General features: G+C 58.1%; 47 protein-coding genes and 2 pseudogenes. 30 read left to right on the forward strand and 19 right to left on the reverse strand.

The window, feature by feature from the left end; translation table 11 throughout:
* Positions 1-95: 95 nt before the first annotated feature.
* Positions 96-983, forward strand: a pseudogene (locus GS429_RS00205) (LLM class flavin-dependent oxidoreductase); the annotation flags it as partial.
* 85 nt (positions 984-1068) lie between these two features.
* Here GS429_RS00205 and GS429_RS00210 read toward each other — a convergent pair.
* Entirely contained in the window at positions 1069-2241 is a 1173-nt protein-coding gene (locus tag GS429_RS00210; protein ID WP_160061537.1) for an MFS transporter, read from the reverse strand.
* 194 nt (positions 2242-2435) lie between these two features.
* Here GS429_RS00210 and GS429_RS00215 point away from each other — a divergent pair, with 194 nt between their 5' ends.
* The gene (locus GS429_RS00215) at positions 2436-3116 is read left to right on the forward strand and encodes an MBL fold metallo-hydrolase (protein WP_160061539.1); all 681 of its coding nucleotides are present in this window, start codon (positions 2436-2438) and stop codon (positions 3114-3116) included.
* Positions 3117-3210: 94 nt separating this feature from the next.
* On the opposite strand, the gene GS429_RS00220 is transcribed toward GS429_RS00215, so the two are convergent.
* Positions 3211-3735, reverse strand: a complete 525-nt coding sequence (locus GS429_RS00220; protein WP_160061541.1) for a gamma carbonic anhydrase family protein — start codon at positions 3733-3735, stop codon at positions 3211-3213.
* Between the two features lie 112 nt (positions 3736-3847).
* Between GS429_RS00220 and GS429_RS00225 the strand changes: the two genes are divergently transcribed.
* A complete protein-coding gene (locus GS429_RS00225; RefSeq protein WP_160061543.1) occupies positions 3848-4591 on the forward strand; it encodes a nitroreductase family protein in 744 nt (247 codons plus the stop codon).
* A 110-nt stretch (positions 4592-4701) separates the two neighbouring features.
* Positions 4702-6201 (forward strand): aldehyde dehydrogenase family protein, encoded by a 1500-nt coding sequence (locus GS429_RS00230; protein ID WP_160061545.1) that lies wholly within the window; start codon positions 4702-4704, stop codon positions 6199-6201.
* Between the two features lie 123 nt (positions 6202-6324).
* Here GS429_RS00230 and GS429_RS00235 read toward each other — a convergent pair whose 3' ends face one another.
* Positions 6325-6816 (reverse strand): OsmC family protein, encoded by a 492-nt coding sequence (locus tag GS429_RS00235; protein ID WP_160061547.1) that lies wholly within the window; start codon positions 6814-6816, stop codon positions 6325-6327.
* 161 nt (positions 6817-6977) lie between these two features.
* Here GS429_RS00235 and GS429_RS00240 point away from each other — a divergent pair, with 161 nt between their 5' ends.
* On the forward strand, positions 6978-7937 hold the full coding sequence (locus GS429_RS00240; RefSeq protein ID WP_160061549.1) for an amidohydrolase family protein: 960 nt from the start codon (positions 6978-6980) through the stop codon (positions 7935-7937).
* Between the two features lie 847 nt (positions 7938-8784).
* Here GS429_RS00240 and GS429_RS00245 read toward each other — a convergent pair.
* Entirely contained in the window at positions 8785-9615 is an 831-nt protein-coding gene (locus tag GS429_RS00245) for a fumarylacetoacetate hydrolase family protein (RefSeq protein ID WP_160061551.1), read from the reverse strand.
* Positions 9616-9880: 265 nt separating this feature from the next.
* On the opposite strand from GS429_RS00245, the gene GS429_RS00250 reads away from it, so the two are divergent.
* Together GS429_RS00250 and GS429_RS00255 are read left to right on the forward strand one after the other, a co-directional pair.
* Positions 9881-11116, forward strand: a complete 1236-nt coding sequence (locus GS429_RS00250; protein ID WP_160061553.1) for an acetyl-CoA hydrolase/transferase family protein — start codon at positions 9881-9883, stop codon at positions 11114-11116.
* A gap of 1076 nt (positions 11117-12192) precedes the next feature.
* Positions 12193-13476, forward strand: coding sequence for an amidohydrolase (locus tag GS429_RS00255; RefSeq protein WP_160061555.1), 1284 nt, complete (start codon positions 12193-12195; stop codon positions 13474-13476).
* A gap of 185 nt (positions 13477-13661) precedes the next feature.
* Here GS429_RS00255 and GS429_RS00260 read toward each other — a convergent pair whose 3' ends face one another.
* Both GS429_RS00260 and GS429_RS00265 read right to left on the reverse strand, forming a co-directional pair.
* Positions 13662-14414, reverse strand: coding sequence for an IclR family transcriptional regulator (locus GS429_RS00260; RefSeq protein WP_160061557.1), 753 nt, complete (start codon positions 14412-14414; stop codon positions 13662-13664).
* Positions 14415-14873: 459 nt separating this feature from the next.
* Entirely contained in the window at positions 14874-15647 is a 774-nt protein-coding gene (locus GS429_RS00265; protein WP_160061559.1) for a creatininase family protein, read from the reverse strand.
* A 251-nt stretch (positions 15648-15898) separates the two neighbouring features.
* On the opposite strand from GS429_RS00265, the gene GS429_RS00270 reads away from it, so the two are divergent.
* The 5 genes from GS429_RS00270 to GS429_RS00290 are packed head-to-tail and all read left to right on the forward strand — an operon-like array spanning position 15899 to position 21952.
* Entirely contained in the window at positions 15899-17470 is a 1572-nt protein-coding gene (locus tag GS429_RS00270; RefSeq protein ID WP_160061561.1) for an ABC transporter substrate-binding protein, read from the forward strand.
* Positions 17471-17491: 21 nt separating this feature from the next.
* Complete coding sequence (locus tag GS429_RS00275; protein WP_201293919.1) at positions 17492-18496, forward strand: ABC transporter permease; 1005 nt, start codon at positions 17492-17494, stop codon at positions 18494-18496.
* Positions 18496-19482, forward strand: coding sequence for an ABC transporter permease (locus tag GS429_RS00280; RefSeq protein ID WP_160061565.1), 987 nt, complete (start codon positions 18496-18498; stop codon positions 19480-19482). The genes GS429_RS00275 and GS429_RS00280 overlap by 1 nt, the downstream gene beginning before the upstream one ends.
* A gap of 2 nt (positions 19483-19484) precedes the next feature.
* Positions 19485-20600 carry an ABC transporter ATP-binding protein gene (locus GS429_RS00285; RefSeq protein WP_160061567.1) on the forward strand — a complete coding sequence of 372 codons (1116 nt, stop codon included), beginning with the start codon at positions 19485-19487 and terminating at the stop codon, positions 20598-20600.
* Positions 20600-21952, forward strand: coding sequence for an ABC transporter ATP-binding protein (locus GS429_RS00290; RefSeq protein WP_160061569.1), 1353 nt, complete (start codon positions 20600-20602; stop codon positions 21950-21952). Before GS429_RS00285 ends, GS429_RS00290 begins: the two co-directional genes overlap by 1 nt.
* A 52-nt stretch (positions 21953-22004) precedes the next feature.
* Here GS429_RS00290 and GS429_RS00295 read toward each other — a convergent pair whose 3' ends face one another.
* Together GS429_RS00295 and GS429_RS00300 are read right to left on the reverse strand one after the other, a co-directional pair.
* On the reverse strand, positions 22005-22829 hold the full coding sequence (locus tag GS429_RS00295) for a polysaccharide deacetylase family protein (protein ID WP_160061571.1): 825 nt from the start codon (positions 22827-22829) through the stop codon (positions 22005-22007).
* 99 nt (positions 22830-22928) lie between these two features.
* Complete coding sequence (locus tag GS429_RS00300; RefSeq protein WP_160061573.1) at positions 22929-24020, reverse strand: phosphotriesterase family protein; 1092 nt, start codon at positions 24018-24020, stop codon at positions 22929-22931.
* A 115-nt stretch (positions 24021-24135) separates the two neighbouring features.
* On the opposite strand from GS429_RS00300, the gene GS429_RS00305 reads away from it, so the two are divergent.
* The 3 genes from GS429_RS00305 (at position 24136) to lrp (ending at position 27627) form a co-directional block, all read left to right on the forward strand.
* Complete coding sequence (locus GS429_RS00305) at positions 24136-24993, forward strand: VOC family protein (protein WP_160061575.1); 858 nt, start codon at positions 24136-24138, stop codon at positions 24991-24993.
* 81 nt (positions 24994-25074) lie between these two features.
* Positions 25075-26217, forward strand: a complete 1143-nt coding sequence (locus GS429_RS00310) for an NAD(P)/FAD-dependent oxidoreductase (RefSeq protein ID WP_160061577.1) — start codon at positions 25075-25077, stop codon at positions 26215-26217.
* 945 nt (positions 26218-27162) lie between these two features.
* The gene (gene lrp, locus GS429_RS00315) at positions 27163-27627 is read left to right on the forward strand and encodes an HTH-type transcriptional regulator Lrp (protein WP_160061579.1); all 465 of its coding nucleotides are present in this window, start codon (positions 27163-27165) and stop codon (positions 27625-27627) included.
* Between the two features lie 96 nt (positions 27628-27723).
* On the opposite strand, the gene GS429_RS00320 is transcribed toward lrp, so the two are convergent.
* Positions 27724-28011 carry a helix-turn-helix transcriptional regulator gene (locus GS429_RS00320; RefSeq protein WP_160061581.1) on the reverse strand — a complete coding sequence of 96 codons (288 nt, stop codon included), beginning with the start codon at positions 28009-28011 and terminating at the stop codon, positions 27724-27726.
* A 175-nt stretch (positions 28012-28186) separates the two neighbouring features.
* On the opposite strand from GS429_RS00320, the gene GS429_RS22550 reads away from it, so the two are divergent.
* From GS429_RS22550 to GS429_RS00335, 3 genes are all read left to right on the forward strand, one after another.
* Positions 28187-28507: an ATP-binding cassette domain-containing protein gene (locus GS429_RS22550; RefSeq protein ID WP_160061736.1), complete on the forward strand. Its 321-nt coding sequence runs from the start codon at positions 28187-28189 to the stop codon at positions 28505-28507.
* A gap of 905 nt (positions 28508-29412) precedes the next feature.
* Entirely contained in the window at positions 29413-30255 is an 843-nt protein-coding gene (locus tag GS429_RS00330) for a ParA family protein (protein WP_160061583.1), read from the forward strand.
* Positions 30252-30779 (forward strand): DUF7970 domain-containing protein, encoded by a 528-nt coding sequence (locus GS429_RS00335; RefSeq protein WP_160061585.1) that lies wholly within the window; start codon positions 30252-30254, stop codon positions 30777-30779. Before GS429_RS00330 ends, GS429_RS00335 begins: the two co-directional genes overlap by 4 nt.
* 122 nt (positions 30780-30901) lie before the next feature.
* Here GS429_RS00335 and GS429_RS00340 read toward each other — a convergent pair.
* Positions 30902-31262 (reverse strand): annotated as a pseudogene (locus GS429_RS00340) (hypothetical protein); the annotation flags it as partial.
* A gap of 91 nt (positions 31263-31353) precedes the next feature.
* Between GS429_RS00340 and GS429_RS00345 the strand changes: the two are divergent.
* Both GS429_RS00345 and GS429_RS00350 read left to right on the forward strand, forming a co-directional pair.
* Positions 31354-32127 carry an ABC transporter ATP-binding protein gene (locus GS429_RS00345; protein WP_160061587.1) on the forward strand — a complete coding sequence of 258 codons (774 nt, stop codon included), beginning with the start codon at positions 31354-31356 and terminating at the stop codon, positions 32125-32127.
* On the forward strand, positions 32124-33737 hold the full coding sequence (locus GS429_RS00350; protein ID WP_160061589.1) for a hypothetical protein: 1614 nt from the start codon (positions 32124-32126) through the stop codon (positions 33735-33737). The genes GS429_RS00345 and GS429_RS00350 overlap by 4 nt, the downstream gene beginning before the upstream one ends.
* Before the next feature lie 776 nt (positions 33738-34513).
* On the opposite strand, the gene GS429_RS00355 is transcribed toward GS429_RS00350, so the two are convergent.
* From GS429_RS00355 to xacF, 5 genes are all read right to left on the reverse strand, one after another.
* Positions 34514-35296: an SDR family NAD(P)-dependent oxidoreductase gene (locus tag GS429_RS00355; RefSeq protein ID WP_160061591.1), complete on the reverse strand. Its 783-nt coding sequence runs from the start codon at positions 35294-35296 to the stop codon at positions 34514-34516.
* A gap of 110 nt (positions 35297-35406) precedes the next feature.
* Positions 35407-37365 carry a bifunctional metallophosphatase/5'-nucleotidase gene (locus GS429_RS00360; RefSeq protein WP_160061593.1) on the reverse strand — a complete coding sequence of 653 codons (1959 nt, stop codon included), beginning with the start codon at positions 37363-37365 and terminating at the stop codon, positions 35407-35409.
* A gap of 789 nt (positions 37366-38154) precedes the next feature.
* Positions 38155-38919, reverse strand: a complete 765-nt coding sequence (locus tag GS429_RS00365) for an IclR family transcriptional regulator (protein ID WP_160061595.1) — start codon at positions 38917-38919, stop codon at positions 38155-38157.
* A 262-nt stretch (positions 38920-39181) separates the two neighbouring features.
* Positions 39182-40042, reverse strand: coding sequence for an MBL fold metallo-hydrolase (locus tag GS429_RS00370; RefSeq protein ID WP_160061597.1), 861 nt, complete (start codon positions 40040-40042; stop codon positions 39182-39184).
* Between the two features lie 123 nt (positions 40043-40165).
* Positions 40166-41617 (reverse strand): 2,5-dioxovalerate dehydrogenase, encoded by a 1452-nt coding sequence (gene xacF / locus GS429_RS00375; RefSeq protein WP_160061599.1) that lies wholly within the window; start codon positions 41615-41617, stop codon positions 40166-40168.
* Between the two features lie 106 nt (positions 41618-41723).
* Between xacF and GS429_RS00380 the strand changes: the two genes are divergently transcribed.
* Positions 41724-42596, forward strand: coding sequence for a fumarylacetoacetate hydrolase family protein (locus tag GS429_RS00380; protein WP_160061610.1), 873 nt, complete (start codon positions 41724-41726; stop codon positions 42594-42596).
* A 42-nt stretch (positions 42597-42638) separates the two neighbouring features.
* Here GS429_RS00380 and GS429_RS00385 read toward each other — a convergent pair whose 3' ends face one another.
* From GS429_RS00385 to GS429_RS00395, 3 genes are all read right to left on the reverse strand, one after another.
* On the reverse strand, positions 42639-43883 hold the full coding sequence (locus GS429_RS00385; RefSeq protein WP_160061612.1) for an MgtC/SapB family protein: 1245 nt from the start codon (positions 43881-43883) through the stop codon (positions 42639-42641).
* A gap of 357 nt (positions 43884-44240) precedes the next feature.
* A complete protein-coding gene (locus GS429_RS00390) occupies positions 44241-45413 on the reverse strand; it encodes an enolase C-terminal domain-like protein (RefSeq protein WP_160061614.1) in 1173 nt (390 codons plus the stop codon).
* A 142-nt stretch (positions 45414-45555) separates the two neighbouring features.
* Positions 45556-46464, reverse strand: coding sequence for a nucleoside hydrolase (locus tag GS429_RS00395; RefSeq protein ID WP_160061616.1), 909 nt, complete (start codon positions 46462-46464; stop codon positions 45556-45558).
* 345 nt (positions 46465-46809) lie between these two features.
* On the opposite strand from GS429_RS00395, the gene GS429_RS00400 reads away from it, so the two are divergent.
* From GS429_RS00400 to GS429_RS00435, 8 genes are all read left to right on the forward strand, one after another.
* On the forward strand, positions 46810-48591 hold the full coding sequence (locus GS429_RS00400; RefSeq protein WP_160061618.1) for an ABC transporter substrate-binding protein: 1782 nt from the start codon (positions 46810-46812) through the stop codon (positions 48589-48591).
* A gap of 221 nt (positions 48592-48812) precedes the next feature.
* Positions 48813-49841, forward strand: coding sequence for an ABC transporter permease (locus tag GS429_RS00405; RefSeq protein WP_160061620.1), 1029 nt, complete (start codon positions 48813-48815; stop codon positions 49839-49841).
* Positions 49838-51373: an ABC transporter permease gene (locus GS429_RS00410; RefSeq protein WP_160061622.1), complete on the forward strand. Its 1536-nt coding sequence runs from the start codon at positions 49838-49840 to the stop codon at positions 51371-51373. The genes GS429_RS00405 and GS429_RS00410 overlap by 4 nt, the downstream gene beginning before the upstream one ends.
* Positions 51370-52458: an ABC transporter ATP-binding protein gene (locus GS429_RS00415; protein WP_160061624.1), complete on the forward strand. Its 1089-nt coding sequence runs from the start codon at positions 51370-51372 to the stop codon at positions 52456-52458. The genes GS429_RS00410 and GS429_RS00415 overlap by 4 nt, the downstream gene beginning before the upstream one ends.
* The gene (locus GS429_RS00420; protein ID WP_160061626.1) at positions 52455-53792 is read left to right on the forward strand and encodes an ABC transporter ATP-binding protein; all 1338 of its coding nucleotides are present in this window, start codon (positions 52455-52457) and stop codon (positions 53790-53792) included. The genes GS429_RS00415 and GS429_RS00420 overlap by 4 nt, the downstream gene beginning before the upstream one ends.
* A 3-nt stretch (positions 53793-53795) precedes the next feature.
* Positions 53796-54188 carry a DUF7555 family protein gene (locus tag GS429_RS00425; RefSeq protein WP_160061628.1) on the forward strand — a complete coding sequence of 131 codons (393 nt, stop codon included), beginning with the start codon at positions 53796-53798 and terminating at the stop codon, positions 54186-54188.
* Positions 54189-54250: 62 nt separating this feature from the next.
* On the forward strand, positions 54251-54712 hold the full coding sequence (locus tag GS429_RS00430) for a DUF7529 family protein (RefSeq protein ID WP_160061630.1): 462 nt from the start codon (positions 54251-54253) through the stop codon (positions 54710-54712).
* A gap of 44 nt (positions 54713-54756) precedes the next feature.
* The gene (locus GS429_RS00435) at positions 54757-55539 is read left to right on the forward strand and encodes an MBL fold metallo-hydrolase (RefSeq protein WP_160061632.1); all 783 of its coding nucleotides are present in this window, start codon (positions 54757-54759) and stop codon (positions 55537-55539) included.
* Between the two features lie 67 nt (positions 55540-55606).
* On the opposite strand, the gene GS429_RS00440 is transcribed toward GS429_RS00435, so the two are convergent.
* Positions 55607-56398, reverse strand: coding sequence for an inositol monophosphatase family protein (locus GS429_RS00440; RefSeq protein WP_160061634.1), 792 nt, complete (start codon positions 56396-56398; stop codon positions 55607-55609).
* 246 nt (positions 56399-56644) lie between these two features.
* Between GS429_RS00440 and GS429_RS00445 the strand changes: the two genes are divergently transcribed.
* Positions 56645-57625: a TIGR03557 family F420-dependent LLM class oxidoreductase gene (locus GS429_RS00445; RefSeq protein WP_160061636.1), complete on the forward strand. Its 981-nt coding sequence runs from the start codon at positions 56645-56647 to the stop codon at positions 57623-57625.
* Positions 57626-57671 lie beyond the last annotated feature (46 nt).

Genomic DNA, 57671 nt, shown 5'->3' on the forward strand with positions numbered 1-57671 from the left:
ACTCACCATCTCTCTTCACGATCAGCGGCGGTCGCTTACCGTTGAGGTTGCGGTTTCAGTACCGAACTTTGTGAGGTACTGAGGTTGCGAACGATGTTGGATTTGATCACGTAAGTGCGGGGCAACACTATCTCTCGGAGTTTTCGCAGTTACAGTTGTTCCCCTTTCTCTCGCGACTTACGGCAGAGGTCGAGGACGTCGAACTCGCAACTGCAATCGTACTGCTTCCGTTTCATCACCCCGTCGATCTCGCCGAACGCGTGGCTACGCTCGACGCGCTTCACGACGGTTCGACGGTGTTCGGTGTCGGCGCGGGGTATCGCGACGTTGAGTTTTCCGCTTTCGACGTCCCGAAACGCGAGCGTATTCCGCGACTTATGGAGTGTCTCGAGCTTACGAGGCGGTTGCTCACCGAACGGAACGTTACGTACAACGGCGACTTCTACGCGGTCGATGGAGCGACGATTCCGGTGCAACCCGACGAACTCACGGTATGGATGGCGGCGAACTCGAATTCGGCAGTCGAACGTGCTGCGAGATGCGCTGATGCATGGTTGGTTAACCCACACGCGACGATTGGCGAGATACGAGCACAGAAGCACACACAGTACGACCCCATCGTGAGGTCTCGCGGTGAATCGACCCGAGCTCCAGTGATGCGGGAAGCGTTCGTCGCGGAGACCAGCGAGCGGGCGGTTTCGGTGGCACGGGAGCATCTCTGGAAGAAGTATCGACGATACGTCGACTGGGGACAGGATGAAGCGATGGAAGACGAGCGCGATCTTCACAGGCCGTTCGAAGAGCTCGCCAAGGATCGGTTCCTTCTCGGCACGCCCGAAGAGGTCTGTGAAGCTATCGAACGCTACGAGGATGAACTCGACGCGAGTCACGTCATCGTTCGATCACACTGGCCGGGGATGCCTTACGATCGAGTTCGTGAAAGCCTCGAGCTAATTGGTGACGAAGTGATTCCGTACGTCTAACGTCGCTCGACGTACAGACGATATCGGTTCCAAGCCGAACTCGAGACGACGGGTTATCGAGAACCGCCCGATAGCAGTTGATCGTTCAGTACCCTAACTCGAGCAAGTAATTAACGCCGAGAGCACAGAACGCGAGGAAGTAGAGCCCGGCGAGGATAATGAACGAAGCGCCCCACCCGAAGGCATCGGCGAAGAAGCCGAGGCCGACGGATCCACTTGCACCGAAGACGACATACACCGTTCGGACGAGACCGAATCCAATGTTTCGCTCGTCTTCGGAGAGTTCGTCGAGAAAGCGAGGATCGAGCGCCGGGAAGAACGCGGCACCGATGCCGATTAGGACGATTCCGACGCTCAACGCGAGAACACCGGACCAGGTGACGAGGATAACGAGCCCGCTCCCTCCAGCGATCATCGACCCGGCGAGAACGGAGTCTCGACCGTGACGATCCGAAAGCGAACCGATTGCGAGCTGAGCAGTTCCACGAACCACGAAATACGCCGAAAAGAGAACGCCAGCGAACCCTGCCGAGTAATCTCGGTACACGACGAGAAACGTGGGTAAGAACGACATGAGTCCTTGAACGACGAACGTCGACGTAATGGCGATAACGAGGGTGAACGCAATCGGTGGCCGTGAAAGAAATCTAACGATAGGACGGACGGTAAGCCGCTCGCGCATCGCCTGATCGGGACGGACCGGGTCAGTCGGACGAACGGACACATAAAAGAGTGCGAAAACGGGAAGTCCGACCAACGCACCGAGTGCAACTGCGGGTTGCCATCCGTACCGGATGCCGACCCAAGCAGCTGCGAGAGGTGCGAGGAAGCCGGCCAGCGGCGCACCGGCGGAATGCAAACCAACGGCCGTACCTACGTCGTCGTACGTCCGAGAGAGCAGTGCCGTCGCAACACTGTAATGCAATCCCGCGACTGCCCCGAGGGAGATCGTCGCGATCAAAAAGACGGCAAACATCGGCGCAAGCGCGATGAACAGGGACGCCAGTACGGAGCCACCGACTGCGATAAGGATAATCGATCGTTCTCCAAACCGGTCGGCAAGAATCCCGCTTGGATACTGGGACAACCCGTACGCAAGCCACATCCCGGTAAGAGCCATCCCGACCAGCGTATTCGACGTTTGAAAATCTTCGATGATGAGCGGAATGACGGGGCTGATCGTCAGCCGAGCAAAGAAAGTGACAAAAAATGCGAGCGTACACGATACGAGCACTGTCGTTTGATAGGACCATCGCATAAGCTGTGTTCAATGAATCAGTTGCAAGCACCGGCTACTCACGGAACGGTAATGACTGTATGGTGATCGGCAAAACCCGCTGGAACAGGACATCGTTGACCTAATACCCTACTGATCCGTCGGCCAACGACCGCTCTGAGTACCTCTTCCCTGCAGATACATTTACCTCGATGGGGCACAATGGATTCGTTACGATGCAACTCGTAGACGACATCTATCGATTCGACCTGCCACGCCCGGCGACGCCGCCAAGGGACTCGAAAATTGCCGGTGACGCAACGATCGACGAGCCGATCAGCGTCCACGTAATCGACGGAGAGCAAACGCTGCTGTTCGGGACGGGATACGAGTCGAGCGCAGACCAACTGATCGGCGACCTCGAGCCGCTTGGCGGCCCGGACGTCATCATCGTCGAACACGGCGATCCGGATCACTACGGAGCGGTCTCGTCGCTCCGAGACGCCTTCGGCGACGTAACTGTTGTGGCTCCTCGAGCGGATTCCGAGCCGCTCAACGACGCCGGAATTACACCGGAGGTCCGGATCGAGGATGGCGACGAGCGCTGGGGGATCACGGCGATTCACGCGCCGGGACACACCCCGGGAAACATGTCGTTCCTGCACCAGAAACGCGGCGTACTGATCGTCGGGGATACGTTCGTTCACGCCGACAGCCCGATTGCGGCGCGCGGTTCGTGGTCGGGACCGTTCGCTCCCATGCAGTTCGAATACAACAGTGACGACAAAGCGGCGAAACGGAGCATTCGAGCGCTGACCGACGAGCGATTTCGAATCGCTCTCCTCACACACGGAAGCGATGTTACGGACAACGCGGCGGATGCGCTCCGAACGATGGCTGCTGAGATCCCAGAGTGATCGTTTTCGCCTCGAGGCGCGACTGGAGATCTGCGACTCATAACTCAACCGACGGTCGCGGCAGAGGGTTGCCGTCAGTCGAGTAATTCGAGTCTCACTCTGGATCGCCGATCTGCCCCTCTTCGATAACGGTCGAGGATTCCGCGTGCTTCTTCGAGAGTTCGACGTATCGATCACCGGCTGCTGTCCAATCGGAATCTTCGACGGTTTTGACGACTTCGGCCGGCGAGCCTACGGCAAGCACGGAGTCGGGAATGACCGTTCCCTCCGTGACGACGCTATTGGCGCCGACGAGACTCTCCGAGCCGATAACGGCCTCGTCGAGGACGATCGCACCCATGCCGACCATGCTTTGGCGTTCGACGGTGGAACCGTGAACAATCGCGTTATGGCCGACGGTAGCGTATGGTCCGATATCTGCTCCTTCGTGAACGGTTGCATTGTCTTGTACGTTTGCACCTTCACGAAGGATAATCGGTTCGTTGTCCCCGCGGATGACGACACCTGGCCACACGCTTGCGTCGTCTTCGATCGTCACCTGTCCGATAACGACTGCGCGCTCGTCTACGTACGCCGAGTCAGCAATCGTTGGCGTTTCACCGTCGAATGAACGGATCATACTCTTTCCCACGAAAAACAGCGTCTTAACGGTTGGCATCAGCTTCGACCGTACCGGCAGACACCGCCAATACGAACAACACTTATTGGCATACCACTCGTTTAGAAAGCCGATGTCAGATCACGAGAGCAGGCACTGGAAACCGGAGACGGGATCGTACGAGGGGCTAAAAGAGATCGTCAGGGAGCGACGAATGGTCTACAAATACGCGTCGGATCCCGTTCCCGAAGCGGACATTGAGCGGATTCTCGACGCCGCTCGTTGGGCCCCGTCGGGACACAACTCACAGCCCTGGGAATTCGTCGTCGTCCGCGACGACGAGCGTCTCGAACTGCTCGCGGACGTCTTGAAATCACAGCGGAACTGGATGACCGATATTGACGAACGGTTTCCGGCTCACGGTCGCGTCTACCTTGATCAGGTACCCGTCGCAATCGTCGTTCTCGGGGACGTCCGAAGCAAATCGTATTTCCCGAACGTCGATAACTTCGGCGCTGGCGAGCGAGAGATTACTGATGCAATCTACCACGAGAGCATTGGGTGTTGTATGCAAACGATCCATCTCGCGGCAAAGTCGCTCGGGTACGGAACGGTCCACCTCACCGTCCGCCATCACAGTCAGGATCAGCTTCGAGAACTTCTGGATGTTCCCGAACAGTTGATGATTCACGACATCGTTCCTCTCGGCGTGCCGGCGGACGAAAACGCCGGTCAGAACGTCGACCGACAACCGCTCGAGCAAAAACTCCACTACGAAACGTTCGACGATTCGCAGTTCCGGACAAACGAGGAGTTCATCGAGGACCTCGAGGACCAGGGGAAACGGGTCCGCCTGATGCACGGCGATTCCAGTTGAGGTTCTGATTCACCCCGAGTCGGGTCCATCGCGAGGCGCGGTATTCGGGTGAGCCGATCCGTTCACCAGAAAATACTATAGGCCTTCGAGGCCACTACGTATCCGTAGTAATGACCGATCCAGTAACTGCTGACGACGTACGCTCCAGAGAGTGGGGCAACTTCATCGACGGCTCGTTTCGAGCGAGCGAAAGCAACCAAATGTACGACGTAGAGAACCCGGCGAACGGAACTTCGATCGCATCAGTACCGGATAGCACCGCCGAGGACGTAGATCTCGCAGTCGAATCCGCACGAGAGGCTGCGGTGCGGTGGCGGCGGCTCGACGCCCATGAGTGGGGCAACTATCTGTTGGAGGTCGCGGACGCGATACGGGACATACGGGAGGAACTCGTAACGATCGAGACGCTCGAGAACGGCAAACCGTTTCGTGAATCACGAAACGATGTCCGGGCGACGGAGAAAATCTTCCGCTATTTCGGCGGTGCGGCGGACAAGTTCCACGGTGAGACGCTTCCGGAAACGAACGGATTGTTCAACTATACGCTCCGCGAGCCCTACGGAGTCGTCGGGAGCATTATCCCTTGGAACTGGCCACCGATGCACACTGCTGACTTTACTGCACCTCAGCTCGCAACCGGGAATACGGTCGTCATGAAACCGTCGCCCGAAACGCCGCTCTCTACGCTGCGTATCGCCGAGGTGCTTCAAGATGTCCTTCCCGATGGTGTCGTCAACGTCGTCACTGGGGGGACCGAGCCCGGCGCTGCGCTCGCGGAACATCACGGGATCGACAAGATCGCGTTCACGGGTCATACGGATACCGGCACCATCGTCATGGAGTCGGCGGCGAAGACGATCACGCCGGTCACCCTCGAGCTCGGAGGCAAGAACCCGAACATCGTTCTCCCGGACGCAGATATCGAGCGTGCGGTTAACGGAACGTACGATGGGATCTTCTACAACCAGGGCCAGGCGTGCAGTAGCGGCTCTCGATTGCTGTTACACGAGTCGATCGCGTCAGCGTTCCTTGACGCGTTCTTACCGCTCGCAGAGGAGCTGATAATCGGGCCTGGAACGGACGAAGAAACGGATCTCGCGCCGCTTGCAAGCCAAAAACAGTACGACAAGGTAACGGACTACATCCGGATCGGAAAGGAAGAGGGTGCGACCGTCCTCTACGAAGGCGTGATTCCTGACGACCTCGAGGACGGGTACTACGTTCCGCCCGTGATTTTCGGCGACGTACAGCCAGATATGCGCATCGCCAACGAAGAGATATTCGGGCCGGTACTGTCGGTATTGACGTTCGAGACGATCGAAGAAGCGATCGAAATTGCGAACGATACGAAGTATGGACTAACAGCAGCGATCTGGACCGAGAATCTGGATGTCGCAAATCGCATGGCTCGACGGATCGAGGCGGGATACGTTTATCTCAATAACTTCGAGCGCGGTGCCGTTGGCGTTCCGTTTGGCGGCTACAAGCAGAGTGGAATCGGCAGAAAGCGAGGGTTCCAAGAAACGCTTCATACGTACACCAGAACGAAAGCAATCAAGGCGTCGATGGCATCGCCAGCGGAAGGCGAACTCGATTCGTACTTCGAGTAAGGGCCGCGACCGACCGGCTCGTCACATCATCGCAACCGAAGAGAACTGTTTTCGGTTCAGTACTGTGAGACGTTAGTTCCCTGTTCAGCACGGATGCCGCACCAACGATAGCTCGCGTCCGGGTTACGAATCTTCAACAGCAAGGGTGTCGGACGTATGTAGCGTGACTCCCGCATCGACGCTCTGCGAGATCGGACAGTGAGCCTCGAAAATATCGAGACACCGCGATGCGCGCGGCTCGTGTCCGGGCGGTACTTCGACGGTGATGTCGGTGTGGATATCGGTAATGCGGATATCAGCCGTTCCGGGCATGTCATCGGCAACCTCGACCTTTCCCTTCTTGCTCTCGACTTGAATTTCGATGTCGTATTCGTCGACCCGTCCCTTCTCGAGGCACTGCTTGAGCGTTTCGAGCTGACAGCCGCCGACCGTGGCCAACAGATAGTCGTGCGGGCAGGGATGCTCGTCCTCTCCGATATCGACGTATTCCGGTTCGTCGAAGTACAGTTCGTGAGTCCCTCTGAATATTCCACGCGGTGATTCACCATCAGACGCCGTAAGAACAGCATCGAACCCTTCGTGTCGCCACTTCTCCATATCTTCTTGCGAAGCCATACTATCTCATCTCGGTGCTGTAACAAAGGTCTTGTGATCATATAGCAAACAGTCTACTCTCTGCTTCCGAGTGGCCGGCCAACAAGTCGGTCCACTGTCGCGACACGAACGCTCGCGCTACCCGATACATACATTATATTGCATCAGCTAGAGTAGTGATGATGAGCGAGAACAGCAAAGTGATAGATTTCGGTGCACACCTGTATCCAGACCAAGTAATTCCCACAGGCCTGCAGGATCGCTTTCGGTCGACCGACGTCGAGCCGCGATTGAGCTGTCCGGACACCTTGCTCTCGTTTTATGACGACGCGGGCATCGACGCGGCGGTACTCTCTCAACCACCGTACATGAGCTCGACCGATGCAGCGGCGACGGCCGAGGCCAACGATCGGTTACTTGAAATTGTTGACAACAACGATCGGTTCTACGGACTCGCTGCGATTCCGACTCGAGCGGGCGGGGAGATCGCAGCAGCGGAGTTCGAACGCTGTCTCGAAAACGGCTACCACGGCGGGGCCATCGAGACGATGGCCGGCGAGAAAGGGTACGTGTACGAGGACGTTCGACCAGTATTTGACGTCGCTGAAGCGTGGAACGCACCGATCCTTGTCCACCCGAAACTTCACGAGTCACTCCATCCGAAAGTGCTCGACGAACGGTTCTATTTGAACCGGACGTTCGGACGCGAAGTGGCGCTGCTCGCCGATTTGTTTGCGGTCATTCACGGCGGCGTACTGGACCAGCACCCCGAGCTGGCGTTGGTTTATCACCACCTCGGCGGGAACGTCGGATCGATGATGGGGCGGATTCGCCTTCAGCTCGACCCAGAGCGTTGGCCAGACGAAAGCGATGCCAAATCGTTCGACGAATTTCGCACACAACTCCGCGAGCGCGTCTACGTTGACACCTCCGGATTCTTCGGCGACGAAACAGCGACACAGGCGGCCGTCGACGAGTTAGGGGCTGACAACGTCGTCTTCGGCTCGGATTACCCGTTCGAACCACGCACGCCAACGGAACTCAAGACGCTCGTAGAGAGCGCAGCAACGGCAGCCGGCGATCGATCCAGGGAAGTCTGTTTCGAAAATGCCGAGTCTCTCCTCGTAAACACCAGCCGTTAGTCATCCGAGTTGCCGATCGAATAGAGTACCTGATCTTCTCTCGAGTACGCACCCGTCGAGGCCTCCATGTCACACAGCCTCTTTGCCACTTGTTTACACTCCCCTTTCCATTCTGTGGAACTCGATATTTTGTCGAGAACGAAATTTGTGCTGCTCTCGCATCCAGTAGCCCTTGCTACGCTGTTCAATTTTCACTATCCGATATTCCATATTACAGGATTGACAATGACAACTAATACCAAGACTCACTCTCTTCTATTCAGTGTATTTATGGTGTTTCTCGGTAAGTAACCGTAACATTGTTAAGATATGCTTCTTCTGTAGCTTTACTTTCCCAATACCGTCCATTTTGATGCGGGGAATCACTGTCCGATTTGGTATCTTGATCGGAGCCGAAAGTCAGAGCAGCTTCCTCGTCACTAATTACAAAGGTACGAGTGTAATTTAGAAACTATCGATTGTGTTTCGAGAGGTGATTCACCGGAACCTTCGTCTCGGACACTCCGGCGTGGGTACAGTGACGAGACAGCTCTACTGGCAATTAACTCCCTATACCGGCACATGAACGGAAAATTCCGCATATCAGAATGGTCCTTCGGAGAACCGCTGATCCCTGAATGCACTGTTTTATGGCCGTTGAGGATCTCCTGTTCGGGTATCACAGAACCGATGACCGTTCTATAGTCTCAACTGAATCGATTTACACGCCAATCGCACTGTTCACGGTTCTCACTCACTGCGCTCGTTCAGAACCGCGGTCTCATCGTGCGATCAGGTTACACTGACTTTCAGTGGCTACTATCGGTACAAGAGTGCACAAAAGTACGACTTCCTGTGTCGTTCGGTATTACGATTCCTCGACGATCTGGTTTTGAAGCGCACCAATGCCCTGAACTTCAATCGTCACTTCATCGCCGGGTTCGAGCAGAAGCGGTGGATCTCGGTGGACGCCGACTCCGGGTGGTGTTCCTGTTGCGATCACATCGCCCGGATACAGTGTCATCGTCTGCGAAACACTCTCAACAGTGGTCGGCACGTCGAAGATCATCTGCTCCGTCGAGGACTCCTGTCGCACATCACCGTTAACGAGAGCACGAATTTCTCGATCGGTGGGATCGAAATCATCGGCGGTCGCCATCGCCGGCCCCATCGGAGCGAAGGTGTCGAAGGATTTTCCACGGAAGTACTGCGAGAAGCCGTACTGTACGTCGCGTGCAGTGACGTCGTTGAACGCCGTGTAGCCTGCAACATGATCGAACGCGTCAGTAGCATCGATCCGGTGGCCAGCTTTTCCGATTATGATTGCGATTTCGGCCTCGTAATCCAACTGTTCGATATCAGCAGGATGAACCACCGGTCCGTTTGGGTCGTTCACGGCTGATGTTGCCTTCGAGAACAGAAGGGGTTCCTCCGGTACTTCGTTTCCTCCTTCTTCTGCATGGTCACGATAGTTTAGCCCGAGGCAGATGATCTTTCCAGGCCGCTCGATCGGGGCTCGGAGTGTCACGTCTTCCGTGTTAATCTCAACACCGGTTGTCTCCACATCGGCAGATCCTCGAGCGGCGGCGACGATCGGGGGAATCTCGCCGTCTCCGTCTACGTCGAGTTCGGAGATTGTCTCTCCTTCCAGTACACCGATTGCTTCTTTCTCGTCATATGCGTATCTAACGAGTCGCATACTATACTCATTATCAGCACGATTCATAAATCAATCGTCTCTCAACAGCGTCCCGTTCATACTGTGTTGATGAAAAGAGGCACAAGTTGACGGTCTGTATTTCCCCTATCCATTACTTTGGCGGAATTTTAACGTTTGCTGGGCAGAGGAAAGTGCTATTTTGCGGAGAACTATCGTTTCCACTGAGCTAATTCGGGAGCTTTCGGGACGACTACAGCTGAAGCGCAAAACATATTACTTCTTGGCCTGCGTACCGGCACTCGTGATGACTCCCCTCGAGACAGCCTTGGATACCGTATCGCCAAATCCCGTTTTCGTTTTCGGTAACCACCACACGGAACAGGGTGTACAGTCGCTCGTAGACTCCTCGATCGAAGAGGGGACAGCCGTGTTCTATCCGATCGGATCGGTCCAAGATCACGGCGAAGCGATCGTTGACCTCGGAACTGAGCCGGGCTGGCGTGTGCTGACGACGTTCGTCACACCTCCGCTCGTGGACGCAGTCGCCGAGGGAGCCGTCGAATACGTCCCGGTTCGCGCGAGCGATCACACCGCATTTGTCCGTCAACGATTTGCGGACCGTCACGTCGTTCTCGTGTGTCACGTCCCGTCTACAACCGTAGACGGTGCGCACACGTTCGGTCTCGCTTGTCCCCACGCACCGGAACTGTTCGACTGGGCGGATACGACCGTCGCGGTAAGGAACGACGCAATACCCGTTGTTTCTGGGCCTACACGTCCGGTTGACTCATGGGACATCCGCGTCTCGACGACCGAACCGTTGCCGTCGTTTCGGACCAACCGGTCGCCGATAGCCGACGAGATCGGTGAAAACGTCGCGTCGTTGGTACCCAATGGAGCAACGATTCAGCTTGGTATCGGATCGATTCCAAATGCGGTTTCGAGATCGCTCTCGGGTAAGTCAACACTTTCAGTCCACTCAGGCGTCATTTCCGACGGATTACTCGCTCTCATCGAATCAGGAGTTGTCTCCGCAAGTCCCGACAGGCCTGCGATCACCTCACAGGTGATCGGCGAAACGGAAACATTCTACGAGCGCCTCGAAAATCAGGATGCATTCGAACTCAAATCCTCTGCTACCGTTCATGACCCCTGCACTATGGCCGCCCACGAGCGGTTCGTTACGATCAACGGTGCGATCGAAGTCGACCTTTCTGGGCAGGTGAACGCGTCTCACATTGGAACAACTCAGTACGCGGCACCAGGTGGATTACCGGATTTTGTAGAGGGTACGAGACGATCGCCGAACGGGAGTAGCATCGTTGCTATGCAATCTCGAGCGAACGAGGAAACACCGAAAATTGTCCCCAATATCGGGGCTGGTGCTCGAGTCGATGTTTCGCGAACGAATGTCGATTATGTCGTAACGGAGAACGGTATCGCGGACCTTCGCAACAACACTCGAAGCGAACGTGCTGAGGCCCTCATCGAGATTGCGCATCCGGACGATCGGCCGCAGCTTCGAGCTACAATATCGTAACTAGCCCAGAAGAAAAACCGACAGCGACCCCGGAACCGATTAGAATTAATCACTCACTATTACACGCAAATTGGTCGAGAAGTAATCGCCCGTCGTTAGTAGTTCGAAACTGAATAAGTGTTCGAAGACAAACAAATTAATAACTTCTGCTAAGCCTCTTCGAGAGGGGTCTATTTCGACGAATCGTTATTCACATGACGGACGCGAAGTCGGTTTGAGTCGCCAGTTGCTGGTGTCGCTGCTCGTTGCGCGATGGTCACGTCCTCGTCGAATTGGTGGCAAGAGCGATCACTGTTCTCGCCGATCATCCTTATAGTAGCCACTGAACCGATTCGTACAGTGATCACAACGTACTCGCCCGATCAGGTATGCATTGGCGTTCAGCAAATAGAAACACGCGCGGTCGCGTTGTCCGGGTGATCTGACAGCTGGTCGCGTACCAGACGGGAATCATGCGATACCCGCTCAACGTTTTTTGGTCCGATATGATCCGTTTCTTGTACCTCACCACGTGCTGTCTCTGTCGTATTGTTTACGCGTTGTTGCCGCTAAGAGCTGTTGTGGGCTTCTTTCCGTTTACGTTGCCGAGAGCATCTTGTAATTCTCCGATAGCGATTTCGTCGAGAAGCCACTACGCCACCAATTTACTGTGTAGAAACTTCTAACGGATTCCATAATACCGATCGAAGTGAGGTTGTCCGAGAGTTAGAATTGGAAATAGCCAGGTCGTGACAAATTACAGGGGTACGTCTGTAATCTTCTACCAATTGTGAAGTTCGATGCATCGACATGAGACGATTGCTGGTAACACACTTCGAGGTGTGTCGCTCGAGTGCGTCCCATCGTATCATAACTCCTGTGAGGATAGTCACCGAGGAACAGTAGACATTCCGCAGAGAGGAACCCGTGGGCGAGACGTCCATCTTCGATTCAGACGGTCTGCTGTACCGATATACCGGTATATCCACAGACAAGTGCGATTGTGCCGGTAATGGTTTCCATCCCGATTCCGGTTGAATTGCACGCCTCTGCGTAGGAATAACAACTATTTTATCGGCACTGTCCGAACTGTTTCCATGGACAACTTCGTTGACCCGGAGAGGCTTGCCGATCTCCGCCGGGACTTCCACCGGCGACCCGAACCAGCGTGGCGAGAATTCTGGACGACCTGTCGAATCGTGGACGAACTCGAGCGTCTCGGCGTCACTGAGATCCACGTCGGACCGGATGCGCTGGCGACGGAGCGACGGGTGGCCGTTCCCGACGAGGAGGAACTCGAATTCTGGTTCGAACAAGCGCGATCGGCCGGCGCTCGCGAATCGACGCTCGAACGCCTCGAAGGCGGCAACACGGGTGCGGTTGCAGTACTCGAACGAGGGGATGGACCCACCGTTGCGCTGCGCGTCGATATCGACGGACTGCCGATCGAGGAGGCGACAGATAGCGATCACACACCCGCCGCGGAGGGGTTCCGTTCGCGCCATGCGGGGACGATGCACGCGTGCGGACACGATGCCCACGCGACTATTGGTCTCGGCGTGCTCGAGGCAGTTGCGGAGAGCGATTTCAACGGAACTCTCAAGGTGGTCTTTCAGCCGTCCGAAGAGCGAATCGCCGGTGGCGAACCCGCTGCAAAGAGCGGCCATCTCGACGATGTCGACGCATTGATAGCGGTTCACGTGGGGTTGAACCATCCAACCGGGACCGTGGTTCCGGGCATCGAGGGATCGTTGGCGGTCCGTCAGATGGCGGTCACTTTTACCGGGTCTCCCTCTCACGCTGGCGCTCAACCGAACGAAGGAAACAACGCGAATCAAGCGCTCGCGACGGCGGTGACGAATCTCCAGGGGATCGCTCGGCACTCGGATGGCATCACCCGGGTCAACGTCGGCGTGATCGAAGGCGGGACAGCCGTCAATGTCGTTTCGGAACGAGCGTACATGGAGGTAGAGGTACGCGGTGGGACGACTGATCTCATGGAGTACATGGCTTCGGACGCCGAACGCGTGATCCGATCGGCAGCCGAAATGCACAATTGTGAGTTCGAGATCGAACCGCAGGGAGGTGCCCCGAGCATCGAGAGCGACGACCGGCTCTGTAACCTCATCGCGACGGTTGCAGACGATCATCCATCCGTCGATCGCCTCGTCGAGACGGATCGCCTCTCCGGGAGCGAAGACGCTGCGCACCTGATGGCGGAAGTTCAGAATCGAGGCGGGATCGCAGCGTACGTCGGCGTGGGGACGGACCACCCGACGGGACATCATACATCGACGTTCGATGTCGACGAGACGAGCCTCGGAATCGGTGTCGACGTCCTAACCGAAGCCGTACTCGCACTAAACGAGTCCGATAATTAACGCCGTTCGATCTTTCGTGCGGGTCCGTTGTCACCTCGCTGGGTGCGACCATCGTTTCTCCGCTGGAGCGGCCGCAGGACGGCTCGGGGTCGCTCCGATATATCGGGATAGCGAACTGCGCCGATACGTTGTAGTAGGTCGATTTTGGAGTGTGGTTCATCGTTTTCTGAAGCCGGAACCGACCGCTACGAGAGTTTCATCTGTAGTTCGAATTCGTTTGCGATCCCCAGTATCGTCTGTGGCAGCGAACCGTCGAGCCACTCTTCTTGCATCTGATTTACCGGTCCCGAGACGCTGAAGGCACCGACGACCGTTTCGTCTGCATCGAAGACGGGAGCACCCACAGCTCTGACCCCGGAGATTTGTTCTTCCATATTGAGGGCGTAGTTGCGGTCTCGGATGGTTTGTAGTTCCGCTTGTAGCTCCTCGGCGCTCGTTATCGTCTGCGGCGTAAACTCCTCGAGTTCGAGCTCTGCAACGTTCAACGTGTCGTCGAACGCCAGGACGACTTTGCCGGCGGCGGTCGCGTGAAGCGGGACCCGTTTTCCGATCGTCGATTTCGTCCAGAGTCCGTGCTTTCCGGCGGCGGTATGGATATAGACCCCGACATCGTGTTCGGCCACAAGGAACACTGATCGGCAGTTGGTCTCTTCGGCCAACATTTCGGTGTATTTTTTTGCGCTGTCGTACAGCGTTTTTCTCGTGTGGACGTACTCACCTAACTGGAGAAATCGCAGTCCGAGATAGTAGCGTTCCTGCTCTCGGTCGACGTACCCCATCTCGGAAAGCGTCGAGAGGTGTCGATGTACCGTACTCGGTGCGACGTCGAGATGTGATGCCAGCTCCGAGACCCCCGCGCCATCGAGTTCGTACAACGCCTCGATTACGCTGAGCGTGATCTCCGAGGTTTGTAGCCGATCAATGCGTTGGTTACTCATACCACTGCATTCTTTCCCAAGTAATTAGTGTTCTCCTTTCCGGAAAACTCTGCGATAGTTTCGAGGGGCTGATTATGGGCAAATCTGCGGTCATTGGGTCGTTGGTGTCTATCTTGGCCTTTTCTTCTCTCAGGAATAGTACTGCAGTCAAGGTTCGGTACGCTAGTCTGTGGAAAACATGACAAAAATGCTCTCTACTGTCCATAACCGATTGAAAAGCTCCGCCGAACATTCGGTGCGCGGAAAACGACATAGCATCGCACGCTGCGGGAGAACCCGTCTTCGAACGGTATTCACCCGTAGAGATTCCACACAAATGATTTTCCGCACGGCGGTTTCAACGTCGTTCAGAGCCGATCACCGCAAGAAGCTCGTCTCGCCGTGTGTTCCGGCTGCGTTGGCGAGGGCGAGCTGCGATGTCTGAGTCACGTCACGAAACGACGTGGGTCGAGTCCCCCATTACTGGTTGCCAGGGGCCGGGTTTACCGTCAGGCTGGGAAGATCCGCGCTGATCGCCTCCAGAATTGCATCGGTCGTTTCGTCGATGAGTTGTTCCATGAATTCCGGATCGGATTCGGTTGGATCGCCCAGTCCGCCTTCTTTCGTAATCTCGTGAAAGTAACTGAACGGATGTGCTTCGAACTCTTCACGCCTTGTCTGCGGTGTTTTCTTCCCGTCTCGGACCTGTTCCGGGCAATAGTGCTCTATCTGACTCGTTTCGTATTCGCCGGCGTGGCCCCACTCCGTTCCGAACCGCTCCTCGAGTTGTTCCCTGGCGAAATCCGTCCAGTGGACGTAGAACACGTTGAGATCGTACTCTCGCTGTAGTCGGTCGATCGCCAGCTTGTGGGGTTCTTTGTTTCCTCCGTGACAGTTCACGATAAGAAGGTTCGACATCCCGTGATGAGCGACACAGCGTCCGAGTTCGACGATCATTTGGATGTACGTCTCATACGAGAACGTCAGCGTCCCGGGGAAGTCGATGTGGTGTTCGGAGTAGCCGTACGATAGCGTCGGTAGACCCAGTAACTCGAGATCGTACTCCGCCGCACGTTCGAGAATCTCGTTTGTGAGGTTCTCGGCGCGGATCGAATCGACCGAGAGCGGGAGGTGTGTTGAGTGTTGTTCGGTACTTCCACACGGAAGTACGGCCATGTCAGCTGTCTGCAATGCGTTCTCTGTTTCTTCCCACGTTAGATTCTCTAACCAGTAGGTATCGGCTGGATCGGCCATGAGAGGCCATATTGATGAACAGGTATTAAATGCTTGGGTCGGTGCTTGTACGTTCTTATAGTTGTACGCCCGTTAGACCCGTGATTCTGGGTCATATCTCGCAAATACCGGCCGGAGAATTTGAATAGTTTCGGACGACTCGGCTCGGTCTCCCTCTGATTCGATTCTCGACTGCCGTTCCTATTTATGAGATCCTATGATTCCCTCTGGCCAATAACTATTTATGGATGTAACTCACAACTGTAACCCGTATGGGAAACATTGACAGGAGGGCATTCCTGGCGACAGCAGGTGCTTCGGTCTCACTTACAGTCGCTGGATGCACAGGGACGGATGACGGTGCAGGAGAGCGGACCACACTGAACGTCGGTCAAGCGTTGAGTCCCGTTCACTTCGATCCTATCGAACAGTTCTCGAACCCCGACGCGATCGTCGGAAACCGGATCTACAGTTCAGTTTACACGTACACTGAAGGATACGATGTCGAACCGGAACTGGCGACTGCCGCTCCCGAGATCGAACGGGACAATACAAGATACACGATCGAATTGCGAGACGACGCTCAGTTCCACAACGGCGATCCGGTAACCGCCGAGGACGTCGAATACTCGATTACGGCTCCGGTTGAGGAAGGGACGCCCCTCGCATCGCTCTTCTCGCCGATCGAAACGACGGAACTCATCGACGAAAACACGATCCAGGTCGATCTCGAGAATCCGTTCGCGATGTTCGAGGAGGTTCTGACTCACCACGTCGTCCCCAAAGACGTCCGCGAGGCGGATCCTGAGGCGTTCGGGACCAGCGATCCCATCGGCTCCGGTCCGTTCCAGTTCGTCGATTGGGAGGAGGGGAACTTCGTCGAACTCGAGCGGTGGGACGATTACTGGGGCGACGAACTGCCGGCGTTAGAACGCGTTCGATTCGAGCCGATCGACGAGTCGACGACCCGGATCACGGAGATCGAAACCGGAGCGAAAGACGTCATCGAAACAGTTCCGCCACAGCTCTGGTCGACAGTCGACGAGATGGATGATACGACCATCTACGACTCACCCAGCGTCGGGTACTTCTACGTCGCGTTCAACTGTAACGAGGGACCGACGGCCGACGCTCGCGTCCGCGAAGCCATCGATTATACGTTTTCGATGGATCAGGCCGTCGAACGGTACATCGAACCGGCCGGAGAGCGCCAGCACAGTCCGATACCAACCGACTTGGCCGAAGAGTGGGATATGCCGGTCGACGAGTGGGCGGAGATCCCACACGAACCAGATCTAGACCGGGCTCAGGAACTGTTCGACGAAGCCGACGTTCCCGACGATTGGACCGCGACGATTCTCGTTCCGCCGGACGACAACCGCGAAGAGATCGGCCTGACGATTGCCAACGGCCTTCAGGAAGCGGGATACGATGCGAACGTCGAACGGCTCGAGTGGGGGTCGTTACTTGATCGCGCCTACACCGGAAACGCGGACGATTACAACATCTACGTCCTCGGCTGGATCCGCTACGCCGACCCCGACGACTTCATGTACAACCTGTTCCACGAGGAAGCAGAGGAGGTCAATCAGGGCGTCTACTATCGCGATCCCGACGTGCAAGAACAGATCGCCCAGGCGAGAGAAACGGTCGACGTCGACCAACGTCGTGAACTGTACATTGACGCGATTACGACGCTTCTCGAGGAGCGAGTCCACTTACCTTCGTACAACTACTACAACGTCTATGCGGCGAAGAACTACGTCCAGGAGTTCGAGACGCACCCGATCGGTCCCGTTAACCCGCGTCTGCTCACGTCGTACAATAATGTCACCCTCGACTAGCAAATATACTCTCCTCACACCATGAGTCTCATTGGATATACTGTTCGCCGACTATTTCAGTCGGTTTTCATGCTAATCGGAATCGCCACGATCACGTTTCTTCTCGTGAATGCGATGCCCGGTGATCCCGTCCGAATCATGCTTGGCCCCGGGACGGACCAGGCGACCATCGACGCCGTTCAGTCCAGGTACGGGCTGGATCAGCCGCTGTACGAACGGTATTTCAATTACATGGCGGGCGTCGCACAAGGTGATCTCGGCAACAGTATCCACTACAACGGAGTTCCAGTGACGGAGAAAATTCTCGAACGACTTCCCGTCACCCTCCTCCTCGTCGCCTCGAGTTTCACGCTGGCGATCAGTATGGCCGTTCCGCTCGGAGCGATCGCCGCGAGACGACAGAACAAAGCGACCGATCACGTCTCTCGTATTATCGCTCTGATCGGCGTCAGCACGCCTTCGTTCTGGATCGGCCTCATGCTCATCATCGTCTTCGCCTATCAGCTCAACGTATTCCCCTCTTCCGGGCTGATTATGCCGTGGGCGCATCCGAGCGACGTTCCACAGGCAGCAAACCGGATCGAAGTCCTCGGATCGTCGTTGTACCACCTCGTGTTACCCACGATCACGCTCGGAACACTCCAGACGGCTGCAATCATGCGTATCCAACGATCGTCAATGCTCGAAGTCCTCAATCGCGACTATATCACCCTCGCTCAGGCGTACGGCGTCTCGAGTCGGACCGTTCTGCGAAAACACGCGCTTCGAAACGCGCAGCTCCCGGTCGTCACGATCATCGGAATTCAGTTGACGACGGCACTCGGTGGCGCCGTGCTCACCGAGACCGTTTTCAGCATTAACGGGATGGGGACGTTGATAATCACGGCTGTCGAGAGTCAGGACTATCCGCTCATTATGGGGGTGACGCTGTTTTTCGGCGTCATCTTCGTCGTCGGCGTACTGATCACCGACTTGCTCTATGCCTATCTCGATCCCCGTATCACGTACGGTGGAGGTGATCACTGATGGCAACTCCCCCGGAAACCGCGGAAATGGGCGATCAGCCGGTCTCGTCATCCGCCGGTGAAGCGGACGAATCAATCCGAGATCTCACCGGGTGGCGATACACGCTGGCCCAGATCAAGCGAGACCGGACGGCACGCCTCGGTTGGTACATCATCAGCGTCGTCTCGGTCGTTGCTATCGTCACCTACGTCGATTCGCAGCTTTTGAACTACTACATCGCGGATACGTTCTGGTACCACCCCGAACGGGATGCCGAGGGGACCGCGTTGCTCCCGCCGGTTGGACTGGAAAACAGTTACGGTGCGGGGACGTGGTCGCACCCGCTCGGAACGGACCAGCGTGGCCGGGACCTCCTCGTCCGCATCGTTTACGGCACCCGGATCGCAATCCAGGTTGGCGTCGTAGCGACGGGACTCGGCGTGATCGTCGGAACGATCATCGGCGCGGTCTCCGGATACTACGGCGGCTGGATCGATGACATCCTCCAGCGAACCGTCGAAACGGTGTACGCGATTCCGTTTCTTATTCTCGTCATCGCGATCATGTCCGCGTTTGGACGTCATCTCTGGATCGCCATCGTCGGCGTTGGTATCGTGACGGTCCCGATTTTCGCACGCCTCATTCGGTCGGAGGTGCTGAAGGTACGGGAAGAGGAGTATATCGAAGCCGCAAAAGCCATCGGGGTCAAGGATCGCCATATCCTGGCCAGACACATCATCCCGAACAGCTTTGCCCCGGTACTGGTCCAGGGAACGCTCCAGATCGGCGTGAACATTCTCATCGTTGCGGGACTTTCGTTCCTCGGATTCGGCGTCCAACCGCCGACTCCGTCTTGGGGCCAGATCCTCGCGGATTCGCGGGGGTATATGCTCCCGAACCCCTGGTTTAGCATCTTCCCAGGAATCGCGATTCTCGTAACCGTCATGGGATTCAATCTCCTCGGAGACGGACTCCGAGACGCACTCGACCCACGAAATAACGGATAACTATGACTCAAGATCCACTTCTCAGCGTTCAGAACGTGACGACTCAGTTCGTTACGGAGGAAGGTATCGTTCGGGCAGTTGACGACCTCTCTTTCGACGTACACAGGGGAGAGACCCTCGGTCTCGTCGGAGAGTCGGGTGCCGGAAAGAGCGTCGCGATTCGCTCGATCATGCGGCTCATATCCTCACCCGGCGAAATCGTCTCCGGGACGATCACGTACAAGGGCCACGTCATTCTCGACCGGTCCCAGGGACCCGACGGCGAGGTACGCGACGGCGAGGCGATGCTCTCGGAGGCGGAGATGCGATCGAAGATACGGGGCCGTGAGATCGCGCTCATCTTCCAGGACCCGATGGAGAGTCTGAATCCGGTGTTCACCATCGGGAGCCAGCTCCGGGAGTTCATCGAAATCAATCGGGACCTTTCGAACGCCGAAGCGAAAGCGGAAGCGATCGAACTACTTCGGGAGGTCGGCATTCCGGAAGCGGAGTCTCGATACCACGAGTACCCCCACCAGTTCTCCGGCGGCATGCGACAGCGCGTCCTCATCGCGATGGCGCTGGCTTGCAAACCCGATCTCATCATTGCGGACGAACCGACGACTGCGCTCGACGTCACCGTCGAAGGCCAGATACTCGACCTGATCGAGCAGTTGAAAACGGAGTACGAGACGAGTTTTATCTGGGTCACCCACGACATGGGCGTCGTCGCCGAGATCTGCGATCGGGTGAACGTCATGTATCTCGGCGAACTGATCGAACAGGCCCCCGTCGACGAACTCTTCCACGAGACGAAACATCCGTACACGGAAGCGCTTCTCAGATCGATCCCCAAACCGCACGAGACGACGGGTGAGTTCGATCCGATTCGCGGGATCATGCCCGACGGGATGAACGCACCCAGCGGCTGTCGGTTTCACCCCCGCTGTCCCGACGCCCGCGAGGTCTGTATGAGCGTCCATCCGGACCTCAGAGAGATCGACGACGGTCAAAACGCCGCGTGTCTGAAATACGATGTCTTCGACGCAGACTACGACGACAGTCCACCACTCGTCGTCGATGAGAACGGCGAGCGGGTTCCTGCAGAGACGGTGGAATCCGTCGGAGGTGACGACTGATGACGGCGAGCGGAGAGTTCGAAACTGGCGACGCGAACCGCCACTCCGGGACGGCTACCGGCACGACCGACTCGACCGACGACGTCTTGCTCAAGGTAGACGGGTTGAGCAAACACTTCCCGGTCGAAAGCGGATTGTTCTCCGGACTGAACGTCTCGTGGGATGGACGCGTTCCCTCCGTCGGGTACGGTCGAGAGTACCTCAAGGCGGTCGACGACGTTTCCTTCGAGATTCGGCGCGGTGAGACGCTCGGTCTCGTCGGCGAATCCGGATGCGGGAAGAGCACGCTCGCACGAACGATCCTTCGGCTGCTCGAGCCCTCGAGCGGGTCGATCGAGTTCGAGGGGAGAGATATCACGACACTCGGCGGCGAAGATCTTCGCCAGCAGCGACGGAACATGCAGATGGTGTTTCAGGACCCACAGTCCTCGCTGAATCCGAGACAGAAGATCGGACAGATCGTCGAGGAACCGTTGAAAACACACGGTCTACTCGACGACGAGGGCAGAGAAACCAGGGCTCGTGAACTCCTCGAGCGAGTTGGACTCGATTCGGACCACTACAATCGCTATCCACACGAGTTCTCCGGCGGGCAACGACAGCGAGTCAATCTGGCCAGAGCACTCGCGCTCGATCCGGATCTCATCATCTGTGATGAACCGGTGGCCTCGCTCGATGTTTCGATTCAGGCCCAGGTGTTGAACACGATGACTGAACTTCAGGAGGAGTTCGGGCTCACCTACCTGTTTATCGCCCACGATCTGAGCGTCATTCGCCAGATCAGCGATCGCGTCGCCGTCATGTACCTCGGAAAGATCGTCGAACTGGGTAACAAGGAAGCGGTGTACGAAAATCCGAAACACCCGTACACGAAGGCCTTGCTCGATTCGATTCCGGTTCCGGATCCGAGAAAGCGAAGCGAGCGAGAGACGCTCGGCGGCGATCTCCCGAGTCCCGTCAATCCACCGAGCGGCTGCCGATTCCGAACGCGGTGTCCAGAATTAATCGCACCCGATGCGTACGACTTCAGCGATGCGGAATGGGCCGCCTTACGGGAACTCATCCGTACGATCGATCGCCAGCTCGTCGAACCGTCACCACCGGAAGCGCTCAGACGTCAATTCCTCAACGATGTCGATCTACCTGCGGCCGCCGACGAAAGCGTCGAGCGGGCGCTCGAACTGTTTGCCGACGGGGAGCCCGACCGCGCCGCCGAACTCCTCTCAGAGTCGTTCGTAGCGCCCAGCGTCTGCGCTCGAGATGTACCGAGTTACGAGGTCGATTCCACCAACGGGACCGAGGCTCGCTTCGTCGCCTGCCATCGATACGCCGAGGAGACGCCGACCGAGTAACCATCGGCCGTCTCGTTTCCTGACGCTCGATTGCCCCCTCAACGATCCCGTTTCAGTTATCGACGAACTCGGCGGCGACACTCGAAAGCGTCCGGAAATCGACGTTCGAGAACTCTTTCAGCGACTCGAGCAACTGATCGAGATTTGTTAACCGATGCGATTGGCCGCTGACCTGCGGATGAATCGTGAGGACGAACACGCCGTCGTCAATGTGCTCGTGCATCCATTCGAACTGCGTTAGCCACTGATCGAATACCGATCGTTCGGTGACGAACCCCTGTCCGCGTCGGTACGCGAACGGCGGGAAGTCGTCGCGTTGCCACGAGACCGGTAGCTCGACGATGTCGGTCGGCTCACCTCTATCAAACGGTTGGTCGAGCGGAGCTTCCCATCCGGTGCGGAGTCTGTACGGGTGAAAATCTGCCCCCATCTGACTCGAATCCCACTCGAATCCGAGATCGCGAAGGATCGAAAGCGTCCGCGGTGAGAAGTCCCACGACGGTGAGCGAAACCCGATCGGTCGTCGGCCGGTGAGCGTTTCGATGCTCTCGATCCCGCGTTCGATATCGCTCCGCTCTTCGGCTTCGGTTTCGTAACTCGACAGCGGCCGGTGGGTCCAGCCGTGATGCTGGATGTCGTGTCCGCGTGACCAGACCGCTTCGCACGCGTCGGGAAAACTCGCTATCGTGTGCCCCGGGACGAACCACGTGGCCTCGATATCGTGCTGGTCGAACAGTTCTAACAGCCGCGGCGTCCCGTAATCGACGCCGAAGAGCCCCCGCGACAATTTCGTCGGACTCTCCTGGCCGTCGAATAGATGGAGCCACGGCGATACCGCATCGAAGTCACACGTAAGGCAAACCGTCGATCGAGACATACGGAGACCACGGGCTGAAATACCTAAATGTTGCCGTCTCAGACGACACCACTGCAGGCTGACGAGTAGTTGTTTCGGCAATGATTTCCAGCGACCGCCTCACTCCGCGAACGTCAACAGCCGCTTCGGGTTCGCCTCGAGCACGGTCGAAATCTCCTCCTCGCTGATCCCGCGGTGACGCATCATCGGAACGATCGTCTCCAGAATGTGGGCGTAGCCGTCCCCGCCGTAGGAAACTCTGCTCGTCTTCGTTGCGACGTCCTGGGAGAGCAAAAGCTGCTCGAGATAGCCGGCATCGATCAGTTCGCGAATGGACTCGACGCGCCACGTATCGGACGGGTATCCGTCTTCGATGGCCTCGAGATAGGCGTGGCGCCCGAACAGGTCGTACTCGAGGAACGCCCCGCGGCCTGCAACCCGTTTCTGATACTCGAGATCCGCGTAAAGCGATCGGTCCACGTGCCCGATGACGACTCGTTCGGGCGCGATCCCTTCCGCTTCGACGATGTCCAGAATCTCGAGGCCCCACCGCGACGTCGGATACGTTCGGTCGCGTTGGCTGTACGGGGTCTTCCCCGGCGGATGGATCGTCAGCGGCGCACCGGTGTGCGTTGCCGCTCGTGCGGCCGCTCGAAGCACCTTCTCCTCGTCGTCGTGGATCCGACCACTCACGCCGATTTCGCCGATAATTCCCGCCCGGACGTCGGTGTCGTTGATACCGTCGCGGACGTCTCGAACGAACTCATCGGCGATCGCGTCCACGGTGCGATCCGTAAGAGCGTTCGGGTGTGCTCCCTCTACGTAGTAGCCCGTTCCGTGGACGATCGTGAGACCGGTCGCTTCGGCGATTGTCCGAACACCAGCGGGATTCTCGCCGAGTCGTTTCGGCGTCACGTCGACGACTGCGTCACCGCCTGCCCGCGAGAACTGCTGGAGTTCGTCGACGAGTTGCTCAGTGGCCGTTGCGCGAAGGTTGTCCCGAGTGCTGGCTGGATGCCGTCGGAGCCACGAGAGGTGCTCGATCGAGACGCCCTGTCGGGCGATCGCTCGTTCGGCCGCAGATTCGGGTTCGACGAACAGTGCGTCGGCCCCGTCGAAGAAGACGTGCTCGTGTGGCAGCGTCGTTCCGAGTTCGTCTGGATCGATCCTTCCGGTTACGGTAACGATGGAGCCGGTATCCGCGCTCGACATGGGTACCGAGATGGATCGTATCCACGTATACGTACCGCTCCTCGGAGCCGCCACATATCCGGCGCGTCGTCGGATAATCGTGTGGATTTATCTTCTCCCGGCCACAGAGTGACGTATGGACGGCGGATTCAGCGCGTTCCAGTTCGATCACGCAATCTTCGCCGGGCGGGACCTCGAGTCGATGAGCGACCAGTTTGCTGCTTTGGGACTCGCCCCTGAGTACGGCGGTGTCCACGCAAACGGTGTCACGCACAACGCGATCGTTGGGTTCGACGACGGTAGCTATCTCGAACTACTCTCGACCGTCGAACCGGACCAGACGCCGCCGCGGCGTGAACGATTGATCGGCGAGACGGCGGGACCCTGCGGATGGGCCGTCCGGACGACGGCTCTCGAGACAGCGGCCGAACGCCTCAGAAGTAGCGGCCTCTCGGTCGAGGGCCCCGTCGCAATGGAACGGCGGACGGACGATGGCGAACTGGCGACGTGGGAGTGTGCGTTTCTCGGGGACTGCGTTCCCGGAACGCGGTACCCGTTTCTCATCGCCGACCGAACGCCGCGGTCGCGGCGTGTCCCCTCGAGCGACTCCGTCCGCGGAACGGAACTGACCGGCGTTCACTCGGTACTCCTCGGCGTTTCCGACCTCGAACAGGCGATCGCCGAGTACGAACGGTACTTCGATCTCGAGTCCGTCACCCGGTGGACTGACGCCGATCTGAACCTCGAAGTCGGGACGTTCGAGGGGTCGCCGGTAACGATAACGGCACCGCTTCCGGAGAACGAGTGGCTGACGGAACGGCTGGACCGATTCGGTGCACTTCCGTGGGGATTTCTCCTCGAGACGACGGACTTCGATCGAACAGCGGCCCGGATCCCTCTCCGACGGTGGCCACAGCCGTTTCCAGAACGGGCCGGTTGGATAGACGAAGAGTTCGGCGTCAGCGGCCGACTCGGGGTGATCGAAGGTGCCTGATCGACGCCAGTCGTTCGAGGAGCGCGCGTACGCCACGCCCCGTTTCGCGAACGGAGCCCGTTCAACAACTATGCGAGAACCATGACTCGAGAAACCTACGACGTAATCCTCGTCGGCGGTGGTATCGTCGGTATCAGTACCGCCTATCATCTCTCGACGCGGACGGATCTCGACGTCGCGCTGTTCGAGGCCGACCGCATCGGTGGCCGGTCGACCGGTCGATCCGCTGGCGGTATCAGACAGCAATTTGCGACCGAACTCGAGGTCCGACTCGCGATGGAAAGCGTCGAGCAGTTCGGACGGTTCGCGGAGGAAACGGACCGCGTTACGTTTTCCCAGAACGGTTACCTTCTTCTTGCGCGGACGGACGAAGAGGCGGCCCGCCTTCGAACGAACGCGAAGAGACAGCGTCAACTCGGTCTCGATGTACGGGAACTCGCCCCGGAGACGCTCACGGAGTACGTCTCCTATCTCCGACCTGACGATATTGTCGTGGCAAACTACTGCCCGACCGATGGCGTTGTTGAGCCTCACACCGTCACGAGATGGTTGTCCGACCGTACGCGAGAAGCGGGCGCCACTGTCCGCGAACAGACACCGGTTACCGGCGTTCGAACGAACGCTACGGGTGAAACGAGCGTGATCGTCGGAAACGACGAAATCAGCGCCGAACACGTTATCGTCGCTGGCGGTGTCTGGTCGGAGCGATTATTCTCTACGATGAGGCTCTCACTGCCGGTCGATCCGACCCGCATTCAAATCGTCGTGACGGACCACCATACCGAAATCACCGAAGACGATCCGTTCGTGATCGATTTGCAGCGAAAGATGTTCTTTCGCCCGGAAGGTGGCTCCTCGTTACTCGTCAGCGGACAGCATCCGACGGCTGACGCGCCGGCGGATATCCAGAGCTACAACAAGTCCCACGATTACGCTTTCAGCGCGGCAGTGTCGGAGTTCTTGCTCGAGCGGACTACCGGCCTCGAAGATCTCCAGATTGCAACTGGTTGGGCCGGACTCAAAGGCGTTACACCCGACGGGCTTCCGCTTGTCGGCCCCGTTTCGGTCGACGATGATGAGGGACTGATCGTCGCGACAGGGTTCAACGGTCACGGGTTCATGCTCGCACCGGCGATCGGTCGTGCGCTCAGCGAGTACGTTGTCGAGGGGACGTGGACGGATCTCAACCTCGAGCCGTTTTCACCGACCCGGTTCGATCGCTAAGTCGCGTCGGCTTTCCGGAATCGGTCCGCTATCGTCGTCGCAGCGTTTTGCGGGCCCTTTTCAACGAATGGCTCCACACACTACTCTCGGACCAATCAGAAGTAACCACTCACCAAATCAACATACTGTGGAGTTACTATTCATTGTCGTTAGCCAGTAAACGGTTCATATAATTGGTGTTCCACGGGCCCAAATCTGTTTTTAACGTATCGGGGGCAGTTCGGTTCGGAAACGGTCGGCAGTTATAAGGGCCACTGAACGTCACTGCATACCCGACTGTACGATAGGTCCGTAGTCAGTGCGGGAACCGTATTAGTTGACACTACAGGGCGATTCGTACTCGTTGTGGGCTGCCAGATCCGAGTATCGTTTGTTCGATCGATTTGCCCGTACCGGGCCTGATAAGCTAGTTATCGGTCGTTCGTTGCTCGGCCTCGAACTTAGTGAAACCGTCGCGACACCGTTTTACGGAATCGCCGCTCGAAGGCGTGGTACCGGCACCTTTTCATCTTCGCTAACGGGATCTTGTTATACTCTTGAATAAAATCATCATTGGCCTGATTTACTAATACACTCAGAAATTTGAGCAACTACTTCTGACAGCGATTATGGGAACTCGAGTTGCCGTTCCGGTGAAGATCGAGAACTGTTTCCGCCGCGAACGGTCGGAGCTCGCTCGTAGTTTGCGTTACGGCTCCTCTCGCAGTAGGCGTCGAGTCAGTCGCTGCGAACTCGTCGCTGACGAAATTCTGCTGATGTATAGTTGAAACGGCCCTGACTATAGGCTGTTTTTCGAGCGAAACTCCGGTGTTGTTCGACGACAAACGGTTGCCGTCGTAGCGAGTATCCAATCCTCTCGCACCCCGTGACTGCAACCCTCTATTAGACGAAGAAGAAACTGGATATTCGTAAACTTCTAGTAGGCGGCGTGAGTTGCGGTACTCAATGACCTACGAACATCTGGACTCAGACCTGATCAATGAACTGTTAGATAACGGCCGATCGAGCCTTCGCAGCCTCGCTGAGGAACTCGATGTCTCCGTCACCACCGTCTCTAATCACCTCTCTGACCTCGAGGATGAGGGCGTAATCGAGGGCTATACGCCGAAGGTCAACTACGATGCGGTCGGCTACGACGTGACTGCGGTCATGCAGTTCAAGGCCGAGGGTAATGCGCTTCCCGAAATTACCGAAACCCTCCGTGAGCATCGGCAAATGATCTCCGTCTACGAGGTTACCGGCGACTACGACGTCATTGCCATCGGCAAGTTCCAGGACACAGACGATATGAACGATCAGATCAAGACGCTGATCACCGATCCCGATATCAATCAGTCGAACACCAGTATTGTTCTCAACGCCGTCTCCGAGAACGAGCAGTTCGAACTCGAGACCGGCGAAGAAAACTGATACGGTCTACTGCACCGTCCACTATATTTGCTGCCCGGGAGACGGGCAGGATGCTCCTCGGTATCGGCCGTATCCGTCATCCCGTTCAGTCTGTCGTCACTCTGCGAGGAGGTCGTCGACGTACTGTGCTTCCCAGTCGCGTCGCGCTTCGATTTCCCGACGTCCGCGTCGCGTCACCGCGTACACGTTCGTTCGTCGGTCCATCTCCCCTTTCTCGAGGAGTCCTTTGTCGACGAGCGTATCCAGATTCGGATACAGTCGTCCGTGGTGAATCTCGGATTCGTAGTAGTCCTCGAGTTCCTCTTTGATTGCGAGACCGTGTGGCTCATCCAAGCCGGCTGTCACATACAATAGGTCGCGCTGAAATCCAGTTAAATCGTACATACACTGCTATACGAAAAATAGGGTATTAAATATATGGGATTATGACTGACTCGAATCTATGAAAGATCTCGGTCATATTTGTTACTGAACTCTCCTGTAGTATCTCTCTAGCGGATAGGATCAGTGATTCGCACTTCATCCAAAATTGTAATGGAAATTACCAATAACCGTCGGACTGGGGGAACTCGTGGCGATTATCGGATTGCCCGGCGTCGGGAAGACGACAGTCTTCCGCTTCCTTGCCCCGTTCGAACGACCACAGGGTGGCACGCTCGAGTACATCGGTACCGGTATCTGGCAACTCTCCAACGAGCGCAACACGAGTACTGATCCAGTCGTAGTTTTTGTTCGCTCGAGAGTTCGAGCAGTGGCCACGAACGTATCGAATCTATTCTGCGATGGGACAAGCGATCTCCCGCGTGTAACATACAGTGGTGGCCGTGGCGTATCAAGACAATGGAGACGATTAGCTCCGCGGGTTCAAATCGTCGATTAGGTCTTACGGTTATACTAATTCGTTAGGCTAAATTGGTGGTTGGCGGAGCGGGCAAAGGGTGCCGACTGTGCTTTGTAGCTCTTCTTAGCCAGTCTGTCGGGTGGTCTAGTTGACTAGTCTAATTGGGTAGGCTCTTCGGTTAGGTTAGCAGTTGTGGACAGGATCTCCAAGCAACCCTTCTGTCTATCTATATGGGGTTGTGAGTTAGGCTACTGGTGTAGTCTAATCAGTTAGGCTGTATGGTTGGTTCAATAGTGCCTGGACGAACTGGGGCTGGAGATTAAGTCTATTCTGATGAATGGTGTGGGCATGCTATTTGGATAGGCCACTCAGTTAGATTATCTGGAAAGGCTTGACTGGGCACAACCACTGGGAATTCTGGCTGGAACGTGGTTGTTGGTTAGGCTGACCGATTAGGCCAATGAGAAAAGCCATTTGGATGGGGAAAAAGTCTAGCTAATTTTATAGGCGTATTGCGCAAGATGGGGGCTTTACTTCCGGACCGCGACTACAACGACAGGGCTGCCGTTGCGTTTGTCCGCAATTACGGTCGGATTCAAACAGCACCGTTCTGGGTCAGGGGCTATCGGCGGGGTCGTTCGACCGGAGTACCTAGTCGACCGACCGAATCGGTTAGGCTATTCTGTTAGGCCATCCAAAAGCTCCAGCTGAATTAGTTTCTCTTCTTCCGTATGAGTTAGACTAACCAATTAGGCTAATGGTCTGGTCTGTATTGGTGTCCTATTCCGAACGACTACAGATCTATGCTGGCCGAGAAATCTGGTCGGGAAGGGGGCTGGTCACTCGCAAATAGCAACCACTCACGGACTATTGGTTAGGCTAACCAGTTAGCCTTCCCGATTCGTATGACGAAGAATTATATTCGGGGAGACTAACTGGTTCGTATGCTCACGTATACGACCTATTCGGAGGCCGGCGGCGTCGGAAAGACGACGGTCGGTGCGGCGTTGCTCGAGACCCACGCCAGTCACGGACTCGACGTCCTCGCGATCGATATGGACCAGCAAAACGGCTCGCTTACGTACCTCCTCGACGTCGACGCACCCCGGGACGACAGTCAGGCCGACAATATCGTCCGCCATATGATCGATCGTCCGAAGGGGCCGCTTCAGGATCTCATTCTCGAGACCGACTACGGCTTCGATCTGCTACCGAGTCACAACATGCTCGAGAACCTGGAAGAGTTGTTGACGCGCGCTCAGCGGATGGCCGACGATCTGGGCGAGGGAGACGAGTTCGATCCGTACGACAGACTCCGACAGGTGCTGCTGGAGGCCGGTGTTCCACAGGAGTACGACGTGATCGTCATCGACCCGCCGGCGACTGCGGGCCCGCATCTCTACAACGCCGTGTCCGCGACGCGAAGCCTGGTGATCCCGGTCGAGCCGACGGGGAAAGGAATGCAGAGCGTACTCGGACTCGAGGAACTCGTCGACGGATTGGAGGATCGCCTCGAGGCAGAAATCGGCGTGCTCTCTGCGGTTCCGAACGGTATCGGTCGGACGTCCGATCAGGAGCGCTATCTCACCGAGATTCGAGACCGCGGCTATCCCGCACCGGTTGCACTCCGTGATCGATCCTCGCTCTTCGAGGGCTGCTGGGACCAGCAGTGTACGCCGCGACACTACGTTACGGAACACCGAGACCGGCAACGCGATCACGAGATGGAGACGCTCGAAAAGATCGACGAACTGGCGGCGACGATCGAGGAGGTGGGTGGCCTATGAAGAAAGGCTCCGGAAGCGATCCGTTCGCGGACGTCGTCCAGGAGGAAAGCGACGAGTCGGGCGGCGAGGAGACGACGGACGAAACGGGCAGTGTGTCCGATTCCGGCCCGGAATCGGAACAGTCAACGGCTGATCAGGCCGCGGACACGACAGCGGATTCGACGGACGCAGCCGATGTGACTGAAACTGCCGAAACGACCGAGACAGGCGATGCGAGCACTGAGTCGGACGCGGACTCGAGTGAAAAAATCGTTAGTGAACCGCCTCAGGCGGGGGCCGATGACAACGGCGTCCCCTGGGTGTACGTCCGCGATAACGTCAAACAAGACCGCGAGATGGTGCAGTTCTACCTTCGAGATTATCTGGTCGATGCGGAAGGGGAGTTCGTCGATGCGGTAAGCGAGGAACTCGGTACGGACGTGTCGAAGACCGACGTTCGGGAGGCGGCCTACGAAGCGGCGATGCACAACGTCGACGAGGTTGCCGATCGTCTTCGTGACTGGGGATTCGAATCCGAGAAGTGAACGGCGCCAAAATCACCAGATAGCAAATCAGCCGAGGGTCCTCCGTTGGGGAGTCCTTCGCCACTGTAATTTCCCAAAATAAAGACATTCAGCACCAACTCCCGTGCAGTTGTCCACTCCAATCACTCGAGAAGTTCCCGTAGCTGAGCAACGTACGGATTATTGGCCCAACTGCGGTGCGAGCTGATCGTTGCCAGCAACGTTCGGGCTGGTTGTCGGACATATGGCTGTTCCGGGCGTAATCACAATGAGTCGTGGCGTGGGAACGATTCGCGAGGCCTGCAACACGGCATGAATCAGCGCAAAATTCGTTCCACCGAACTCGTCGGTCAGGAACCCGTCGACGTCGAGTGTGTTCGCGAGGACGATTCCGTCGGTTTCACCGTCATCGAGGCCGAACGTGGGCCGAGACGACGGTGTATTCGATCGATCGTAGGGGTCCGTGAACGTATAGTACTCTCGAGCCGCGAGGACGTTCGTCGCTGGACCACCCACCTCGTTCACACCTCATAGTGGATCTCTATCTATCAAAAGTTAAGTACCAAAACATCTCTAATCTAATAGATAGTTCCTGATGTCCGCTCCATCACTGGCACTGGCGATCGAAGCCAACGGATTGACGAAGCGATTCGGCACCACGACGGCCGTCGACGGTGTCGATCTCGCCGTCGAGCGCGGGACCGTCTACGGCTTCCTGGGTCCCAACGGCGCGGGAAAGACGACGACGATGCGAGTACTGACGACGCTGACGCGGCCGACGTCGGGCGAGGCGTTGATCGCGGGCAACCCCGTCAGCGACCGCGACGCCGTCCGTTCCTCGATCGGCTATCTGCCGGAGGAGCCGCCGCTGTTCGACGAACTCTCAGGCCTCGAGCAACTGGAGTACTTCGCACGTCTCCGCGATATCCCGGCCAAGGAGGCAAGTCGACGCATCGACGCGTGGCTCGAGCGCTTCGGACTGGCGACCGATGCCGGCAAGCGGATCGAAGACTACTCGAAGGGGATGCGCCAGAAGGTCGGCCTCATCCAGGCGCTGTTGCACGAACCCGACGTCGTCTTTCTCGACGAACCCACGAGCGGACTCGATCCACGGGCTGCACGGACGGTCATGGACGCCATCGCGGAGATGGCCGCTGAGGGGCACACGGTCTTTCTCTCGACGCATATCCTTCCGGTCGTCGAGGAACTCGCCGATACTGTCGGCGTGCTGTACGACGGCCGACTCGTCACCGAAGGGGCTCCCGACGAGTTGACCAGGCAGGTCGAGGGCGCCGAAGCCGGATCGACGCTCGAGGACGTGTTTCTCGCGGTGACGACTGACCACGCGGCACCGGCGGAACAACGATGAGACAGTGGACCCACGTGACGGAGATCGGCCGAATCGAACTTCGACGACGCTGGCGAGTCCTGAAGGGAAACACCGGCCAGCTGATCGCGATCACGCTTACCGGCCTGTTCTTCGTCCCGCTCTCGATGCTGGGAATGGTCGGGCTCTACTTTTTCGGGCGGGAAATTGCATCCGGCGGCATCGAGATGCCACTCGAGTGGGTCCGGATGGGCAGTATTTACCTGTGGCTGTCCGTCGCGGGGTTCGGCGGCTATCGTGCGTACGCGACGGCACTTCGACCGGATCGACTCGACGGCCTCCTGACGACCGTCTCACACCGCGAACTGTTGGGCGGTCTCCTGTTCGCCGAGTACGTTCTGTGGGGCGGGGTCGCGGTTCTGGCCAGCAGCGTCGGAGCGCTCGCGTTCGCTGCAGGGGCCCGATCCGTCGTTCTGGCTCCGCTCGGATTCCTCGCCGTCTGTCTTACGCTGACGACGGCGCTGGCGCTTGGCTTTCTGGTGGCGCTCCTCGTCAGGAACACCGGCGTCCGGTCGAAGCTTGCGACGCGACTGCGAACCGTGCTCTTCGGAGTGCTCGGAATCGCGTACTTCTGGCTCATCATCTCACAGAACTTCGCCAGCGTGCTCGAGCCGCTGTTTCGAATCCTCGAGCCCACGCCGGTCGGCTGGTACGGCGATCTCGTCCTCCTCGGCACTGTTTCGGAGGCGTCGATCGGTCGGAGTGTCGGGGCCGTTCTCTCGAGTGTGTTGTTCGTCCTTGCGAGCGGAGTTCTCCTCCCACGGCTCGCCGAATGGCTCTGGTACGCTGACGGCGTCCATATCGAGCATGAGGTAACGGGAACGACGGCAGCGGCGGCCGGTGAACCACGCCTCTCGACCCTCCTTCCGCGGCCGGTGGTCGGCGTCGTGCTAGCGGACTGGAAACGTGCGCGCCGAGCGCCGATCGCGCTGTCGTTCGTTCTCTACCCGCTCATCGTGTTGATCAGTCCAATCATGACGGTCTTCCAGACCGGAACCGTCGGGAGCACGTTTCCACTGTGGATCGTTCTCTGTGGAGCGTGGATCGCGGGCTCGCTGTTCACGCTCAACGTCGTCGGGAACGAGGGTGCCGTGCTCCCGGCGACGCTGTTGGGTGGTGCTCCCGGCCGAACGCTCGTCGGTGGCCACGTCGTCGCCGGAACGCTGCTCGTGGCACCGGTAACTGTCCTCGCGACGGTCGGTGTCGGTCTGGCCAGTCCCCACTCCGTCGCGTCGGTCCTCACCCTCGCTCTGAGCGGACTCGTGCTGGCGCTCTGTGCCGGCCCGATCGCGACGGGTATCGGTGCGGCATTTCCGCGCTTCGAAGCGGTCAGCGTCTCTCGAAGCCGGAAGGCGATCGTTCCGAGTATGCTCGCGTTCACCGTTTACTCCGTGGTGTTGTTCGTCGTGGCTCTGCCGGCGCTGCTCGGCCACGTCTCGTTCGTCGCCGACGCGTTCGCGTCGCTGCTCGGCACCTCTTCGTTCGTTATCGCTCTGAGCGGAACGGTGCTGACGGCCCTCGCAGCCGGTCTCCTCGGCGTGCTATCGGCGTATTACGCGGTCCGGTCCGTCGAGACGTTTCACTTCGATTGAGCCGACCGATCCACGACTGGCCAATCAGCGGGTGAGTGGTCCGTCGTATGATCCGTGGGCACAAAGGACTCACGTGTTCTGCCGGCGAGTTTTCTCCCGGGAAAAACTCGTTCCTTACCTCGGCGGCTCTCTTGACGGTGGGACCCGACGAAAGCGATGTGATTAATTTGTGATATTGTTCCAGAGGTGCTGTTTCGTGAAGCGAGAACGGATATCGCCTCGACTGGTGGTGCTCGATATTCAATCTCCCTCACCGACCTATCTCCTCCGAATACAACTCGAGAAAAAGACATATATAGTGTAGAAGTGATCGGAAGGCGGTTCACGATTGAGTTCGCAAATCCGATCCGCCGTCGACAGTCGACGAGGCCCCGAATCACGTCGCGTTCGGCGAGACAGTGATTCAACTCGGCGAACATCGCTGTTGACTGTACACCGCTGCTAATCAAAAACGAACCGACCCCTTCAGATGCGCTATGCCTCACGAATACGGTCGTACCAACAGAACCATCCCCGTACGCTCACTGAGAAACATGCCCTCGACGATGCCGTGTTCTCGTCGGTGGGTGAACCATCTTCAACCGACCTCCGCCGAACTGGAATCCGGTTCCGATCCGAAAAACATGGGAATCGAAACCCTTCTAAATATATACTCTGTGTGATAAAATAGGACAACTCTTTGTTTTCAATCCATTCTAGCGACGTAAACCATCAACCGCTAAATCGTGGCATTGACCCTTCGTGTCTGGCACGCTGGGACAAACCAAACGCGACCCTCAACACACTTGCCACCCACCGTCTACGTGAAGTAGCTCACCCGTAACGTACGCCCCGTCGTCGCTAGCCAAAAAGAGGTACGCCCCCGCCACGTCTTCGGGCGTTCCGGCGCGGCCGAGAGGAACCGGTTTGAGTAGTTCGTCTTCGGCGACCATTTCTTCCGCCTGGTCTTTCCACCCCTCCGTGAACTCCGTCGCGATCTGGCCCGGTGCGACACCATTGACGCGAATGCCGTCGTCCGCGTACTCGAGAGCTGCCCCGCGGGTGATCATCTTCACCGAACCTTTCGACGAATCGTACTGGACTTGCTCACGCTGTGCGAGGTCGGAGCTAATCGATGCCGTGTTGACGATGACGCCGGGATCCTCGCGGTCGATCATATCCGCTGCGGCGACTTGTGTTCCGAAGAACGTTCCTTTCGAGTTAACTCCGTGGATTCGATCGAACTCGGTAGGCGTCACATCGCTCATCGGTTTCGGAATCTGGAGACCGGCGTTGTTGATCATCACGTCAACACCACCGAACTCGTGTGCACGTTCAACTAACTCCACGATGTCTTCCCGTTCGGTGACGTCCGTCGAAACGTACTCACCGTCCCCGTACTGTTCGTCGATTACCACGTCGGTCGGTGTCGTCGCGTCTTTTGGTTCCCGATCGATGTCTCCGTTGAGTACCGTTGCACCCGCTTTCGCAAACCGGAGCGCGATCTCGCGCCCGATCCCGGACGAGCCACCGGTTATGACTACCGTCGTTCCCTCGAAGTCGTAAGTCGGTCTTCCCATGTCCTCTCGGTACACAGTCGACCCCTAAAATACTGCCGAGATGTTGTACCGCGACGTCTTTTCCCGACCTTCCGGCGGGAGTCGACTCGACGAGGTCACATCGTGTGACTTCAGTACCGGTTCCAGGGCGTATCGATGGTCCCCTTGAGAACGAAGTACTCCCACTCACCCGAAACCGGTAGTTCCCGAAGGGTTCCGTCTTCATCCTCGTACCCGTAGTACTCGTCGTCGGGTTCGAATCCACCGAAGACGCGGATATTCGCGTCCGAAGGACCGGTTCGCATGGCCGTGAGGATCGGCGACGAAAAGACCACCTCGATCTCGTCTTCAGTCGCGGTGACGGTTTCTGCACGAATATCGTCGTGGTGTTCGGTAACGGCGTAAAAGCTGTCCGGATAGATCGAGAGCGCCGGGTCGGGACGTTCAAACGTGAACGTCACCTGTTGACCGTCGACCTCGAAATCCGTCGGGTGTCCTATTTCCGCATCGACCCGCAGAATTCGGTTCCCCTGTCGCGGCTCTACGGTTCCCTTCTCTTCGAGGTATTCGAGGACGATCTCGCCGAGTAAATCGGTCGTCTGATCGACCACGTTTGCTCCCTCGAGGACGTCTCTGGCCCCGAGCAGGTGATCGGTCGTCACGACCTCGTAATACTCGTCTTCCTGAATCGGTTCCCCCTGCACGTAGACGTTGCTAATTTCGGGACGGTAGTACAGGTCCCAGTCGTCCTCATCGTTAGTGACTTCGTGGGAGTTGTACTCGTACTGCACGCCGCCGACCTGTTTTGCCGGCTCTGCACCAAAGTTCGTTTCGGGGAATCCCGGTTGCGCCTGTCTCCCGAGCCACTCAATCAACGTTTCGCCGGTGAGTTCGATTTTGACGAGGGTGTTCGGGAACGGCAGGATGTCCATGATATCTCGGCCGGTAATCGATCCGGGGCCGTACTGTTCGCCCGATCGGATACCGCCCGAATTCTGGATCGCGACGTCGCCACCCATTTTGTCCAAGAACGCATCACAGATCAGGTTCCCCATGAAACTCTCTCTCCCGTAATTGACGCCCATATCGGTGTCGAGTAACCTGTCGACCGTAAACGCCTCGCCACCGAGTTCGTCGTCGAGTTCGTCCATCCACCGGTCGACGACCGCTTGTACGTCCGGATCCGGCTCGACGTCGGAACCGATGTCGACCCGTTCCCATTCGACGAAGTCGCCGTTGGCGTCGACGGTAAGGGCTCCGAGGTGATCGAACTCCTTTCCGACGCGGCTAACGATCGTTCCGTCCACCATCGTCGGGTCTTCGTCGCCGGGATCGACGTCGCCCGAGGAACCGAGCAACGCGTCGATTCCGTCGACTTGCTCGGGGAGGTTGAACTTCTCGCCTCGCGGAACCCGACCGGCACCGATAATGATGTCTGCTCCTTCGTCGGTGAGTGCCTCGACCGCCGCTTCTGCACCTTCTACCTTACTGAGGAGATCGTACTCTTCCGGATAGTCAGTTACCGAGTAAAAGTCTTCACGGGCGGCTGAAAAGAAGCCGACGGTCAATCCGCCGGCGTCGATAGTGGTCCACCGCTCTGCTTCCGGTATCGGGTCGCCGTCGATATGCAGTTGAGCGTTCACCCACGGGAAATCGCTCTCTTCGAATCGCTGCTCTGCCACGTCTGCACCGAAGTCGAAGTCGTGGTGGCTGATGCCGTTGACGTCGAGTTCCATTTCGTTGAGCGCTTCGATAATGTGTTCGCCCTCGAACAGTGCGCCTTCGACGGATGGGGAAAGGTCGTCTCCACCGCCGACGAACAGCGTGTTTTCGTATTGGTTGCGCAACTCTTCGACCTTGGTCTGATAGCGAGCAATGTTCGCCTCGTCTTCGTCACCGAACCGACCTTCGAAGTGCGTATCGTAAATGAGTGTGACCGTTTCGCCTTCGTCTTCGCTCGCACCGACGGTGCCGACTCCGTTCAGCGCGGCGAGAGAAATCCCGCCGGCAGTCGCTCCTAAAATGCGTCGGCGCATTCCGTCGATTCGTCCGTCATCCGATTCCGTCGTCCGATTGTTATCGTTCGTCATTGGGTATCAACACCGTGCGACTTCATCTCACACATCTATCCAACACTGTATAACATTTTTTATTGTTATTTTGATGAATATCCAAACAGTAATACTGTAATCACATTATGACAGAATCGGTTGGAAGAGTCCTGGATCCGGTTCAACGTTACCCACTGAACGATAAGAACATCTGAAACGAGCGTTACACCAAGTACAGAGCCGTCGTGCGATCAGGTGTGTAGTACTGTTCAGCGACTACTATCGATAGTGGAGACGGAGACGTTCCGTTGCGATGCTGATGATATCTGGGCCCGTTCTATTATACAGAACGATTAGCGGCAGGTTCAGTTCTCCCTGGTATTTAGCGTACTGCAGCACTGCGTTACATGCATACTGCTGTAAACATATCCGATGTGGCACTCTTCGCGCTCGAAGCGGATTTACATTAGTACTGGTGTATACCACTGGATAATAGCTCCTGGAACGTTACCTGGCGGCAAATTACGAACTAATAAAGGGTAAAATATCCGCAACGGACGATGTACTTCCAACTGGTGGTAGTAGTGCCGTGTGTCACATGGCCGTAGCCGGTTGATCGCCGATCTACCTGCTCGAGATACCGATAGCAGTACTCACAACCGCCGATTTCCGTTTGAAGAATCAGCGTTCTAATGCACAGAACAGCAAGATATCGCCCGTAGTTCGCCTGTACGTCTCATACACCGACACTGATCCCTTGAGGCCGCGGAATAGTGATTGAGTGTAGGGAACAACTGTTCTTGAGGAATGAACGCACATGCTACCGACTCACATGTGTGTCATACTGAGTTCGATCACGTTCGCGGTACTGTGAACGGTATCGGGCATATCAGTACTAAATCGGTCCCCCTTCAGCCGACCGGTGGGGGCAGCGACGCTGATCGCACCGATACTCCGACCGTCCGTATCGGTTATCGGCGCAGCGACGCATCGTAGCCCATTGAGTCGCTCCTCACGGTCGAACGCGACGCCACGTTCGCGGATGGTTTCGAGTTCCTCGTGTAGCTCATCTCGATCGGTGATCGTGTGTTGGGTTTCCGCCGAGAGGCCGTTCGTCTCGATGATGTCATCGACGCGTGATTCCGGCAGATGGGCGAGCATCGCCTTTCCGAGCGCGGTGCTGTGTAACCCCGTTCGGAGTCCGGCGTACGTATCGAGCTCGACGGCCTGTGCCCCTTTCGCCCTGTAAAGGTACACACACTTTCCGTGTTCGTGCGTGGCGAGATTCACCATCTCCTCCGTCTCCTCGGCGAGGGCTCTGACCTCCGGTTCCGCAACTTCATACAGTTTCATCTGATTCCGACTGTGCCCGCCCAGTTCCAGGAACCGAAGCCCGAGGCGGTACTGCTCGTCCTCTTTCACGACGAAATCGTGCTTTCTGAGTGTACTGAGGTGATTGTGTACGGTACTTTTGCCGAGGTTGAGCTGATTCGAAAGCTCCGTCACCCCCATTTCGTTGGCTTCCTTGAGCGTATCTAATATCGCTAACGTGGTTTCCGTCGTTCGCACCGGGTATTTCGGTTCTTGTTCCATGGCATGGGATAACATTCCCCTGGTTAAAAACTGTTCCGTTCTCAAGAACGGGGGTTCTGCTCTCTTGGGCTCGTGATTTAGCGGTCTCCAAGCGTTCGATACTCCGCGTATGGGTCGGAACGGTCAATCGTATCAACGGATCGACGTACGTCATTACTGGAGCGACCGTCGAAACGCCGCTTTCGGAACGTTTCGGAGCCGACGATGTCACCTCGGCATATAATAACTTGAGTGATCGTTGAACCGGAACGGGACTGAGCGGCTACTCTCGTAACGAGCGAGTCTGAACGACCCCGGGTCGGCCGACGTCGATTCGATCGCCGATCTTCACGACATCGACGACGCGAGGATACGCGTACGAATGTGCGTGTTCGTGGAGGACTTTCGGATCGGCGCCGACCCCTCTCCACATATCGTAGTGGGCGGGGACGAGTCGATCGACCTGCAGCTGGTTCGCCGCTTCGATGATCTGATTTTCGTCCATGTACCAGCGCGTCGGACGGGCCTCGTCCTCCGTCGGGTAATAGATATTGCCGACAGTTCCGAACGCGAACGCACCGATATCAACGTCGAACGCGCGGGCGATCTCTTCGAACTCGCTCGTCGGTCTGCTATCTCCCGCGTGGAAGAACGTTCCCGACTCGTGTTCGACCAGATAGCTCACCGGTTCGATAGCGTCGGGATCGTTTGCCGGTAGTACGTGAACCACGACATCACCGATATCGAGCGTCGCCCCCGGTTCGACGGTGTGTCGGTTCTCGTCCGGTGCGACGAGGTCGTCGTCGTAATCCGGCTCGTCGAACGACGCGCTGGGGGCGTACAGGTCGGCCTCGAGGTCGTTTACCAGCGGTTCGTACGAGGGCGGATGCATGTGATCGATGTGTTCGTGGGTAACCAGAACTGCATCGCACATCGTCGCGTCCGCGGGGTCCATCGGGACGGGTATCATCCGAACGATATTCGGCGGGTCTCCGTCGCCGAAGTACGGATCGATGTACAGCGTCGTTTCGGGCGTTCGAACGACGAACGCGTTACACCCTAGATACCAGACTGCTAGGCCGTCGGGATCGGCGGCTTCGATTTCGGATCCAACGAGCCAGTCGCCCCAGGTTGCGTGGATCATATCTCCTCATGGACGTGAAAATATATAAAAACCAGTGGACACCCCGCTCGTAACCGAGCGATAACCGGGTCAGTCGCCGATCGACGAATCGAAGCCGAGAAAACGCGACAACACGGGACTCCGTTAGTAGTTCGTATAGACCGTTTTGCTGATCGTGAAGAAGTCGAGCCCCGCATCGCCCTGTTCGCGGAAGGTCTCGCTCGAGGACGCTTTCATGCCGCCGAACGGGACGTGTAGTTCGAGTCCCGTCGTTTTCTCGTTGATCTTCACGACGCCGGCTTCGATCTCGGAGACGAACCGGTTCGACTCCGTGAGATCGTTCGTCACGATGCTGGCCGAGAGGCCGTACTGGACGCCGTTTGCGATCTCGAGCGCGTCGTCGAAGTCGGACGCGGGGATCACGGCGAGTACCGGACCGAAGATCTCTTCCTGAGCGATTTGCATATCCGGGTCGACGTCGGAGAACACCGTCGGTTCGACGAAGAAGCCGTCGTCGAACCGGTCTCCTTCGGGCTGACCTCCGCCGGTCTCGAGGGTCGCTCCCTCGTCGCGTCCGAGCTCGATGTACTCCATCGTGCTCTCGAGTTCGGACTCGGTGACCTGCGGGCCCATATCGAACCCGTCCAGACCGGGCCCGATTTCGATTTCCGCTGCTCGTTCGACGAGACGGTCGACGAACTCGTCGTACAACTCCTCGTGGACGATCGCTCTGGAGGTCGCGGTACAAGCCTGTCCGGTAACACCGAAGGCACCGTTCGCGGCGATTTCGACGGCGTCGTCGAGATCGGCGCTCTTGCTCACGACGACCGGGTTCTTCCCGCCCATCTCGAGTTGGACGCGCTTTTGATCTTCGGCAGCCATATCGTAGACGTGATTGCCGACCTGCGTACTCCCGGTGAAGGAAACGGCGTCGACCGCTTCGTGGGTCGCGAACGTGGAGCCAACCTCACTTCCCGGCCCGGTAACGTAGTTGAGGACGCCCGCCGGAAGCCCCGCTTCGTCGAGACACTCGACCAGTTTCCGCGAGACGTTGGGTGCCATCGATGCGGGTTTGAAAACGGCAGTATTCCCGGCTGCAAGCGCCGGAGCGATCTTCCAGGCCGGAATCGCGATCGGATAGTTCCACGGAGTGATCAGTCCCGCAACGCCTACCGGCTCCGTTACCGTCTGGAGGTTCGTGTGACGACTGCTGGATTGTTTGTTCACCCCGCCGATGTCTCGCGTCTTCTCGGCGTAGTACGAGAAGATGTCGATGGCACGCTGGACTTCTCCGGCCGCTTCTCCGCGGGCCTTCCCCTCCTCTCGAACGAGCGTTTCCGTCAACTCGTCCTTTCGATCGTCGAGGTTCCGTGCGGTTTCGGAGAGGATCGACCCGCGTTCCGGACCGGGGGTTTCGGCCCATTCGGTCTCGGCTGCACTGGCGGCCGCCGCGGCACGCGCTGCATCCTCGCTATTCGATTGCTGGAAGTAGCCGATGAGGTCGTCCGAATTAGCGGGGTTCCGGTTTTCGAACGTCTCACCTGTTTCCGATTCGACCCACTCGCCGTCGATGTAATTCGCATACTCGTCTGCCATACCACATGTACGAATACGCTCTACTGTTACACCGTTTACGGTATCAGCAACCGAGCGACCGCCGCCCCCAAAGATTTTATTATGCTGTTTCATACCGTATCAGTGCATGCGCTACTACCGAGTATCCGATCAAAGCGGGTCGTTTCGCCTAGTCGTTGACACCGGCGAATCCAGATACGACGTAACCGCCGTCAAACCGTCACTCACCTCCTTCGAGGATCTGGTCCGGAGCTGCGATATTACCGGAACGTCTATCGACGCTGTCGTCACCAACCTGCTCGACGATGCGCCGACCGTCGACGCCGATACGCTCTCCTCGAATCAGCTCACGCCGATCGAGGCCGAAGAAGTGTGGGCGGCAGGCGTTACGTACGAAATGAGCGAACAGGCGCGAGAAAACGAGAGCGGGATGCCCGACGTCTATCTCAACGTTTACGAAGGAGACCGTCCGGAACTGTTTTTCAAAGCGACACCCAGTCGAACGGTCGGTTCAGGCGACCGAATCGGCGTTCGTGGCGACTCCGACTGGAACGTCCCTGAACCGGAACTCGGTATCGTTCTCTATCGTGGTGACATCGTCGGCTACACGATCGGGAACGACGTTAGCAGTCGGGAAATCGAGGGAGAGAATCCGCTCTACCTTCCGCAGGCGAAGGTGTACGATCGATGCTGTGCCATCGGCCCGTGTGTTGTCCCCGCCGAGGCGATCGACGATCCACACGATCTCGAACTGACGATGACGATCACCCGCGATGGGGAGACCATGTACGACGAGTCGACATCGACGGCCGAAATGGTTCGGACGTGCGAGGAACTGGTTTCGTTCTTCGACCGGCATAACACGGTTCCCGAGACGGCCGTGTTATTGACGGGGACCCCCTTGGTACCCGATGATAGTTTCACGTTACGAGAGGACGATCACGTGGCCATCAGTATCGAGGATATCGGAACGTTAGAAAACCGAACCATTACCGTATAACGCTGTTTGGCCTTTCTCGTGGGAGTTCGCGCCGGCGACACGTTAAACGATGGCGATGACACCGAGAAGGACCACGGCACCCGCTGCAATGAGGCCCAGACTTCCTAACAGAACCGGACGGACCAGTTTTCGGTTGATGCTAGCCGCGAGTGTTACTTTCACGAGGATGCTCGCAGCCGTTCCGATGACCACGGCTGCGGTTCCGAGGGTGTAGCTGATCTGTTCCGAATCGACCAGCAAGACGGCCGTCGTCGTCACGGAGCCACTGGAGACGAGCCCGCTGACGAAACTCGAGGCTATCAGTCCGCTCGCCCCGAACGTTTCCTCTGCGACGATCGTAAGCAGAATAACGCAGAGGAATAACCCACCGAATTTGAGCGCGTTTTGGAGGCTGAACGGGGATTCGACCTCGGCTTCGACTTCGGTGTCCCAATCCGTGAGGACGTACGAGAGCGCGATTCCGGTAACGGTGATCGCCAACAACGGTGGGCCGACGATGAAAACGAGATCGGGGACGAAAACGACGATAATGAGGAAGTTTCGAAATGCCATCGCCGAATCGGCGAGCATGATCGCACCGACGACGAAGCCGCTCAGACCGCTGTGGTTTCGCGTCCGACCGGCGAGTTCACCGATCACGGCAGTCGAGTTGACGAGGCCGCCAAAAAACCCGGTGATCGCCAGCCCCTTGCTCCCGTACCGACGCATAATGATGTAGTTGACGAAGCCGAGTGCGCTCACCGCGATCACCAGCAGCCAGACGGTCCGGGGATTGATCGCTTCCCAGGGGTCGATCGTCTGATCCGGCAGAAACGGGAAGATAACGAACGCCAGAATCGCGAGTTCGGTCGCGGACTGAACTTCGTCTTTCGAGAGTCCCCAGGCGAACTCGTGAAGCTCCCGCTTCAGGACGAGAAGGAGTGACGACAGGACGGCCACCAACACTCCCTCGAGCGCGTACCCTTCGCCGATCAGGATACCAATCCCGTACGCGAGCATCATCATCGCGGACGTGGTCAACGAGAGACCCTCCTCGTTCTCTAAGAGTCCGCGAACGCCGAGAAGCATGCTCTGGACGACGATGAGCAACCCGCCGACCGCGAGCAATAACGGCTGATCGAGGATCGTAAAGACCGTCCCAGTTACCGTGATCAACGCATACGTCCGAATCCCGGCGGATTTTTGTGACCACTCTCGTTCCAGCCCCAGAAACATGCCGATGGCGACGGCCATCAGCAGTTGCATGGGTTCGTCCGCGATCGATGACAGTATCTCGGTTTCGAGCATTATCGGTTCACTATCGTTGTCGGCCCGAACTCAGACGGGTATCGAGCGAGGGGAAGGCTTCGCTTTCGCGACCGAGAGACGTCGCCGGTCTCTGCGAAGCCGAGTATATTGATCTATATTCGGGTATGTAGAAGTATATATCTTTCCCTCGAGAGTACTCCTTTCCCCCGTCTGGAGATGCTCAGCGCTCGGACGACACGCGAGCGAGCCGTCGCATTGGTTCGGTACCGGATACGACGTGACGCTAACAAAAACGGCGGGTGCGGAGACAGACGGGTTCGTACCGGTTCGGATTTGAACGTCGACACGTACGAGTTAGAACGGATCGATTCCGACCTGCGTGTCGTCCCGGGTCCGCTATTCGTGAACGCGTCGATCGATCTCGTTCGCTTCGATGTACTCCCAATCGTACTCGACGCCGAGACCGGGTCCGTCGGGTACGGGAACGGTTCCATCGTCGTCGACGGCATCGAGCATATCGGAGTAGCCACACTCGTAAACCGGCGGCTGCGTGTTCTTACAGTCGGGGTGTACGAGCGCCACCTCGTAGTAATTCGCGTTCCGTATCGCTGCGATGTAGTGGCGGTGGGCGGGACCTGGCGCGTGGGTTTCGATATCGAGTCCGAATCCTTCGGCGATTCGAGCCCGTTTGATCGCCCCGGTAAAGCCGCCGTCGTACTCCGGATCCCCTCTGACGAAATCAGTTGCTCCACTGGCGAGGAAGTCGGTAAATGGCTCCAGTCCACGGATGTGTTCGGTCAGGAGTAACGGTGTGTCCAGCGATTCGCGGAGCTTCTGATGTGCGTGCTGTGAGATGCCTCCGTCGCGATACGGATCTTCGTACCAGAGGAACTCCTGTTCGTCGCAGGCTTTTCCAACCTTCAGTGCGTCACCGAACGTCTCGTACTCGCAGGCCGGATCGATCATCAGATCCATGTCGTCGCCGACCCGTTCGCCGACCGCGTGGACGGTTTCGATTTCTCGATCGATGTCGCGCCAGTCGTCGCTCCCGCCCCAGCCGTGAATTTTGAACCCCTGGTATCCCAGCTCGAGGCATTCCTCGGCAAAGTCTGCGTAGGCTTCGGGCGAGTCGAGGCCGCCGTTATCGTCGGCGTGATAGGTCGAGGCGTACGCGGGAATCCGCTCGCGGTAGGTCCCGAGGAGTTCGTGGATCGGCACACCAGCGTGCTTTCCGGCGAAGTCCCAGAGGGCGATGTCGACCGGACCGATACCCATTCGGTCGTACTTTCGGAGGCCGCGTTTGATCTCGCTCCAGTGCCGTTCGCGCTTTAGCGGGTTCTTTCCGACGAGGTAATCCGCGTACGAGCTGATCTGGTCCGGAGCGGTTGAGGTGACGAGGACGTACTCCCCGGTGATGTCCGTATTCGTGTGAATCTTGAGTGCAAGCGTCGAACTCTCGAGGGTGGAACCCGGTTCGTACATCAGATTGAATCCGTTGCCGTCGGTGCTGACGTCCTCGATCGGGTAGCTGAATTCGATGATCTCTACGCTGGTTATCTCTGGAGCCATAGTAGTAGTGTTGTACTGTTCCACAAAAAGTTTGTGAGAACGAATACCGCTCGGAGACGGTCATCAACTGAACGACGAGTTCTCGCCCGCCGAAGTTGACGGTAGTGCGACACAATAGGGTGTGATAGTAGTCAGAAGCGATCTATTCCAGGCTCCACAGCGCGTCGAGAAGGATTTCACAGAACCGCTCGGTATCGATCTCGACGGCGACTTCGATGTTAGCCGGCTCGTCGAGAACGCGGTGCTCATCACAGATCACGGCCCCGTGAGAGGGTCCCCCGCTCGTATCGATTTCAGCGTAGTACTCTTCGAAGGTGAGTACGTCCTCGACGATGTCGACGCCGACGGCAGCGTCGTGAATGCTGATCAGATCTCCACTAACGATCTCGGACGGATAGTCGAGCCAGGAACCAATGACCTCGAGCGGAGCCCCGGCGTTCTGGAACTCCGTGATCGTGGAGGCGGGAACCGATGCGTCGTTGGTCGCATCGAGGCCGACCATCCGTGGAGCACCGTCCTGTATGACGCGACTGGCGGCCGCAGGGTCGTTGTAAAAGTTAAATTCCGCCATCGGTGTGGTGTTCCCCGACGTCATCGCTGCCCCTCCCATCTGATAGATCTCTCCTACCAGGTCCGGCAAATCGGGTTCGAGGATGAGCGCAGTGGCGAGGTTCGTCTGCGGGCCAACGGAAGCGATCGTCAGCTCTTCACCGTACGCGTGCGCTTGTTCGATGATGAATTCCGTAGCGTGTGTCTCGATCGGTTCCGTCTCCGGTTCGGGAAGATCACCTCGCAGTCCGTCTTCTCCGTGTACCCACTCGGCTAGTTCCAACTCGTCGACGATCGGTCGGTGGCAGCCGCGTGCAACTGGTATTTCGGTTCGATCGAAGTGCTCGAGAATCGAGAGCGCGTTTTTCGTCGTGTTGTCGACCGTCGTATTTCCGGCGACGGTCGTGACGCCGACGACGTCGACGTCGTCGCGGGCGAGCATGAACGCTAGCAGTACGGCGTCGTCACAGCCCGGATCCACATCTAGCAATACGTTCTCCATGCCCATCATTTCTTCATCCCGGATTATAACATTTTTGGGAGGGTGATACAAGCATCTAATCGGTACATTGCTATCGCGGTTACGGGTATACTTCCGTCGTCGCTGTTTCGTTCGACACACGAGTTCACGTCACTTCGACTTCACCTGTTCCGCCGGGATACCACGCAGATGTTGCTACCGTCTCAGATATCGTTTTTGCTGCGCCTTTCAGCGAAATAACTGTTCGGAATTTGCATCCGCTACTTACAGGTCGGTATTTTAAATACTGTTTTTCTGCTAATAGATCACATACGGACGTTCAACCCAAACGTTTTTATTCCACTAATCCAATTTACCCGATAGTACATGAGTCAGCGTGACATGGGTGCCTCAGACACAGAACGTAATAGCCACACTCGCCGATCGTTCCTTGCCGCAGGTGGGGTTGCAGCTGCAACGGCTCTCGCCGGCTGTGGGGGCGGCGAAGAAATCGATGATGAGGAAGAGGTCGAAGGGGATTACCTTCGAATGGCCGTCGACTCGGTCAGTTCACTGGACCCGGTTATCATCCAACTCGACAGCGTCGGTGAGTACAACGTCTACGAACGACTCACCGAACACGTGAACGGGTCGCTTCCCGTCGAAGGCGACCTGGCCGAAGATTGGACGACCGAGGAGGACGGCCAGATCTACGAGTTCGAACTCAAGGAGGGGGTCCAGTTCCACGACGGCAGTGAGATGACTGCTGAGGACTTCGTTTACTCGTGGCGGCGGATGGCCGAGTCGCCGGATACCCGAAATGCAGACGACCTGTTCGATACGTTCGAAATCGCTCACGAGCGAGACGACGACGGCGAACTCGTACCCGACTCGCTGGCCGTCGAGGCCGTCGACGACTACACGCTCAGAGTCGAACTCGCTCGCCCGTTCTACATGACTCTCGACCAGCTGGCAAACATCTCCTTCGCCGTCACCCCCGAGGGCGTCGTCGGCGACATCGAGGGCTACGACGGCGAGATGGACCAGAGCGAGTTCGGAACCGAGAACCCGATCGGAACTGGACCGTTCATGTTCGAAGAGTGGGAGCAAGGGAGCTACATTTCCTTCGAACGCTTCGATGACTATCACGGCGAAGTCGCCGATATCGAGGGCATTCACTGGTCGATCATGGACGACTCGAACGCGCGTCTCAACCGCGCCCTGAACCAGAACCTCGACGTATTCACGATGGAGCCGGCCCAGTTCGACCCCGACCTGCTCGAGATCGAAGAGACCGATGACCAAGGGCGAGAGTTCGGAACTTACGGGCCACTCGACAACGACGAGACGGTCCAGTACATGTCGTCGGAGGTTCTCATCTCGCATTACATCGTTTTCAACACCGAGAACACCGACGAACTCGCTGCAAGACGGGCGATCGCTCACGTCATTAATCAGAACCGCCTTGCCGAAAACGAGTTCAACGACATGTACGACCCCGGCTATCACATCGTGGCTCCGTCAGCGTTCCCCGGTGGTGAGGACAACTACTGGGAGCGCGCCGAGGAGGAATACCCGTACGGGTACGACGAAGAGCAAATCGACGAGGCCCGCGACGTGATGGAAGAAGCGGGGTACGACGAGGACGACATGTACGAGATGACGCTGACGGTAATGCCCGAAAGTATCTGGCAGGACTTCGGGGAACTGCTGGCGTCGCAGGTGCAGGCCGCACACATCGATATGTCGATCGAAGAGGCGCCGTTCGCGACGATCATTAACCGAGCTATCGAGGGAACGATGGATGCCTTTACACTCTGGGACCGAATGGATTATCCCGGCCCGGACATCTTTCACCGATTCCTCTACCCGACGCCGGACGCGCCGCAGTTTACTAGAATCTCGGGAGGTGTCGACGAGGAGTACGCTGACGCCGCCGAAGCGGCGTGGGAGCAGTATCTCGACAACCGCGGGCCGACCGACGAGGAGGAGGAAGCCCGAAACGAGGCGTTCGAACGGATCGAGACCGAAAACTGGAATATGGTCGCCCAGCTACCGCTGTTGCACGAACGAGTTCATCGGTTCGCCTACGACTGGGTCGATATGCCGATGCACGGCGTGATGGAGTATCAAAAGTACAACACCGTCAGTATCGGCGATCAGCCCTAAGCGACCGCTCTCCCCGTTAATTTGACAAAAATGAGGAATATACAACTGATACGGTATTTACCGTGGATCGGGCCCAATCAACTTCGCGGCGCCGATCCACGCACGAACCGGGGTCCACAGTCCCGTGGAGGGGGCGATTTCCGAGGCCCGGTGCTGGTAGCGTCGAATTCGTCGTTCCTACCGTCCTCTGCCCTCGTAGCTGACCCTGTCGGGTGGAATCGATGAGTCGGCTAGGCTATCTGTTACGGCGACTGCTGCTGGCGATTCCAGTCGTCGTATTCGGAACGTCGTTGACGTTTCTGATTATTCGTATGGGGCCGATCGATCCAGCCGCCGCGATTGTCGGTTCACCGGATACGCCTTCGGCTCAACAACAGTACGAACGAACGCGGGAACAGCTCGGACTCACGAAACCGCTCTGGGAGCAGTACGTCGATTTCATGACTGATCTGCTCACGTTCAACCTCGGGCAGTCGTGGGTTCTCAGTCCCGGAACGAACACCTACGACCTGATCCTGACGTACGCTCCACGAACGCTCTGGCTCGGCTTTTGGTCGATCCTGATCGCGATCCTGTTCGGGATTCCGCTCGGCTTCTACGCCGGGCTCAACCCCAACACGCGTATCGATTACTTCGTTTCCTTCGGGGGCATCGTCTGGCGAGCCATGCCGAACTTCTGGCTCGCGATCATCCTGCTTGCACTGTTTGCCCAGTCACAGCAGTACTTCTTCGGCTTCGACTGGAGTAATTTCGTGGTTCAATCGCCGGTGACCGGCGCCTATGAGTTCAGCGATATCACAACGAGGGATGGGTTCATCCGCGAATTCAAGCGAGTCCTCCCGGCTGCGCTCGTTCTCGGATCGGCGTCGATGGGTAACGAGATGCGAATCGGCCGTACCGCAGTGCTCGAAACGATCAATTCGAATTACGTCGAGACGGCCAAAGCGAAGGGGCTCTCGGCGAAGAAAATCGTCTGGAAGCACGTCTTCCGAAACGCGCTTATTCCGTTGGTTCCGGTTATCACGAGCGAGGCGTTCCTCCTGATCGGTGGCGCAGTGCTTGTCGAAGTCGTCTTCGGCATCAACGGGCTTGGCTACCTGTTCTTCCAGGCGGTCATTAACGGTGACCTGCCGCTCGTTGCGTCGCTCATGTACGTGTTCATCATCGTACTCGTGGGCGTGAACATCCTGCAAGACCTGCTGTACACGATCATCGATCCCCGTGTGGGGCTCGAGGAGGGAGGTGCATGACCGATACGAACGAGAGCAACGACACGCCGCGCGATCCCGATGAGGAACTGCACGATCCGCGAACCGGCGACGAAGGCAGGTTCGAGGATCAACCGTTACGCGAACGGATCGCGGCTAACCCTCGGCCGGCGGCAATTTGGGTAGCCGGTCTCACTCTGCTCGTCGCCCTACAGTTCGGCGCGATCGCAAATTTCGTCGTCAACACGATCCCGTGGTCGCTCCTGTTCGGCATACTCCCGTCGATCCCCGGAGCGGGCAGCGTGAGCGCGGCCGGGCAGTGGTTTGCTGACCTTCCAGCGTTGCTCACGCGCGAGACGATTCCGAACGAGGGGTACTACGTCCCCGGCGAAGGCTGGCAAGGAACGTTCCTCGGCCTCTCCCCGGCGATAGCGTGGGCGATACGCGTCGTACTCGTCTACGCGTACTCGTTTGCGTTCCTGGCGTGGGTCTGGTACGCCTACGTACTCTTTCGCCGACACTACCGGTACGCCGACTGGACGCCGCGTGACGATATCGTCGGCCGACTACGCACCCACCGCTGGGGCCAGTTCGGCATCGTGGTCGTCCTCGCCTTCCTCGTGCTCGCGTTGTTCGCACCGGCACTGGCGACGGCACCTGTCGAACAGAACATCGAAGATCCGTACTCCCACACGATCGAGTACTACGACGCTGAACTCGGCGAAGTGACCGAAACGACGGTCGGCGATGCCAACCGCGATTCCGCGTCGCGCGGCAGCAGCTCGAACGTCGGTCCCATGACTTACGATGAGTACGATCGATTCCATCCGATCGGTACATTACCGTCCGGGGGTGACTTATTCACGTTCATGGCCTTCGGTGCGCGAATATCGCTGTTGATCGGTCTGTTGAGTCTGGCGATTAGCGGTATTGCAGCCGCCACGTTGGCGCTGTTTGGCGCCTACTACAAGGGCAAACTCGACCTTTCGTTCGTCGTCGCGAGCGACTCGGTTCAAGCGATGCCGAGGTTGCTCTTACTGGTGTTACTATCCGTCGTGCTCGCTGATACGTGGCTCGGTGGCCTCTATAGCGGGGCGATCGTCCTCGCGTTGATCTTCGGGGCGACGGGATGGCCCGCACTCTGGCGGGCGGTTCGTGGTCCCGCGTTGCAGGTCTCCGAAAAGGAGTGGATCGACGCCGCTCGGAGCTACGGACAGGCGCCGACCGTAACCATGCGTCGGCACATGCTCCCATACATTCTGGGATACTTGCTGATCTACGCCTCGATGACGCTCGGCGGCATCATCGTCGGCGTAGCCGGACTCTCGTTCCTCGGTCTCGGCGTTGACTCGCCGACGCCCGAGTGGGGTCGTGCGATCGACGCCGGTCAGGACTACGTGACGACCAGTTCGTGGCACATCTCGCTCATCCCCGGGATCTTCATCGTGCTGGTTGTGACGGCGTTCAACGCGCTCGGGGACGGCATCCGCGACGCGATCGATCCACAGAGTGACGTCGGAGGCGACTCCGACGATGCTACCGACGAAGCCGCCGCAGGAGGGACAGGAGCATGAGCGGCGATTCGATCGCTCCCGGGGAACGATCGCTCCCCGACGAGGACGAAGACGAGGGCGAGGAATCGCTGCTCGAGGTCGAAGACCTCCGGACCGTGTTTTACACGGACAAGGAGGAGATCCACGCCGTCGACGGAATCGACTTCTCCATTCGCAAGGGAGAAACGCTCGGTATCGTCGGCGAGTCCGGGTCCGGAAAGAGCGTTACGGCTCGCTCGATCATGGGGCTCATCAAGTCTCCCGGACGTATCGTCGGCGGGAGTATCCGGTATCGCGGCGAGGATCTCGTCGGAAAGTCCGAAACGGAGCTCGAAGGCTATCGCGGCGGCGACATCGCGATGATCTTCCAGGACCCGATGACGAGTCTCAACCCGGTCTACACCGTTGGCAATCAGATCAAGGAAGCACTCGACCTTCACCAGGATCTCACCGGCGAGGAAGCGACCGACGAAGCCGCTAGGCTGCTCGAGTCGGTCAACATCCCCGACGCGAGACGGCGACTCAGCGAGTATCCACACGAGTTCTCCGGCGGGATGCGTCAGCGCGCGCTAATCGCGATGGCGCTCGCCTGCGATCCGGATCTGTTGATCTGTGACGAACCGACGACCGCGTTGGACGTGACGACCCAGGCCCAGATCCTCGAGCTCCTCCAAGAGATCCAGCGCGAGCGCGACCTGGCGATGCTGTTTATCACCCACGATATCGGCGTGATCGCCGAGGTCGCAGATCGCGTAGCCGTCATGTACGCGGGCGAGATCATCGAACGGGCGGCGGTCAAACCGCTGTTTGCGGACCCGAAACACCCCTACACACAGGGGTTACTCGAAAGCATTCCGGGCCGCAATCCGGAGGCCAACCAGTTACACACGATCGACGGAGACGTACCGACGGCAACCGAACCCGCGTCGTCGTGTCGGTTTGCGCCGCGGTGTCCGGCGGCGTTCGACGAGTGTCAGAAGGTCCATCCCGCAACCGTTTCCGTCGACGACGACCACACCGTTTCCTGTCTGCTGTATCCGGAGGCGGATTCGAAGACCGACCGACTCGCGCAGCATCGCGACACTGACGAGGTGATCGACGAATGAGCCAACACGTCCAAGACTACGACGAAACGACGGCGAACGAAACGGAGCCGCTCGTCTCGGTACAGAACCTCAAAACGTACTACGAAACCGGCGGCATGCTTTCGTCGGATCCGGTCAAGGCCGTCGACGGCGTGAGCTTCGATATTCAGCGCGGCGAAACGCTCGGACTGGTCGGCGAAAGCGGGTGTGGAAAGACGACGCTGGGTCGGACGCTCGTCCGCCTCGAGACGCCAACGGACGGTGAAATCAGCTTCGACGGGACGGATATCGCGACGCTAAGCGGCGACGACCTCAAGGCCTGGCGAGAGAACGCCCAGATCGTCTTCCAGGATCCCGACTCGAGTATGAACGATCGGCTTACGATCGGGAAAATCATTCGGGAACCGCTCGACGTCTACGAGTGGAAGACGCCGCGAGAGCGACGGACGCGCGTGCGGGAGTTGCTCGATACGGTCGGGCTGCAGCCCGAACACTACTATCGGTACCCCCACCAGTTCTCGGGCGGTCAGCGCCAGCGGATCGGGATCGCGCGAGCGCTCGCGCTCAACCCCGACTTCATCGTTCTCGACGAACCGACGAGCGCGCTCGACGTCTCGGTACAGGCGAAGATCCTCAATCTGCTCGAGGAGCTTCAGGACGAGTTCGGCTTGACCTACCTACTGATCGCACACGATCTCTCGGTCGTCCGCCACGCCTGCGACCGGATCGCAGTCATGTACCTCGGCAACATCATGGAGATCGGCGATACGGAGCAACTGTTCAACGATCCCGCGAACCCGTACACGCATACGTTGTTGTCCTCGATTCCGGCTCCCGATCCGACCATCGAGCAAAACCGCATCCCGCTTCGGGGCTCACCGCCGAGTCCGCGGGATCCGCCTTCCGGCTGTCCGTTTTCGACGCGGTGTCCGATGAAGGTCCGCCCCGACGAGTGGGACGACCTCTCCGAAGAGCTGTGGATGCAACTCGACGTTCTCCAGGATATCCTCCGAGAGCGCGCAAAACGGGCCGGGGGACTCTCGAACCGAATTCAACGAGCGATCGGCCTCGAAGATCCGACCGCTGACTTCGACGAGGTCCGTCGAACCGTGTTCGACGACGTCTCCGTTCCGGAGTCCGTCGCACAGCAACTCGACGAAACGCAGACGCAACTGGCTGAGGAAGGCGAAGATGCTGCCCTCGACTATCTGCGTGAACAGTTCGGGAGCGACTGTGATTCCGTCTTCCCGGAAGAGCACGTCGTAGACGACACCGATCGAACGAGTCGCTGCCATCGCCATCGAGACGCGAACGCCGAACCGGCCGAACTCGATCGAATCCCGTCTCCAGAGTGAACAATGCGACTCGCTTTCCCCGTCCTCGATTTGGTCCTTTCGACGGCGTTCGTCGCAACCCTCATCGTCGCGGCCGTCTCGGGTGGTGTACTCGCCGGCAGCGGTAATTTCGTCGTCGTCAAACAGATCCTCTTCGTGATCGGGTTGTTTCTGGTCGGCGTTGCCGCCGTTCAACTCCGTATGAATACCACTCTCGGTGACGAACAGGACGTCCAATACGGGGACGGGCCCGACGAGCGGTCGCGGATCCGTTCCGTTTTCGAGTCGTTGATCCCGGACGCGTGGGTCCTCCCGAGGTCTGATCGGTTCCCCGACGCCGCGAAGTGGGTCGTCATCGGCCTGTGGATCTTGCTCTTCTCGTACGTCATGGAAGCGGGCTTTGGGGTCGGCGTTTGAGAGCGGATCAACCGGCTGCTCGAATCCAACACGCTTTTTTGCCAGCCGAGAGACTGACACGCATGGCTAACCAGACCCCGTGGGAAGCGACGCTCGAGGATATGCGTTCGATAGCAGCCGACCTCGAGGAAGACGGGTGGGAGACGTTGTCGATCGCTGCTGGCGACACCGCACCCGTCAGCCCCGACGCCGGGCCGGACGACCGATTCGGGCTCGTTCACGTCGTTCAGGGCGACGATGCTGACCGACTCGAAGAGATACTCGAGACGGCTTCGATCACGGAGTCGGAATCGTATCTTGCCGTCGTCTCCGGAACAGAGTACACGGTTACCGTCGTCAGCGATCCCGAGTCACGTGTCGCCGTACTCCTTACGGGCGCGTTCGAGTACCAGCAGGCCAGACCCTGTTTCGACGCCGCTGCTCGCCGCGGCGTAATCTACAGTCACGTCCAACGACTCGACGGCACTCGAGTCGCCGTCTTCGAGCACGACGATCCGGAACTCTTCGAACCTTCGGAAACGTAGTGAAACCGTAAGAACGATCCTGATCGCTCGCGAGGTTGTAGACGATGGCAACGCTTCGTTTGCTCGGGACGGCAGCCTATCCGCGCGTGGACGAGACGGTTCATCTGCTTTTGTCGTCGAACGACGAACACCTGCTGGTCGATGCCGGGACACGGATTCCACAGACACTCGAGGAACTGGGATATTCGCCGGGAGACGTGACCGACATCTTTTGTACACACTCCCACGCTGATCATCTCCTCGGTGTTCCGTACGTGTTGCTCGGTCGCTTTCTCGCACGCAACGGTGCCATTCGAGCAACTGCACCCGACCGACCGTTGACAGTTCGAGCCAACCCGGATACCATCTCTGACTTGCGTACGCTTACCGGCGTCGTCACGCCCGGGATCGACGAATTGCTGACCGATGCCGATCGACTCGTCGAGACCGCCGTCGGGGATACGTTTACCGTCGGCAACGTAACCGTTGGAGTGGGTCCCGCCGATCACGCGGTGCCGACCCAGGGACTGGTCTTCGACGGCGAGCAACGAATCGTCTACACCGCCGACACGACGTCGATGCCCGCCCTGCGTGAGTACGTTGGGACGTGTGACGTCGTGATTCACGAAGCGATGTACGCCGCCGAACAGGCGGATCTCGCGGCTGATCTGGGACACGGAACGTCTCGGGAGGCCGGGGCGTTCGCTGCGGCGACCGATGCGAACGAGCTGTGGCTCGTTCACGTCGCTGACCGCTATGAGAGCGCCGAACAAATCCGTCGAGAGGCCGAAGCCGAGTTCGACGGCCGCGTCGTCGTTCCCTCTCGATTCGACACGGTATCGCTGTAGCTCTCGCACCTGGTCTCAATCGATACGTCGCCCGTTGATTACGCTCGAACGCAACCAGTTATCGGTACTACCGGCCCTCGATCCCGCGTGCTGCTGCGAGGACCTCATCGTGTGCAGTGCCGTTAGAAGCGACGAGCCCGGTGCTCGCGTACGTCCACGGATCTCCCTCGAGATCGGTGACGACGCCGCCAGCCTGTCGCACGAGATGAACTCCCGCGATGGTGTCCCACGGTTTCGGCTCGACGTTCGTAATCGTTCCTTCGATGGAACCGGCGGCAATTAGCGCCAGCGTTCCCTGTACGCTTCCGTACCGGGAGAGATCACCGAACCGAGTGACGATCTCGCGACAGGCTGCGGCGTACTCGTCTCGCTCGTCGAACCCCCACCAGATCGTCGGGACGACCGTAAACGTCTCCGGATCCGTTCGTTCGCTTACCGACACCGACGTCTCGTTGAGTCTCGTGTCGTCAGCATCCGCGACGAACGTATCGCTCTCGGCGGGCAGGATGTTCGCGGCTGCGATCGGTTCCCCGTCGACCACTGCGGCGACGCTCGTCGTCCAAAAACGCATGTCGCGAACGTAATTGTTCGTTCCGTCGATCGGATCGATAACCCAGGCCGGCCCCTCCTCGGGGACGGATTTGAGCGCATCCGCTTCCTCTCCGACGATCGGCTCGTCGGGATACGCCTCTCGAATGACTTCGATAACCCGGTCTTGGGCGTTACGGTCGGCCTGTGTCACGACGTCCGTTTTCCCCTCTTTCGTCGTGATGGCGAGGTCGCTTCGAAACCCCTCGAGTGCGACGTCTGCTCCGGCTCGAGCGGCACGCTTCACTACTGCTGCTTTCTCTCCCGTCATTTGTACCCCGTACGTTCGGATGCGACCACTATATATCTGCCCCGACCGATCAAGCAGGCGAATGGGAATCGCCGAATTGTGGTCTATCCCTGTGGATCGTCTCGATACGGCTGTCCCTGCACCTGCTAGAAATCGATGGCCCGTTCGATATCCGCTCTCGAATCTTCCCGCGAGAACCGCTCGGCCAGGTTCGGCTCGTACTCCCCCGACCAGTACAATTATTATCTGCGTGTGGTATATGGACCCATGGATATCGGATACTTTGCGGCGCACGAACAGTACGGCCCATCGAAGCTCCTGGAACACGTCGAACGGGCCGAGAACGCCGGATTCGACACCGTCTGGACGAGCGATCATATCCACCCGTGGTGGCATACCGACGCCCACTGCGGCGCTGCGTGGCCGTGGATGGGGTCGGCCCTCGAGCGAACCGAGTCGGTCAGAGTCGGAACGGGTGTGACGCCTCCGATCGGACGGAGTCATCCCGGGATGATCGCCCAGACGTTTGGAACTCTCGGGGCGATGTATCCGGGCCGAGTCCACCTCGCGCTCGGCACGGGCGAGGCGATGAACGAGGTCCCCCTCGGCTACGAGTGGCCCGAGTATTCCGAGCGGCGGAAACGCTTGATCGACGCCTGTGAGATCATCACTCGACTGTGGGACGGCGAGTTCACCGACTACGACGGTCACTACTGGGACGTCAATACGATGCGTCTCTACACCTTGCCCGACGAGGACGCGCGCGTGCCGCTCTTGGTTGCCGGCAACGGCCCGAAAACGACGACGGTCGCCGGCAGATACGCCGACGGGTTTCTCACCCTTCGAGACGTCGACTTCTACCATCGAGTTCTCGAACCCGCACTCGAGACGGGCGCCGAAGACGCCGGCCGCGATCCTGACACCATCAGCCGGACCAGGCAGTTGTTGATCTCGTACGATCCCGACTACGACCGCGCACTCGAGAGTACCGGATTCTGGCGCGGACCGCCCGCGATCGGGTTCGATCAAGAGATCTACGACCCTCGCGAGATCGAGGCGGCCGGCCGCGAGATGCCAATCGAAGAGATGGCCGACGAGTTCTTCATCGCGACCGATCCCGCGGAAATCAGAGAACAGCTCGCCCGCCTCGAGAACGCCGGCTTCGACGAAGTCGAGCTCCTTTCTTCGAGCCCGGATCAGGAGAAGTTCATCGAGACCATGGAATCGGAGGTCTTGGGTCGGTTTTAGCGCGGTGTCTACGCGCGTCTCGAGAGTTCCTTTCGGCGAGTCGAAT

Origin of the sequence: Natronorubrum halalkaliphilum, assembly GCF_009834785.1 — an archaeon.
GTDB lineage: Archaea > Halobacteriota > Halobacteria > Halobacteriales > Natrialbaceae > Natronorubrum > Natronorubrum halalkaliphilum.

Excerpts from the sequence above, each read along its gene's own strand:
- GS429_RS00255 (WP_160061555.1), top strand. The coding sequence starts at position 12,193 with ATGGACAACTTCGTTGACCCGGAGAGGCTTGCCGATCTCCGCCGGGAC.
- GS429_RS00295 (WP_160061571.1), bottom strand. The coding sequence starts at position 22,829 with ATGTCTCGATCGACGGTTTGCCTTACGTGTGACTTCGATGCGGTATCG.
- GS429_RS00320 (WP_160061581.1), bottom strand. The coding sequence starts at position 28,011 with ATGTACGATTTAACTGGATTTCAGCGCGACCTATTGTATGTGACAGCC.
- GS429_RS00305 (WP_160061575.1), top strand. The coding sequence starts at position 24,136 with ATGGACGGCGGATTCAGCGCGTTCCAGTTCGATCACGCAATCTTCGCC.
- GS429_RS00355 (WP_160061591.1), bottom strand. The coding sequence starts at position 35,296 with ATGGGAAGACCGACTTACGACTTCGAGGGAACGACGGTAGTCATAACC.
- GS429_RS00265 (WP_160061559.1), bottom strand. The coding sequence starts at position 15,647 with ATGGCCGATCCAGCCGATACCTACTGGTTAGAGAATCTAACGTGGGAA.
- GS429_RS00210 (WP_160061537.1), bottom strand. The coding sequence starts at position 2,241 with ATGCGATGGTCCTATCAAACGACAGTGCTCGTATCGTGTACGCTCGCA.
- GS429_RS00395 (WP_160061616.1), bottom strand. The coding sequence starts at position 46,464 with ATGGAGAACGTATTGCTAGATGTGGATCCGGGCTGTGACGACGCCGTA.
- GS429_RS00380 (WP_160061610.1), top strand. The coding sequence starts at position 41,724 with ATGCGCTACTACCGAGTATCCGATCAAAGCGGGTCGTTTCGCCTAGTC.
- GS429_RS00385 (WP_160061612.1), bottom strand. The coding sequence starts at position 43,883 with ATGCTCGAAACCGAGATACTGTCATCGATCGCGGACGAACCCATGCAA.
- GS429_RS00390 (WP_160061614.1), bottom strand. The coding sequence starts at position 45,413 with ATGGCTCCAGAGATAACCAGCGTAGAGATCATCGAATTCAGCTACCCG.
- GS429_RS00415 (WP_160061624.1), top strand. The coding sequence starts at position 51,370 with ATGAGCGGCGATTCGATCGCTCCCGGGGAACGATCGCTCCCCGACGAG.
- GS429_RS00310 (WP_160061577.1), top strand. The coding sequence starts at position 25,075 with ATGACTCGAGAAACCTACGACGTAATCCTCGTCGGCGGTGGTATCGTC.
- GS429_RS00430 (WP_160061630.1), top strand. The coding sequence starts at position 54,251 with ATGGCTAACCAGACCCCGTGGGAAGCGACGCTCGAGGATATGCGTTCG.
- GS429_RS00235 (WP_160061547.1), bottom strand. The coding sequence starts at position 6,816 with ATGGCTTCGCAAGAAGATATGGAGAAGTGGCGACACGAAGGGTTCGAT.
- GS429_RS00230 (WP_160061545.1), top strand. The coding sequence starts at position 4,702 with ATGACCGATCCAGTAACTGCTGACGACGTACGCTCCAGAGAGTGGGGC.
- GS429_RS00435 (WP_160061632.1), top strand. The coding sequence starts at position 54,757 with ATGGCAACGCTTCGTTTGCTCGGGACGGCAGCCTATCCGCGCGTGGAC.
- lrp (WP_160061579.1), top strand. The coding sequence starts at position 27,163 with ATGACCTACGAACATCTGGACTCAGACCTGATCAATGAACTGTTAGAT.
- GS429_RS00240 (WP_160061549.1), top strand. The coding sequence starts at position 6,978 with ATGAGCGAGAACAGCAAAGTGATAGATTTCGGTGCACACCTGTATCCA.
- GS429_RS00300 (WP_160061573.1), bottom strand. The coding sequence starts at position 24,020 with ATGTCGAGCGCGGATACCGGCTCCATCGTTACCGTAACCGGAAGGATC.
- GS429_RS00370 (WP_160061597.1), bottom strand. The coding sequence starts at position 40,042 with ATGATCCACGCAACCTGGGGCGACTGGCTCGTTGGATCCGAAATCGAA.
- GS429_RS00425 (WP_160061628.1), top strand. The coding sequence starts at position 53,796 with ATGCGACTCGCTTTCCCCGTCCTCGATTTGGTCCTTTCGACGGCGTTC.
- GS429_RS00335 (WP_160061585.1), top strand. The coding sequence starts at position 30,252 with ATGAAGAAAGGCTCCGGAAGCGATCCGTTCGCGGACGTCGTCCAGGAG.
- GS429_RS00420 (WP_160061626.1), top strand. The coding sequence starts at position 52,455 with ATGAGCCAACACGTCCAAGACTACGACGAAACGACGGCGAACGAAACG.
- GS429_RS00245 (WP_160061551.1), bottom strand. The coding sequence starts at position 9,615 with ATGCGACTCGTTAGATACGCATATGACGAGAAAGAAGCAATCGGTGTA.
- GS429_RS00250 (WP_160061553.1), top strand. The coding sequence starts at position 9,881 with ATGACTCCCCTCGAGACAGCCTTGGATACCGTATCGCCAAATCCCGTT.
- GS429_RS00345 (WP_160061587.1), top strand. The coding sequence starts at position 31,354 with ATGTCCGCTCCATCACTGGCACTGGCGATCGAAGCCAACGGATTGACG.
- GS429_RS00260 (WP_160061557.1), bottom strand. The coding sequence starts at position 14,414 with ATGAGTAACCAACGCATTGATCGGCTACAAACCTCGGAGATCACGCTC.
- GS429_RS00410 (WP_160061622.1), top strand. The coding sequence starts at position 49,838 with ATGACCGATACGAACGAGAGCAACGACACGCCGCGCGATCCCGATGAG.
- GS429_RS00405 (WP_160061620.1), top strand. The coding sequence starts at position 48,813 with ATGAGTCGGCTAGGCTATCTGTTACGGCGACTGCTGCTGGCGATTCCA.
- GS429_RS00440 (WP_160061634.1), bottom strand. The coding sequence starts at position 56,398 with ATGACGGGAGAGAAAGCAGCAGTAGTGAAGCGTGCCGCTCGAGCCGGA.
- GS429_RS00225 (WP_160061543.1), top strand. The coding sequence starts at position 3,848 with ATGTCAGATCACGAGAGCAGGCACTGGAAACCGGAGACGGGATCGTAC.
- GS429_RS00290 (WP_160061569.1), top strand. The coding sequence starts at position 20,600 with ATGACGGCGAGCGGAGAGTTCGAAACTGGCGACGCGAACCGCCACTCC.
- xacF (WP_160061599.1), bottom strand. The coding sequence starts at position 41,617 with ATGGCAGACGAGTATGCGAATTACATCGACGGCGAGTGGGTCGAATCG.
- GS429_RS00220 (WP_160061541.1), bottom strand. The coding sequence starts at position 3,735 with ATGATCCGTTCATTCGACGGTGAAACGCCAACGATTGCTGACTCGGCG.
- GS429_RS00365 (WP_160061595.1), bottom strand. The coding sequence starts at position 38,919 with ATGGAACAAGAACCGAAATACCCGGTGCGAACGACGGAAACCACGTTA.
- GS429_RS00445 (WP_160061636.1), top strand. The coding sequence starts at position 56,645 with ATGGATATCGGATACTTTGCGGCGCACGAACAGTACGGCCCATCGAAG.
- GS429_RS00400 (WP_160061618.1), top strand. The coding sequence starts at position 46,810 with ATGAGTCAGCGTGACATGGGTGCCTCAGACACAGAACGTAATAGCCAC.
- GS429_RS00350 (WP_160061589.1), top strand. The coding sequence starts at position 32,124 with ATGAGACAGTGGACCCACGTGACGGAGATCGGCCGAATCGAACTTCGA.
- GS429_RS00330 (WP_160061583.1), top strand. The coding sequence starts at position 29,413 with ATGCTCACGTATACGACCTATTCGGAGGCCGGCGGCGTCGGAAAGACG.
- GS429_RS00275 (WP_201293919.1), top strand. The coding sequence starts at position 17,492 with ATGAGTCTCATTGGATATACTGTTCGCCGACTATTTCAGTCGGTTTTC.
- GS429_RS00215 (WP_160061539.1), top strand. The coding sequence starts at position 2,436 with ATGCAACTCGTAGACGACATCTATCGATTCGACCTGCCACGCCCGGCG.
- GS429_RS00270 (WP_160061561.1), top strand. The coding sequence starts at position 15,899 with ATGGGAAACATTGACAGGAGGGCATTCCTGGCGACAGCAGGTGCTTCG.
- GS429_RS00280 (WP_160061565.1), top strand. The coding sequence starts at position 18,496 with ATGGCAACTCCCCCGGAAACCGCGGAAATGGGCGATCAGCCGGTCTCG.
- GS429_RS00285 (WP_160061567.1), top strand. The coding sequence starts at position 19,485 with ATGACTCAAGATCCACTTCTCAGCGTTCAGAACGTGACGACTCAGTTC.
- GS429_RS00360 (WP_160061593.1), bottom strand. The coding sequence starts at position 37,365 with ATGACGAACGATAACAATCGGACGACGGAATCGGATGACGGACGAATC.